The sequence below is a fragment of the Aphanothece microscopica RSMan92 genome (assembly GCF_046613545.2).
GTDB lineage: Bacteria > Cyanobacteriota > Cyanobacteriia > PCC-6307 > Cyanobiaceae > NIES-981.
Genome location: NZ_JBKKKY020000016.1, coordinates 1 through 52,430 on the forward strand (window position 1 = coordinate 1; position 52,430 = coordinate 52,430).

Genomic DNA, 52,430 nt, shown 5'->3' on the forward strand with positions numbered 1-52,430 from the left:
GATGTGGTGGTAGGCGGCCACGCCCATCGTGCCGGCGATGGCGAGGGCCCCCAGGGGGGTGAGCAGGCCCAGGATCAGCAGCCAGCTGCCCACCACCTCCGAGAGGCCGGCCACCCAGGCGAGCACGAGGGGAAAGGGCAGATGCAGGGACGCCACATAGGTGTCGGCGAAGGCCTGGGGATCGGCGAGCTTGTCCTGGCCGTGGTGGATCATCATCAGGCCGATCGCCACGCGCAGGATCAGCAGGCCGGCGTCGGCGAAGACACCACGCCCCAGCAGGTAGCGCTGCAGCCCGTTGCGGACGGCGGGGCGCAGCACCAGGGTGGTGAGCGGGCCGGGGGCGGGGGGCAGAGCGCCGCTGCGGGCGGCCTCAAGGTCGGAGCGGTTCAGGCGCAGGAACCACAGGGCCAGGCAGGCCGCGGTGAAGCCGCCGAGACCTTCCAGCAGTTGAAGGGTGGACATGGAGCGTGCACGCAGGCAGGGATGGCAAGACTCTGGCAATCCACGTAACGGAACGTGAAGGCGCCATGGCAGGCCGCCCGCCACCCCTGGCAGGTCCCCGTTGCCCGCGGGGACCTGCCACAGTGTTCACACTTCTTAATGCCGTCATGACCGTCGGGGAGCTCTTTCTGGAGTCGGTGTCCACCGGGGTGATCACGCCCGCGGAGCTGAGCTGGGTGGCCGGGCGTCAGCACCTCTTCTCCAGGGTGGAGGAGGCCGCGGCGGTTCGGCTGGGGCGCCTGCTGGATCAGGGGGTGATTCAGCTCGGCTGCCGGCTGGGCGTGCCCCGGGTGGCCTCTGGGGCCTCCATGGCCTCCGGCGAGGGCGCCAGGAAGCGCGCCGCGTAGCGCCGACCCCGCTCCAGGAAGTCCTCGCCGAAGAGCTCGCCGAACTGGTCTTCCACCCCTCCGAAGGCCCGTCGCATCCGCTCCCGTCCCAGCGCCAGGAACTGCCCGGCGGACTGGGCATAAAACGACCGGGCGGCCGCGGCATCGCCGTTCTTGAAGGCCGCGATGTACAGCCCGCGCACCGCATCGAGCCAGGGGACGACGCTGGGGTCGAAGTCGACCACGGCCCCATCGGGCCAGCGGATCTGCTTGCTCACCATGAACCCCATCACGGTCTTCATGCAGGCGCGGGTCCGCTCCACCCCGAGATGGCCGTCGAGTTTGCGGCGGAAGGCCCACTGCACGCAGCCGTTGGTCACCTCTAATGCCCGCAGCAGGGCGACCGCCTCGAGCTGGTCGGCAGGCAGGGTGCGCCACTGCTCGAAGGCCCGCTGCACCTCTTCGGTGAAGCGCTCCGGATCGGCGTCCAGATACTCCTCGAGATCGGGGACGTCCCGAAGGCGTGCCCACACGACCGCGCCGGCGCTCGAGCTGTCGGTGGTCGGGCTGGCGGTGGCCAGGTTGTTGGTGGCCAGGTTGTCAGGGGAGTCCGGGGCCATCGTCGACGCGGGTTCAGGAACCAGCCTGGAATCCTCCCGCTTTCCCATGGCCGGCTCCGGATCGCCCCGGATCCCCCAACTGCTGTTACAGTTCCTTCACATTCCGCAACTAAGCGAAATCATGTCCGACTCCACCTCCCGCTTCGGCTTCGTGGCCTTCGCCGAAACCTGGAATGGCCGCCTGGCCATGCTCGGCTTCGTGATCGGTCTCGCCACCGAGCTGCTCACCGGTCAGGGCATCCTGGGTCAGATCGGCCTCGGCTGATCGCCCCCGGCACCCCGCCGGGCGGTGCCGTCGTTCCCGGGAACCAGGCCATGTCCGCCTCACTCGCCTTTGTCCTGGCTCCCCACGATCACCTTCCCCCCGACGGCCCCGCCGTCTGGGGGGATCTGCTGCAGGCGCAGAGCCAGGGAATCCGCGAGGCCCAGGCTCTGCGCCTCTTTGATGTTGCGCCATCCCTGGTGGCTGCGCTGCCCGGACTCGGCTTCGAAGGAACCGTTCCGGCCGGGCTGCAGGGCCAGGAGCGCTGCCGGCTGATCTGCGACGCCGCCATTCCCCGCTTCGCCGTCGACTCCCTCTGGCTGGCGGCCTACGCGGTGTCCTGCGATGACCCGCAGCAGGTACATGCCGTGGATCGCTTTCCCCTGCGGGAGGCGCACAACGAAGCCTGCTGGTTCTATCCCACCGACGATGGCACCTACCTCTCCTGGCAGAACGCCCGTCAGCTGACGCTCGGGCCTGGCACCCTGGCCGACCCCGCTGTGCCGGCCGCCCCTGAGGACTACCGGCGCAGTGATGTGCACGTGCTGTGGTCGCTGATGGCTGACGACCCTGATCTCACCTGTGTGGGCATCACCTGGAAGGGCGTGCGCATCGCCTGGCCGGAGCTGGATGTCCAGCCGGCGGCCATCGCCACCTGGCGGGCCTTCGAGGTGGTCAGCAGTGCATCCCCCAGCTACCGCCCCCTCGCGCTCCACACCGTCCACCCGGCCTGAGGGACGGCCGGCCGGCCGGGTGGGCCGGTTCAGGAGGCCTTCTGATACAGCGCCTCCAGCCGTTCCCGGTTGAGGTCGACGTAGAGCAGGGCTTCGCCCGGTTCGGGGGCTTCGGGATGGCGGCGGGTCCGCCGGGCTGCCGGGGCTGGGGTGACGAAACCCTGGCGCATCAGGGAGAAGGCCCCGCAGAGGATCACAGCGAACGCCGCGACATAGAGAACGGAAAACAGCACAGCGGGCCCCGCAACGGCCACCAACCTAATGTAAAGAAGTGTTAAACGTGGCTGGCGCTGGCGTCCCCGGGGAGGCTGAGGCCAGCCATCCGGCGTCGTGACACCAGCAGCACCAGGCTGCGGCTTTCCAGGGGAAGACCTGTGGGCTTCCAGGCCTGAGGCTGTTGCGGCAGGTCCTGGCCAGGGGGCAGCGCCGTGTCGAGCACCCGCAGCCATCCCGAGGTGGAGACGGGCAGGTCGAAGTGCACCGCCTTGCTGTAGGCGTTCATGGCGCACCACAGCAGGGGACCCTGCACGTTGTCGTTGATGCTCCAGGCCAGGGTGTGGGACCAGCTGGCCCAGTCCGGTCGGGCGATCTCCACGCCGTGCCACTGGCGCCAGAGATGGGTGGGATCCTCCTGGCGTCGCTGGGGGCGCTCCGGCAGCGGCACTTCCGGATTGAGCAGGTCGAGCAGATGGGCGCGCAGGGCCAGCAGCCGCTGAAGGAACGTGCGCAGGGCGAGGTCGTCGCCATCGGGTTGCCAGTGCATCCAGCCGAGCGGGTTGTTCTGGCACCAGGTGTTGTTGTTCCCCCCCTGGCTGCGCCGCACCTCGTCGCCCATCAGCAGCATCGGCACGCCGGGAGCCAGCAGCAGGGTGCTGAGCAGGTTGCGCAGCTGGCGCTGCCGCAGGGCCGTCACCGCATGGTCGTTGCAGGGCCCCTCCACCCCGTGGTTCCAGCTGTTGTTGTGGTTGTCCCCGTCGCGGTTGTCCTCGCCGTTGGCCAGGTTGTGCTTGCCGTTGAAGCTCACCAGATCGGCCAGGGTGAAGCCGTCATGGGCGGTCAGAAACGTGATGGCCTGACCGGGATGGACCGGCACGTGGTGGTAGAGGTCGGGGCTGCCGCTCAGGCGCTGTCCCAGGGACCACACGCACTTCTCATCCCCCTTCCAGAAGCGGCGCAGGTCATCGCGGAAACGGCCGTTCCAGGTGGCGATCCGCCGGGCCGGAAAGTCGGCGAGTTTGTAGAGACCGCCACAGTCCCAGGGTTCGCTGATCAGTTTCAGATCGGCGAGATCCGGGTCGGCCTCGATGGCCTCGAACAGGGGTGGGTCGTCGAGCGGCGTCAGGCCGTCCCCCCGACTCAGGGCGATGCCCAGATCGAAGCGGAAGCCGTCCACCCCCAGTTCGATGGCCCAGCAGCGCAGGGATTCGAGGATCAGCCGCCGCACCAGGGGACGGTTGGCGGCGATTGTGTTGCCGCAGCCGCTCACATCCAGGTAGTCCCCAAGGGCGTTCTGCTGGTAATAGAGGCGATCGCAGAACCCCCGCCAGCTGAGGGTGGGCCCTTGCCGGTTGCCTTCGCTGGTGTGGTTGTAGACCACATCGAGCAGCACCTCGATGCCCGCCTGGTGGCAGGCCGTGACCAGCTGGCGCACCTGGGCCCGGGCCGTGAGGGGGTCGTCGCCCAGCAGGTAGTCGGGATGGGGGGCCATCCAGCTGAGCGGGCTGTAACCCCAGTGGTTGCGGCGCCCCGCCGGGGCGTCGCTGGGGTCGAAGGCCATCACCGGCAGCAGCTCGATGGCTGTGATGCCCAGCTGCTGCAGGTAGGGCAGGCTGTCGATCAGGCCCAGCAGGCTGCCCTGCCGGTGGGAGGGCACCGGACACCCCGGTCCCTGGGTGAATCCGGCCACGTGCAGCTCGTAGATCACGCTGCGCTGCCAGCTGTGGCGTGGACGGGGCGCGGCGCTGAAGTCGAACGACTCCCGCTCGGTCACCACCCCCTTGAGGCAGCGGGCGGCGTTGGGGACACTGCCCACCGCTGCGTCGCGGCTGTAACCCCGCCAGCCTGCGATGGCACGGGCGCAGGGATCGAGCAGCACCTTCGAGGGGGCGAAGCTGTGCCCCCCCGGCTGCAGCGGTCCGAACACCCGGTAGCCGTAGCAGGCCCCCAGCCCGATCCCCTCCACCTCCACGTGCCAGTGGTCGGCCGAGCGGTGCCGCTGATCCAGCTCCACCACCATGGAGGGCTCCGTGGCTTCGCCATGGGGGAACAGCAGCAGCTCCACCCGCGTGGCCAGCGGCGCCACCACCGAGAAGTTCACCCCCCGGGCCGTGGTGCTCGCCCCGAGCGGCCCGGGCCTGCCGCGCTGGATCCGGAAGGGGCCGGTCCCGAGGGGAGGGGCAGCCGCCGCAGGCGCCGGGGTGGAAGGGGCAGACAACGGGGCAGGCCAGTGCGACCCACAAACTAGGCAGAGGATCGGAACCAGGCCCGGTGTCAGTGCAAGCTCCCCCTCCGGAACCGGGTCGTCCCCCCCAGCTGGTCCTCCCCGGCCTCTGGTTGTTCGCCCCCAGCCGGGACACTCAGGGGGGCAGCAGCTGGTTGCTGGAGGCCGCCCACAGCGGGCTGGCCGGGGATCTGCTGGTGGACTGCCCCGGCTACAGCCAGGCCAACCTCGACTGGTTGCGGGCCCGCCCCCTCGGCGGCACGGTGGTGATGACCAGCCGTGAGGGTCATGGCCGCTGCCGGCGGCTCCAGGAGGCGATCGGCTGGGACGTGCTGGTGCAGGAGCAGGAGGCCTACCTGCTGCCCGGGGTGAGCGGCCTCCGCCGCTTCGGCGCCGAGTCCCGGCTGGCGCCGGGGGTGGCCCTGCTGTGGACCCCGGGGCCGACGCCGGGCGCCGCCGTGCTCCATGTGGCCGGCCCCACCCTGAACGTGCTGTTCTGTGGACGTCTGCTGCTGCCCGTGGGGCCGGGGGCGCTGGCGCCGCTGCGCACCGCCCGCACCTTCCACTGGCCGCGTCAGTTGCGGAGCCTGGCGCGGCTGCGCCGCTGGCTTCCGGAAGGCTCGCCCCACTGGATCGCCTGTGGGGGCGGGCTGGGGGCGCTGCGGGGCCAGAAGCTGGTCGCCGGCGGGGCGGCGCTGCTGGCCGGTCTGGATCTGGAGGAGGGCCTCAACGTCCCCGCGGGTCCCCTCGGCGCCCGGCGGGAGGGATAGTTCGGTGCGGATTTCGCCAATCGAGCACCAAAACCGTTGCGGCATCCTGCTTCTCGGTTGCGGCAATCGAATGGGCCCCATACCATTGGCGCGCTTGACCCGTAGACGGTTGGGGATGTCCGACCCGCCTCCCCAGATCGCCTGTCAGACCGCCACCCACCCGACCGCCACCCAGAGGCTTAACCCGTCCCATGAACAAAGCTGACCTCGTCAACCTTGTGGCTGCTCGCACCGAGCTGACCAAGACCGAAGTGTCCCAGGTCGTCGATGCCGCCATCGACACCATCATTGATTCCGTGGTGGAGGGCAAGAAAGTGTCGATCCTCGGTTTCGGATCGTTCGAGCCCCGGGAGCGTTCCGCCCGCCAGGGACTCAACCCGAAGACCGGCGAGAAGATCAAGATCCCGGCGAAGCGGGTGCCCGCCTTCACCGCCGGCAAGATGTTCAAGGATCGCGTGCAGGGCTGAGGCCACGCCGAGCCTCCCTGGCCATCCTGTCCGGCAGCCGAGGGCTGCCGGGTTTCTGCGGCGGCCCGTCGGGCCGCCTTTTTCGTGCCCTTCTCTCCCTTCTCTGCGGCCCATTTGAGTCGCCCATCTGCGTCGCCCTTTATGGCGTCGTCTTCCGTGTGCTTCGTCTGCCCCGTCATGTCCAGGACCTGATCGCTGCCGGCGTGGCCGGGCGGGCCCGGGGCTACCGGGGGCGCTTCGCCCCGTCCCCCAGCGGGGCCCTGCACCGCGGCAACCTCCGCACTGCCCTGCTCAGCTGGCTGGAGGCGCGGCTGGCCGGAGGGGAGTGGCTGCTGCGGATCGATGACCTCGACACTCCGCGCAACCGTCCGGGGGCTGAGGAGGCGATCCTGGCCGACCTTCGCTGGCTCGGCCTCGACTGGGATGGCCCGGTGGTGCGCCAGAGCCGGCGACGCGGCCTCTACGCCACGGTGCTCACGGCCCTCAGACGGGCCGGCGACCTCTATCCCTGCCGCTGCAGCCGTCGGCTGCTGGCCGATGTGTCGGCCCCCCATGGCGCCTGGCCGGTCTATCCGGGCTTCTGCCGCGACAGCCAGCGCGGCTGGGGATGGCGGGACGGCCGTCTGCCCAGCTGGCGCCTGCGGCTCGACGCCGGATCCCTGACCTGGCCGGAGCGCACCGGTCCCGAGGGGAGGCTGGATGCAGAGCGCCAGGTGGGCGATGTGGTGCTCCGCCGCGCCGATGGGTTTCTGGCCTACCACCTCGCCACCGCTGTCGATGAGCTCAGCCTCGGCATCAGTGATGTGCTGCGGGGGGAGGACCTGTGGCGCTCCACGGCCGCCCAGGTCGCGGTGATGCGGCATCTGGGGGCCGAGCCCCCCCGTTACGCCCATGTGCCCCTGTGGCGGGAGCCGGGGACCGGCCGCCGGCTGAGCAAGCGCGACGGGGCCGAGGGGCTGGCGGGTTACCGCCAGCGGGGCCTGGATGCCCCGGGCGTGATCGGGGTCCTGGCGGCCAGCGCCGCCCTGGTGCCACCCGGATCCCGGCTGAGCGCGGCGGAGCTGGTGCAGAACCTGAGCCCCGGCGGCCTGCAGCGGGTGCTGAGCGGTGCCGGTGTAGTCGCCAACGCGGAGACGGCAATGGAAAGCCCGCAGGCTTAAGGAAGCTTTCGGGATCGGCGGCGGCAAATCCACCCAGACTGAACCCACTCCTCCCGCTTCACCCGAGCCCCTGCGATGAACTCCCTGGAAGGGCTGAACCGGGCCCGAGAAACCTGCCTGCCGGAGGCCCCGGCCCCCGGACCGCTCAACAAGCCGCTCAACAAGTCGGTCGCCAGGTCGGTCGCGGACGAGGTCTGCAGCCACTGCGGCGGCAGTGGCATCCTGCGCCTGGATGACCAGCGTTTCCGCACCTGTCTGGACTGTCTGGGACAGGGACGACGCGTGCGCCGAGCGTCCGCCACCACCACCGCCGAGGTGCTCAAGCTGGCCCGACCCGGTCTCAGCGGGTCGGCTTCTTCTTCTGCTGCCTGATGAAGAAGGCGGCTGTCGCGACCACCACGGCCAGGGGAACGGCCGTCAGCAGCAGCAGGATCACGGCTGTCCAGTCGGTGTACATCGCCGCCAAGCATTGCTCTGCCATCATCCCAGCCCGCATCCCCGGCGGCCCCACCGCGTGGCTCGGCTCGTGGTTCGCGCCCACGGCCCTCATGCTTGCCCTGCTGGTGTCAGCCATGCCGGTGGGGCCTGCCGCGGCCGATGTCGTCTTCGACGACTGCCACCCCACGGCGGACGGCGGGGTCACCTGCGACACCCACCCCACCGGGGACACCCTGATGGATGACGTGGATGCCCGCTTCGGCCTGTTCAACGAGGCCAGTCCCGGCTGGAACGAGTTCGAACCCTTCGATGACGAAGGCTTCGGCGGGAATGGCGACTGAGCCTGGCCCGCCCTCAGCGCTGACAGCGCCGGGAAACGCTGCTAGCCCCGGTGTGGCGATCAGGGCCGACCATGGCAGCGACGATCCCTCTTCCTGAGCCCACCGCCGAGCTGCCGCTCGAGGCGGTGGAGCGCACCAGCCGGCTGATCCGCCAGCAGCGCGGTCGCGCCGATGCCCTGATCGAGGTGCTGCATCAGGTGCAGGAGCTCTACGGCCATCTGCCCCCGGCTGCCCTGGCCCAGGTGGCGCGGGAGCTGAGGCTGCCGCTCTCGCGGGTGCAGGGGGTGGCCAGCTTCTACCACCTGTTCCGCCTGGAGGCGCCCACCGCCCACCGCTGCGCCGTGTGCCTGGGCACGGCCTGCTTCGTGAAGGGCGGCGCCGAACTGGCGGAGCGGCTGGAGCGGCGCCTCGGCCTGAAGCTCGACGACGCTGCCGGCAACGGCACCTGGGCCCTGGAGCATGTGAGCTGCCTGGGGGCCTGCGGCCAGGCACCGGTACTGGTGGTGGACGGCCAGCTGGAGCCCAGGCTGCCGGTGGACGATCCCGCCGCCCTGGAGGCCCGCCTCGAGGCCCTCGGCCTGGCCGCCGGCGATCCCGTGGGGGCAGGGCGCTGATGACCGGCCCCACCCCGCTGCAACTGCGCTGCTGCGGCGCCAGCGGCTGCCGCTCCGCCGGCTCCGAGGCCCTGCGCTTGGCGCTGCTGGCCGCCCGCGACCAGCTGGGCGGCGCCGCCGAATCGGTGACGATCAAGCCGGTGGGCTGCCTGCGGCTGTGCGGCCGCGGCCCCCTGGTGGCCCTCGATCGCACTGGTGAGATCGGCGAGCCCGGCGAGGGGCCAGGCTCCGGCAGCACCGAGCTCTATGCCGATCTCACCCCCGAGCAGGCGTCCACCCTGCTGGAGGTGGCCACTGGCCTGGGCGCCGGTCGCGCCGATGGGCTGGCCGGCCAGCGGCTCGAGGCCGCCCACCCCTTCTTCGCGCTGCAGAAGGCGGTGGTGCTGGAGGGCTGCGGCGTGGTGAACCCCGAGTCGATCGACGACGCCCTGGCCCACGGCTCCTACGCCCAGCTCAGGCGGGTGCTGCTGGAGTGCTCCCCCGAGCAGGTGCGCGACCAGGTGAAGCGCAGCGGCCTGCGGGGCCGCGGCGGCGCCGGCTACCCCACCGGCCTGAAGTGGGACACCGTGGCCCTGCAGCCCCCCGGGCCCCGCACGGTGGTGTGCAACGCCGACGAGGGGGACCCCGGCGCCTTCATGGACCGCAGCGTGCTGGAGAGCGATCCCCACCGGCTGATCGAGGGCATGGCGATCGCCGCCTTTGCGGTGGGGGCCGAGCATGGCTACGTGTACGTGCGGGCGGAATACCCGCTGGCGATCGAGCGCCTGCGGCTCGCCCTGAAGCAGGCCCGCGCCAAGGGGCTGCTGGGGGTGGGCATCGCCGGCAGCCGCTTCAACCTGCGCCTGGAGGTGCGGGTGGGGGCCGGTGCCTACGTGTGCGGCGAGGAAACGGCGCTGCTGGCCTCGATCCAGGGGCAGCGCGGCACGCCGCGGCCGCGGCCGCCCTTCCCCGCCCAGGTGGGTCTGTGGGGAGCGCCCACCCTGATCAACAACGTGGAGACCCTGGCCGCGATTCCAGCGATCCTGCGCGAAGGGGGCGACTGGTACGCCGCCATGGGCACCGAGGGCAGCAAGGGCACCAAGGTGTTCGCCCTCTCCGGGGCGGTGGAGCGCACCGGGCTGGTGGAGGTGCCGATGGGCACCAGCCTGCGCACGGTGGTGCAGACCATCGGTGGCGGTGTGCCCGGCGGCGAGGGCCCCGACGCCGGCGTGAAGGCGGTGCAGACCGGCGGCCCTTCGGGGGGATGCATCCCCGCCCACCTGCTCGACACGCCCGTGGACTACGAGAGCCTCAGGGCCCTGGGCTCGATGATGGGTTCGGGCGGGCTGGTGGTGATGGGCGAGCGCACCGCCATGCCGGAGGTGGCGCGCCACTTCATGCGCTTCAGCGTGAACGAGAGCTGCGGCAAGTGCGTGCCCTGCCGCGCCGGCACCGTGCAGCTGCTGCAGCTCCTGGATCGCTTCGTGGAACGGCGGGCGTCGCTGGAGGATCTGCGGCGGCTCGAGGAGCTCTGCCGGATGGTGGGCGCCACCAGCCTCTGCGGCCTGGGCCAGGCGGCGCCCAACCCGGTGCTCAGCACCCTGCGCTACTTCCGCCAGGAGTACCAGGCGGCCTGCCGGGAACCGGCCCAGTGCGAACCGCTCGATGCCTGCCTGCTGCAGGAGGTGAGCCCATGAGCGTGCACACCCTCACGGTGGATGGGGTGGAGGTGGCCGTGCCCGATGGCGCCAGCCTTCTCGATGCGGTGCGGGCTGCCGGCGCCAGCCTGCCCACCCTCTGCCACCTGGATGGCCTCAGCCCGGTCGGCGCCTGCCGGCTCTGCCTGGTGGAGCTGGAGGGCAGCGGCCGGCTGCAGCCGGCCTGCGCCACCGCCGCCAGCGAGGGCCTGGCGGTGCTCACCAACACCCCCCAGCTGCAGGAGTGGCGGCGGATGGCGGTGGAGCTGTTCTTCGCCGAGGGCAACCATGTGTGCGCCTTCTGCGTGGCCAACGGCGCCTGCGAGCTGCAGGACGTGGCGGTGGCGGTGGGGATGGACCACTCCCGCTTCCCTTACCAGTACCCCCACCGTCGGGTGGACGCCTCCCATCCCCAGTTCGCGATCGATCACCACCGCTGCATCCTCTGCACCCGCTGTGTGCGGGTGTGCGACGAGATCGAGGGGGCCCACGTGTGGGACGTGGCCAACCGCGGCGCCGACTGCTCGATCATCGCCGGGCTGGATCAGCCCTGGGGCGAGGTGGCGGCCTGCACCTCCTGCGGCAAGTGCGTGGACGTGTGCCCCACCGGCGCCATCTTCCGCAAGGACGACACCACCGCCGAGAAGGAGGCGCACCGCGAGCGGCCCCGGCTGCTGCGCAGCGCCCGCGAGCAGCACCAATGGCAGAACCAGTGACCATGAGCACCCAGGCACCCAGGCTGCGTTTCGCCACCGTGTGGCTGGCCGGCTGCAGCGGCTGCCACATGTCGTTTCTCGATCTCGACGAGTGGCTGTTCGAGCTGGCCGCCCATGTGGACGTGGTGTTCTCGCCGGTGGCCAGCGACGTGAAGGAGTTTCCCGAGGGGGTGGACGTGTGCCTGGTGGAGGGGGCGGTGGCCAACGCCGACAACCTCGCGCTGGCCCTGCAGCTGCGCCAGCGCACGCGGCTGGTGGTGTCGTTCGGCGACTGCGCCGTGAGCGGCAACGTGCCGGCCCTGCGCAACCTCTGGAGCGGCGTGGATGGCGGCAGCCGCCAGAGCGTGCTGGATCGGGGCTACCTGGAGCTGGCCGACACCGGCGCCCAGCATCCCCATGCGCCGGGGATCGTGCCGGAGCTGCTGGAGCGGGTGCGGCCGCTGCACGAGGTGATCCCGGTGGATCTGTATCTGCCCGGCTGTCCGCCGAGTGCGGAGCGCATCCGCGCCGCCATCGAACCGCTGCTCCGCGGCGAGACGCCGGCGATGGAAGGCACGGCGATGTTGAAGTTCGGCTAGCTGCCAGCAGGACCCACCCCATGACCCGCACGATCACGATCGACCCGGTGACCCGCATCGAGGGGCACGCCAAGATCACCCTGCACCTCGATGAAGCGGGCCGGCTGGCTGATGCCCGCTTCCACGTGGTGGAGTACCGCGGCTTCGAAACCTTCTGCGAGGGCCGGCCGTTCACCGAGATGGCAGGGATCACGGCGCGGATCTGCGGCATCTGCCCGGTGAGCCACCTGCTGGCCGCGGCGAAGACGGGCGACAAGCTGCTGGCGGTGCAGCCGCCGCCGGCGGCCCGCCAGCTGCGGCGGCTGCTCAACCTGGCCCAGCTGTGCCAGAGCCATGCCCTCTCGTTCTTTCATCTGAGCAGCCCTGATTTCCTGCTGGGCTGGGAGAGCGATCCGGCCAAACGCAATGTGTTCGGGCTGATGGCGGCCGATCCGGATCTGGCCCGGGCCGGCATCCGCCTGCGCCAGTTCGGCCAGCAGGTGCTGGAGCTGCTGGGGGGCCGCAAGATCCATTCGGCCTGGGCCGTGCCCGGCGGCGTGCGCACGCCCCTGAGCGCCGAGGCCAGGGCGTGGATCCTGGAGCGGCTGCCGGAGGCGAAGGCCACCACGGCCAAGGCGCTGGAGATCTACAAGCGGCTGCTGGATGGGCCGCTGCAGCGGGAGCAGGGCAGCTTCGGCGATTTCCCCTCCCTGTTCATGGGCCTGGTGGGGCCGGGCGGCCGCTGGGAGTGCATCGACGGTCTGATCCGCTTCACGGACAGCACCGGAGCGGTGGTGGCCGATGGCCTCAGCGAAGACGACTACGCCAGCTTCCTGGGCGAGGCGGTGGAGAGCTGGAGCTACCTGAAGTTTCCGTTTTACAAACCCCTGGGCTATCCCGGGGGGATCTACCGGGTGGGGCCCCTGGCGCGGCTGAACGTGTGCGAGGCGATCGGCACGGAATGGGCCGATCGGGAGCTGCAGGAGTTCCGCCAGCGCACCGGCACCGTGGAGAGCAGTGGCCGCATCGTGACCTCCTCGTTTGCCTATCACCACGCCCGGCTGGTGGAGATCGTGGCCTGCCTGGAGGGGATCGAGCAGCTGGTGGTGGACGACAGCCTGATGCGTGGTCGCATCCGCGCCCGCGCCTCCCTCAATGCGAATGAGGCGGTGGGGGTGAGCGAGGCGCCACGGGGCACCCTGTTTCACCACTACCGGGTGGACGACGACGGCCTGATCACCCGCGTGAACCTGATCATCGCCACGGGCCAGAACAACCTGGCGATGAACCGCACCGTGGCCCAGATTGCGCGGGAATTCATCCCCGAACCGGTGGCCGAGGGGGCCGAGATCCCCGAGCCGCTGCTGAACCGGGTGGAGGCGGGCATCCGCTGTTTTGATCCGTGCCTCTCCTGCAGCACCCATGCGGCGGGTCAGATGCCATTGCACGTGGAGCTGCGCGATGCTGCAGGGGGGCTGGTGGCGGAACGGCTGCGGGGGTGATGGGGCTGGCGTGTTGCCTTGGTTTGAACGGTTTCTGCTGATGCGCATCAACTCCAGGACTCCGACGCGCTTGTTTGAGAGCCATTGCTGCGAAAGGGGTCTCGGGTGATGTCCTCTGACGTGTGGGCGCTCATGCCGCTGGCTCGAGAGGATTCCTGTGTCAGGAGGATCAGCCCAGATGGCGTTAGGCAAGGTGGCTTTGTTTCGCGCGCTTTCTCTGCTCTAAAGTCATGCTTGTTCGATATTTGCCATCATGGCCGAACCTTCGGAACTTAACGATGAACCCTCGCAGGAGGATCTAGCCATCAAAAATCAATCCCTGGCTGCCAGGTTGCAGATAGCCGTTGCTATAATGGTTCCATTTTTTGGCGTAGTGAATACATGGCAATCTCAGTATCTCCAAACACAGCTGCAGCAGGTGAGGCAAGAAGCGGAAAGAAAGCAGCAGTTTGCAGGCAGCATACAATCACAGTTGGATAATCTCACGGGCAAGGATCCCACAAAGGCCAAGGTGGCACTGGCGAGTCTTTATACTCTTGCGAAAGAGGAGGGCGACAAGACAATACTCTTTACCATCGCGATTGTAAGCCAAAATGAAGAATTGAAGAAGACAATAGCGTCATTGGTCGCGGATGACAGCGCCGCGTCGCAAGAATTTAAAGACAAACTTATTTCTAAGCTCGGAAGAATCGTTGACGTCCATGGCCGCACGTCATCAGCGTCTGATTCGAGGCCTCAGAATGATCTCTCCACTGAGAAGCAGCTGCTTGAGCAGTTGACACAGGACAAGAAGAATCTAAGTGGTTGGATGTACTTGGGCAAATCGGCGGCCGGTGGTAATCAGCTTGGCTCAGACAAGACGGTGACGAGCAGCCGGGTTCCAGGGAAGAATGAAGAGATCACGCTCCAGACAGCCTGTAACCTGAGGGAAACCGCGCCAACTGGAAGGGCGCTCGGCAGCATCAAGGGTATTGTCAGTAAAGGCACTAAGGCCAGGGTGCAAGAAATAAAAAGAAAAACCCTTGATGGGTCAAGTGAAGCGGTATGGGGCAGGGTTACCATCAGCGACTAGCTCAACCCACAAGGCCCAACGGGCCCCTTGAGTGGATAGGCCGCCATCGAGTCTCTGAACGCGTTCTGCACTCCCTTTCTGCCACTCAGGGCAGCGTTGAGAGTAGAGGTCACGATCGGGCATCAGCCATCGGTGGTCCCATTCCTTGGGATTCCAGCCTCAGTGCCCGTGTGTAGCGGGGTGAATCCATCAGCAGCTGGACATTCTCAGCGGTGAAGGCGTCCCATGGCGCCGGCCAGGACTTCCCCGACCGGGAGGGCAAGTTCGTGATGGAAGCCGACGAGTCGCCGCTTCTGCTGGAGTCCGTGGAATCGGCGCTTGTGGGCGATCTGGATCTGCGTGGATTTCTAGGGCTTGATCCCGATGCTCGCAAGGGATACAAAATAGTGAGCATGGAAATGCACATCACGGGCGCTCTCAGTGAGGCTCAGGAGCGGGAAGTGATGGGGCTCGGTTGCACCTACTCTCCCGTCTTCAGCATGATGTCACCGGGTGTGCCGATCTCCGTGGACCTGGTGGCATGAGCAGCCACTGCAGCATCTGGCCTTGGCATGACGCCCGTGCTTCCTCGATCTCGGCAGGCCGTTCTGCCACCGCTGTGGGGGCTCCTGTTCGGGGGGCTGCCGCCCTGGCCCACCCCAGGCGCCGACCGATGTCGATCAGGGACTTCGATCAGGGGCTTCGTTGTTGCGATGCGTTCAACCATGCGGAAGCGAACCGGGCCTTCCGCCATGCCGTTCAGCTCGGTCCCAGCGGTGTCCTCAGCTCTTGGGGGGAGACCGGGGCCAGGGCAGCGTGTCTGCAGGCCCGCGCTCTCCGCGGCTCGCCGAGGATCGCGGAGGGCTGCATGCCGCCTGGGCCGACGGGCTGGGGGGCTGGTGCGGAGTGATCTGGAGGATCGGGACATCCGCACCCGCCAGGCGGAGGCACTGATGAAGCTCGCTTCTTGGCAGTACTGGAACAGGGATGGATCTCCCAACCATCCCGGGGCTCACCTCCTCTCCATCCATGCGGTCGAGAAGGTGCAGCCGGATCGGGCCGTGAAGGCCGCTGAACGACTGCTCGGTCACATCGACGTGCGGCTGGCCTGCCAGCACAAGGCGATCACGGCCTACGAACATGCGGTCCATGCCGAGGAGGCCTACATCCGCGAGGATCGGCCTGCCTGATCAGGCCGCCCTGGCCAGCAGGATGAGCCCGATGGGCAGCACAGCCGCCAACGGCTCATGCCGGGACAGGTGCGACGGAGTCAGCGCCAGTCATCGAGGATGAAGACATCGGGTCTGTTGTACCCAGGGTCGTTGGGCCTGTGCATGACGACACCGGGCATTTCTGTACGAAAACCTCGGGCAACCATGCACGCATGGGCAGCCTCATGGCTGGTGTTCACACCGGCCAGCAGACGCGTGAGCTTCCGGGATGCTCCATGACCTTCACACAGGGCGAGCAAGGTCTCGAACTGTTCGGCGGCCCGGGGACCGGAGCGCACGGCACCAAATTTGATATAGCAGACACCACGGCCGGCCTCGCTGCCGGCGCCGCAATGGCAGACCGCAAAGGCTGCCAGACCTGCCCCATCCCACAGCAGCACCGTATCGCCCAGTGCCTGGGCCTGAACGGCTTCGATCTCCCGTGAGAGATCCAGGCCTGGGTAGAGCGCATCCGTGAGGGCTGCACAGGCTTGGAGACAATCCAGGCGCTGCTGGGGGGTGAGCTGGGAGTAGGTGGTCCCAGGCATGTCCGAGCCATCCATCTGGATCGGCTTGGCCATGATGAAGGTCAGAAAGCGTGGATAAAATCCAAACTTTGCATACAGCGCATGGTGCTTGGGGCTGTTGGCAAAGGTGAACAGTCCGGCTTGCCGAATCTCCCATTGGTCAAACAGATCCATGACCGGCTCGATCAGGCCTTGGGCAATGCCTTGATTCCAGTGATCCGGGTGAACGGAGAGGGGCCCAAAGGTGCCCACGCTCCCCCAGCGACAGGCGATGTTGCAACCCACCAACGTTCCGTCCAGATCGGCTGCGAAGGCTGCTGTCGGGTCGAGCTTCCAACGGGGTTGGACGTAATTCGCATCGCCACCGAAATCTCTGGGCTCAGGCAATCCGACGAACGTGCCAAAGGCGAGGCGAAAGAGATCTTCAGCCTTGGCCAGCTCCTGCTGTTGAAGAAGTCGGATGGAAAGGTTCACGAGCGGAACGCTGCTGTCCTGGGATGGCAAAGCGTAGCGATAGCTGCTCGGGCACCAATGGCGACTCCGCAATCATCACAAAGAGTCATAGCCTTCCGTCTTGAGCGCAATCAACGCGCCCTGGTCTCGGTCTGCCAGGCCCTCGCCACCGGCGATGAAGGCTGGGCTCAGCCCTCTCCAGGCTCCCGAATGGATGCTCGAGTTGTTCGCGTCGATCGACGCGTTGGATGTTTCGGTGGGATCCGGATTTCTGGTCTTTGGCGGTGATGTGGTGATGCGGTTCGGGCCTGAAACCATCCAGGGCATCGAAGCTGTCAAGGATTTCCTTGAAGGATTTCTTTGTGAGATTGGATGCTCCCTTCGACACCCAGCACGTCGCAGATCGGCTGCTTGGCTGTGATCGTGCCTTCTCGATGCAGGGAAGCGCCATCCTCAGCACGAAGGGCGATCGCCAGGGGCAGGCCCTCAGGCCTCGCCATCCTGGGGATCTGGCCAGGGGATCCAGATGCAGCAGCAGGGCGTGATCGGCATCGGCAACCCCCTGCGCGGCGACGACGGCGTGGGCCCGCGCCTGGCTGAACAGGTCGGTGGCCGCAGCGTGCATCAGCTCACGCCGGAGCTGGCGGCTGAGCTGGCGCCGCTGCAGCGGGTGCTGTTCGTGGATGCCTGGCCTGTGCCCCCTGCTGCGGCAGCCAGGCCCCTGCCCCGGCTCGATCCGCTCACGAGCGCGTGCTCCCGTGGCCATGCCGGCATCAGCCATCACCTGGATCCCGCCCATCTCCTTGCGATCACGGCCGCCCTCTATGGCCGTGCCCCCCGCGCGGCCCTGCTGCGCGTGCCGGCCTACGCCTTCCAGCACGGCACGGAGTTCTCGCCGCCGCTGCTCGCTTCCCTGCCGGCGGCCCAGGAGCTGCTGCAGCAGTGGCTGCAGGAGGGGCGCGGCGATGCATGAGCTCAGCCTGATGGAAGCCGTGCGCCGGCAGGCCCTGGAGCAGGCCGAGCGTCACGGCGGCGGCCGCATCACCGCCATCACCCTGCGCATCGGCAGCCTGGCCGGCGTGGAACCCGAGGCCCTGGCCCTGGCCTTCGACGTGGTGATGGCCGGCACGGCCGCCGCCGGGGCACAGCTGCGGATCGAGCCGGTGGCGGCTGCCTGCTGGTGCGGCCCTTGCCAGGCTGAATTTCCTGCTCTGGATGGGCTGTGTGAGTGCCCTCGCTGCGGAGCCATCAGCCGCCAGCTGTTGCGCGGCCGTGAACTGCAGCTGGCCTCGCTCGATCTGGTGGATTCCTGATCCCGGGCTCAGCCCAGCGCCTGGGGATCCCACTGGTCCGGGGCGATCACGAACAGCAGATCTCCCGCCTCCAGGCGGGTGTCGCTCGGAGGGTTGCCCAGCGGCTGGCCCTGGCGGGTGATCGCCAGCACGGTCACCCCATGCTCGCGGCGAAGCCCGGAGCTGGCCACGCTGTGGCCCACCAGGGGAGAGTCGGGGGCGAGCCGCAGGGTGTGGGTCGCGAGGTCGGGCACGGCCACCCGCAGATCGGTGAGCGAGGTGGCCTGGGGGGCCAGGCTGCGGGTCATCCGGCGCCACTCGCCGCGCACCTCTCCCACCAGCCGGGTGATGTCCTCCCGGGGCACCAGCAGGCGGGCCAGCACCCGGGAGAACACCTCGATCGACACCTCCAGTTCATCGGCGATCACCTCGTCGGCGCCGAGGGCCAGCAGGGGCTCCACCTCCCGCAGGTAGCGGCTGCGCACCAGCAGGAAGGCGTCCGGGGCGAGGCGACGGGCCTGCTCCACGATGCGCCGGGTCGCCGCCGGATCGTCGATCACCACCACGATCGCCCGGGCACGATCGGCCTGGACCAGCGCGAGGATCGCAGGGTGGCCGGCATCGCCGAAATGGATCGGCTCGCCCTGCTCCAGGCCCTCCCGCACGATGGCGGCATTAACCTCCACCACGGCGTAGGGAACACCGCTGTGGCGGGCCGTGTGGGCCAGGTTGCGGCCGGTCACCCCGAAGCCCGCGATCACCACATGGCCCTCCAGGCCGGCCCCCTCCGGTTCCGCGGCAGGGGCCGGCAGGCGGCGCTGCAGCCGCACCAGCGGGGTGCGGCTGAGCAGGTCGGCGCAGCGGGGGGCCGCGGCCACCAGCAGGGGGGTGAGGATCATGCTCAGTACCGCCACATCGAGCACGATCTGCAGGATGTCGCCGCCGAGCAGCCCAGCTCCCACGCCGGCCTTGGTGGCCACCAGGGAGAACTCGCCCACCTGGCCCAGTGCCAGCCCCGCCAGCACCGCATGGCGCAGCGGCAAGCCCAGCAGCAGGGCCGAACCCGCCGCCACCAGCGGCTTCACCACGATCACCCCCAGGGTCAGCAGGGCCAGGGTCAGGGGGTGGGCGAGGAGATAGCCGATGTCGAGCAGCATGCCGATCGACACGAAGAAGAGGCTCATCAGCACGTCCCGGAACGGGAGCATCACCGCCACCGCCTGATGGGCGTACTCCGATTCCGAGAGGATGAAGCCCGCCAGAAAGGCGCCGAGGGCCAGGGAGAGCCCCATCGACTGGGTAAACAGGGCGATCCCCCCGCAGAGCATGAACACGCCCAGCAGAAAGGCCTCCGAACTGCGGGTGCGGGTGATGTGCTCCAGCACCCAGGGCACGGCCCAGCGGAAGGCGCCGATTCCGAACGCGGCCACGAGCAGCACCCGGGCCACCAGGGCGCCGAGGGCCGCCAGGCCGGAACCGCCACCTCCGGCCAGCAGGGGAGCCATCAGCATCACCGGCACCACGCCGATGTCCTGGTAGATCAGGGTGGCCAGCACCATCCGGCCGTGGGGTGTTTCGAGCTGGCCGCGCTCCTCGAGCATCCGCAGCACGATGGCCGTGCTGGAGAGGGCGATCACGAAGCCGATGTACAGGCTCTGGGCCGGCGGCAGGCCGAGCAGCAGCAGCGTGGCCGCCACCACCGCTGCGGTGCCGAAGAACTGGGCGGTGCCGCCGATGCTGAACTGGCGGCGCAGCCGGGTGACATCGGCGATCGAGATCTCCAGGCCGATCACGAACAGCAGCAGCACCACCCCGATCTCCGCCAGCAGCTCGATCTCGTGGGCGTTGCGGATCAGGCCGAGGGTGTCGGGCCCGGCCAGCACGCCCGCCAGCAGCAGGCCGATCGAGGAGGGCAGCCGCAGCCGGTGGCAGACCACGGCCGCCAGCACCGACAGGCCGAAGATCACGACGATGTCGAGCAGCAGACTCTGCATCTCGGCGGGCGTTTTCCGCTGCGTGGCACCCCGCCTTCGACGCTAGTCAGCCGGGGATGGCCTTCCTAGCCTGAGGCCCCGGGGACGCGCCGATGTGCACCGACTGCGGCTGCGCGCTTGACACGGCGGCCCCCGCCCCACCGGCCTCCCCGGCGCCCCGCACGCTGCACCTGGAGCTGGGTCAGGCCCTGCTGGCCCGCAACGACAGCCAGGCTGCCGGCCTGCGCCGGCGTTTCGCCGCGGCCGGCCTGCCGGTGGTGAATCTTCTCTCCTCGCCGGGCTCCGGCAAGACCGCCCTGCTCGAGAGCCTCGGCCGGCAGGAGCTGGGGAGAAGCCGGATCGGCGTGATCGTGGGGGATCTGGCCACCGATCACGATGCCCGGCGCCTCCAGGCCGCCGGGCTCGAGGCGGTGCAGATCACCACGGGCCAGGCCTGCCATCTGGAGGCGGCCATGGTGGAGCGGGCGCTGGGCGGGTTCGATCTGGCGGCCCTCGACCTCCTGGTGATCGAGAACGTGGGCAATCTGGTCTGCCCCGCCGCCTATGACCTGGGCGAGGGCCAGCGGCTGGTGATGCTGTCGGTGACCGAGGGCGAGGACAAGCCGCTCAAGTACCCCGCCAGCTTCGCCTCGGCCGACGTGGTGGTGATCAGCAAGCGCGACCTGGCGGATGCCGTGGGATTCGACCGCCGTCAGGTCCTCCGCCATCTCGAGCGGGTGGCCCCCGGGGCGCGGATCGTGGAGACCTCCGCCCGCACCGGCGAGGGCCTCGAGGAGCTGCTGGCCGTGATCGGGCTGCCCCAGGCGGGGTGAGCGCCTCTGCGGCTGGGGCTGCGGCCCGGCTGTGGCTGGACTGCCGCGGCGTGGTGCAGGGGGTGGGCTTCCGGCCGCTGGTGCATCGGCTGGCCGCGGAGCTGGCGCTGGCGGGCGCGGTGGAGAACGTGGCCGGCGGGGTGAGAGTGGAGCTCCAGGGGGAGCGGGGGGCCCTGGAGCGCTTTCTGGAGCGCCTGCCCCGGCAGCTCCAGCCGCCGGCGGCCCTGGAGCCCCTGCACCCGCTCTGGCTGGAGCCGATGCGGCCGGCCCCGCGCGGGCTGCGCATCGCCGCGGCCGCGGCGCGGCCGCTGGGCACCGGCCTGGTCGCCCCCGCCCTCGCCGCCGACCTGGCGCCCTGCCGCCGCTGCCTGGCCGAGCTGGAGGATCCGCTCAACCGGCGCTTCGGCTACCCCTTCATCAGCTGTTCGGCCTGCGGGCCCCGCTACAGCATCGCCACGGCGGAGCCCTACGCCCGCGCCCACACCACCCTGGCGGCCTTTCCGCTCTGTGCGGCCTGCCGGCGCGAATTCGAGGATCCCGGCGATCGCCGCTTCCACGCCGAGACGATCGGCTGCCCTGCGTGCGGCCCGCGGCTGCGGCTGTGGACCGGGGTGGACCCCGCCGAGCCTGCAGGGGTGGAGCCGATCGCCGCGGCGGCGGCGCTGCTGCGGCAGGGCCGCATCCTGGCCTTGCAGGGGGTCGGCGGCTTCCAGCTGCTGGTGGATGCCACCGATCCCGGCGCGGTCAGCCGCCTGCGGCGGCGCAAGCGGCGGCCCGACAAGCCCTTCGCCCTGCTGGTGGACGACCCGGCCGCCCTGGGGGACGTGGTGACGATCAGCCCCGAGGAGCTCGTGCAGCTGCGCAGCTCCGCCGCCCCGATCGTGCTGCTGCGACGCACGCCGCCAGGGGCGGGGAGGGAGGAGGCGTTCGCGGCCGTGGCGCCCGGCAGCCCCTGCCTGGGGGTGATGCTGCCGGCCTCGCCCCTGCATCTCCTGCTGGCCCGGGCGGTGGGGAGGCCGCTGGTGGCGACCAGCGGCAACCGCAGCGGCGAGCTGTTGCAGACCGATCCACGCCAGTCCCGCGCCTGGCTGGGGGATCTGGCCGATGCCGTGCTGGAGCACGACCGGCCGATCGCCCGACCCCTGGACGACTCGCTGCTCCAGCTGGTGGAGGGCCGTCCGAGGATGCTGCGCCGGGCACGGGGCTATGCCCCCACCGCTCTTGCCCTGCCCGCACCGCCCCCGCCGCAGCTGGAGGCGATCGCCCTGGGCGGGGATCTCAAAGCTGCCCCGGCGCTGCTGCGGGAGGGGCGGCTGTGGCTGGCTCCCCACCTCGGCGATCTGGCCGGAGCCCGCCAGCAGCAGCTCCTGGAGCGCTGGCTGCTGGAGCAGGCGGAGCAGCCCGGATCCGGCGGCCAGCGGCGGATCGTCTGCGACGCCCATCCCGGTTACGTCAGCCACCGGCTGGCCTGCGCCCAGGCCGTCCGGCAGGACGTCCGGCCCGTCCTCGTGCAGCACCACCGGGCCCATGGCCTGGCGGTGGCCGCGGAGCACGGCCTGCCGCTGCCGCTTCTGGTCTGGGCCTGCGATGGCCTTGGTTTTGCGGACGGGGCGGCTCACCGGCTCTGGGGCGGCGAGTTGCTGCTGCTGCACGCCGAGGGGGCGGAACGGCTGGCGGGCCTGCGACCCTTCCCGCTGCCCGGCGGGGAGCGGGCGATGCGCGAGCCCCGCCGGGTGGCGCTGGGGCTGCTGGTGGCGACGGGCTCCGCGGCCCTGCTGGAGCACCCCGGCGCCCGGGCCTGCCGCCGCAGCTTCGCGGCCGGGGAGTGGGAGCTGCTGGTGTCGGCGGTGCGGGCCGGCTGCCAGGCGCCGCTCAGTTCGGGGATGGGACGCCTGTTCGATGGGGTGGCCTCCCTGCTCGATGTCTGCCAGCACCAGAGCCATGAGGGCCAGGCGGGCCTGTGGCTGGAGGGGCTGGCGCGGCGGGCCACGGCCGCTGGCGGGGGGGCGCTGCCGCTTCCGCTGCGGGCTGCCCCGGGGCTGCCCCTGGGCTGGCTCGACTGGCAACCCCTGCTCGAAACCCTGCTGGAGGCCCTGCGGCAGGAGGACCGCCTCGGTGCGGCCCTGCCCGATCTGGCGGCCCGCTTCCACCACGCCCTGGCCACGGCGATGGCGACGACGGCGGCGGCGGCCGTGGCGGCAAGGGCGGAGCTGGCGGCCGTGGCGCCGTCCGGCACCCCGGTGGCCCTGGCTGGCGGCTGTTTCCAGAACGCCCTGCTGCTGGAGCTCACCGCCACCGCGCTGCGCCGCGTCGGGCTGGTGCCGTTCTGGGGCGAGCAGGTGCCGTGCCATGACGGCGGCCTGGCCCTGGGGCAACTCTGGGCACTTCTGGGCCGCGTTCCTATAACGAGATCAGCCGCGCCGGCAATCCCATGTGCCTGGCCACCGCGGGGTTGATCCTGGGGATCCGCAACGCCGACGACCCCCTCTGGCGCGCCGCGGAGGTGGACTTCGGCGGGGTGCGGCAGGAGGTGAGCCTTGCCTGTCTGCCGGAGGCGGTGGTGGGTGATCGGGTGCTGGTGCACGTGGGTCTCGCCCTCGCCCTGGTGCGTGACGGCGAAGGTGATGGCCACGGCCAGGGGCGTGGCCCTGGGATTGGGGAGCCGCCGGCATGACGGCCTCCGCCTCCTCCCCCGCCTCTGTCGCCGCCACCGATGCGGCGACCCTCACCCTCGACGGCAACGAGGCCGTGGCCCGGGTGGCCTATCGCCTCCACGAGGTGATCGCCATCTATCCGATCACGCCCGCCTCGCCGATGGGCGAGTGGGCCGATGCCTGGGCGGCGGAGGGGCGGCCCAACCTCTGGGGGGCGGTGCCCACGGTGGTGGAGATGCAGAGCGAGGCGGGGGCGGCCGGAGCGGTGCACGGAGCCCTCCAGGCCGGGGCGCTCACCACCACCTTCACGGCCTCCCAGGGATTGCTGCTGATGATCCCCAACCTCTACAAGCTGGCCGGGGAGCTGACGCCGGCGGTGCTGCACGTGGCGGCCCGCTCCCTGGCGGCCCAGGGGCTGTCGATCTTCGGCGACCACAGCGATGTGATGGCCACCCGCGGCAGCGGCTGCGCGATCCTCTGCTCCACCTCCGTGCAGGAGGCCGCCGACTGCGCCGCCATCGCCGCCCGGGCCAGCCTGCGCAGCCGCCTGCCCTATCTGCATGTCTTCGATGGCTTCCGCACCTCCCATGAGATCCAGAAGGTGCAGGCGATCGACGATGGGGTGCTGCGCCAGCTGATCCCCGAGGAGGCGGTCACGGCCCACCGCCGCCGCGCCCTCAGCCCCGAGCACCCGGTGGTGCGGGGCACCGCCCAGAACCCCGACGTCTACTTCCAGGCGCGGGAGTCGGTGAACCCCTACGTCGAGGCGGCCGCGGATCATCTGATCGAGGCGATGGACCGCTTCGCCGCGCTCACCGGCCGCCGCTACCGCCCCTGCGACTACGTCGGCCCGGCCGACGCCGAGCGGGTGATCGTGCTGATGGGCTCAGGCTGCGAGACAGCCCTGGAGGCGGCGGAGGCCCTCCAGGCCGCCGGCGAACGGGTGGGGGTGCTGAAGCTGCGGCTGTACCGGCCCTTCGCCTCCCGTCTGCTGGTGGAGGCCCTGCCGGCCAGCCTCCGGGCGGTGGCCGTGCTCGACCGCTGCAAGGAGCCCGGGGCCTCCGGGGAACCCCTCTACCTCGATGTGGTGGCGGCGGTGGCCGAGCTGTGGGGCGAGGTGCACGGCGCTGTGCCGCCGCCGCGGGTGCTGGGCGGCCGCTACGGGCTCTCCTCCAAGGAGTTCACCCCGGCGATGGTGAAGGCCGTGCTGGACCATCTCAAGCGGGCGATGGCCGGTCCCGGGGCCCTCAACCACTTCACCGTGGGCATCGACGATGACCTCACCCACCGCTCCCTGCCGGTGGAGGCCGGCTTCGTGACCGAACGCCCGCGGGCCGAATGCGGCGAGGTGCGGGCGGTGTTCTACGGCCTCGGCTCCGATGGCACCGTGGGGGCGAACAAGGCCGCGATCAAGATCATCGGGGAGGGCACCGATCTGTTCGCCCAGGGCTACTTCGTCTACGACTCGAAGAAATCGGGGTCGGTGACGGTGTCGCACCTGCGGTTCGGGCCGCGGCCGATCCGCTCCAGCTACCTGATCCAGCGCCCCACCTTCGTGGCCTGCCACCAGTGGGATTTTCTCGGCCGCTTCGACCTGCTGGCCGGCATCGAGCCGGGGGGCGTGCTGCTGCTGAACAGCCCCTTCGGCGCCGCGGAGACCTGGAGCCGGCTGCCGGAGCGGCTGCGCCAGCAGATCCGCCAGGCCGGCCTGGACGTGCACCAGATCAATGCCTACCGGGTGGCGCGCGAGGCCGGCATGGGGCCCCGCATCAACACGGTGATGCAGGCCTGCTTCTTCGCCCTCAGTGGGGTGCTGCCGCGGGACGAGGCGATCGGGCGCATCCGCGGCTCGATCCGCAAGACCTACGGGCGCAAGGGGGAGGCGGTGGTGGCGATGAACCTGGCCGCCCTCGACGCCAGCCTCGACCATCTGGAGCAGCTTGACTGGCGGGCCCTCGAGGCCCAGGCCGCCCCGCCGCCAGCTCCGGCCAGTGCCGAGCCCGGCCTGGCCGAGCGCCTGGAGGCTGCGCCGGCGTTCGTGCGCGAGGTGATCGGCCCGATGCTGGAGCGCCGGGGGGACCAGCTGCCGGTGAGCGCCCTGCCCTGCGACGGCACCTGGCCGGTGGGTACGGCCCGCTGGGAGAAGCGCAGCATCGCCGCGGAGGTGCCGGTGTGGGAGAGCGAGCTCTGCGTGCAGTGCGGCAAGTGCGTGATGGTGTGCCCCCACGCCGTGATCCGCGCCAAGGTGGCGCCGCCCGAGGCCTTCGAGCTCGCCCCGGAGGGCTTCCGCACCGCCGCCGCCCGGGACCACGCCTTCAGCGGCCAGACCTTCACCCTCCAGGTGGCCGCGGAGGACTGCACCGGCTGCGGCCTGTGTGTGGAGGTCTGCCCGGCCCGCGACCGCAGCGAGCCGCGGCGCAAGGCGATCAACATGGCCCCCCAGCGGCCGTTGCGCGAGCAGGCCCGGGGCCACTGGGACTTCTTCCTGCAGCTGCCCGAGACGCCGCGCGGCGATCTCGACCTGCGCAGGATCGGCCAGCAGCAGCTGCAGCAGCCCCTGTTCGAATTCTCCGGGGCCTGCGCCGGCTGCGGTGAGACCCCGTACCTCAAACTCGCCACCCAGCTGTTCGGCGACCGGATGCTGGTGGCCAATGCCACCGGCTGCAGCTCCATCTACGGCGGCAACCTCCCCACCACACCGTGGAGCGCCAACGCCGAGGGGCGTGGTCCTGCCTGGAGCAACTCCCTCTTCGAGGACAACGCCGAGTTCGGCTACGGCATGCGGGTGGCCCTGGATCAGCGCCGGGAGGCGGCCCTGACCGATCTGCACCGGCTGGCCTCGGCGTTGCCGCCGGAGCTGGTGGAGGCCATCGGCGGCGCCGATCAGGCCGATGAGGCGGGCCTCGTCGCCCAGCGGGAGCGGGTGGCGCAGCTCCGCCGCGAGCTTCAAGCCCTGCTGGAGGGCACCGCCCCGGGCCTGGGTCAGGACGACCAGGGGCGGGCGGCAGCCCATCGGCTGCTGGAGCAGGCCGATGGGCTGGTGAAGACGAGCGTCTGGCTGGTGGGGGGCGACGGCTGGGCCTACGACATCGGCTTCGGTGGGCTGGATCACGTGCTGGCCAGCGGCCGCGACGTGAACGTGCTGGTGCTCGACACCGAGGTGTACTCCAACACCGGGGGGCAGGCCTCCAAGGCCACCCCGCTGGGGGCGGTGGCGAAATTCGCCGCCTCGGGCAAGGGCTCCGCCAAGAAGGACCTGGGCCTGATGGCGATGACCTACGGCCACGTGTACGTGGCCAGCGTGGCGATGGGCGCCCGCGATGAACACACGATCCGGGCCTTCCTCGAGGCGGAGCGGTATCCGGGGCCCTCGCTGATCTTGGCCTACTCCCACTGCATCGCCCATGGCATCGCCATGGCCCAGGGGATGGAGCACCAGAAGCTGGCGGTGGAGTCGGGCCGCTGGCTGCTCTACCGCTACGACCCCCGCCGGGCGGAGCGGGGGGAGAGCCCCCTGCAGCTGGACAGCCCGGCGCCGCGTCGGTCGCTGGAGGAGGGGATGGCGTCGGAGAACCGGTTCCGGATGCTGCGCTACGGCCAGCCGGAGCGGGCCCGCGAACTCCTGCGCCGGGCCGAGGCCGAACGGGAGCGCCGCTGGGCCGCCTACCGGGCCCTGGCCCAGCCCCACCCCAGCCCCTCCAGTCCCACGCCGCCCGGTTCGAGCCCGCCATGAGCCCCGATCTCTCCACGACCTACCTGGGGCTGAGGCTGCGCACCCCGCTCGTGGTGGGGGCCGCCGGACCCCTCAGCGAGGACCTCGCCCACCTCGAGGCCCTCGAGCAGGCCGGCGCGGCCGCCATCGTGCTGCACTCCCTGTTCGAGGAGCAGATCGAGCGCGAGCAGCTGGATCTGCACTGGCACACCCACCAGGGGGCGGAGAGCTACGGCGAGGCGCTCAGTTACCTGCCCGAGGTGGCGGCCTTCCACGAAGGCCACGATCTCTACCTGCGTCAGATCGAGCAGGCCCGCCGGCGCCTGGGCATCCCCGTCATCGCCAGCCTGAATGGCACCAGCCCCGGCCGCTGGGTGGAGGCGGCCCGCCGCATCGAGGCGGCGGGGGCCCACGGGCTTGAGCTCAACATCCATTCCCTGCCGGTCGACCCCGACCTCTCCAGTGCCGCGATCGAGGCCCGGGTGGAGGAGATCGTGCGGGAGGTGCGGGCCGAGGTGGCCCTGCCGCTGGCGGTGAAGCTCGGCCCCTTCTTCACCAACTTCAGCGCCATGGCCCAGCGGGTGGCCCGGGCCGGCGCCCAGGGCCTGGTGCTGTTCAACCGCTTCTACCAGCCGGACATCGACATCGAGGAGATGGTGGTGCGTCCGAATCTGCTGCTGAGCACGCCCCATGACCTGCGCCTGCCCCTGCGCTGGGTGGCCCTGCTGCATGGCCGGGTGTCGCTCGACCTGGCCGGCAGCAGCGGCGTGCACCGGGGCACCGATGTGGTGCGGATGCTGATGGCCGGGGCCTGCGTCACCCAGGTTGTGGCGGCCCTGCTGCGCCATGGGCCCGCCCGGCTGGCGGGGCTCGAGGACGAGCTGGCCACCTGGCTGATGGAGCACGAGGTGGCCACGGTGGCCGAGCTGATCGGCTGCATGAGTCAGGAGCGTTGTCCCAATCCGGAGGAGTACGAGCGGGCCCAGTACATGCGGGCGATCCAGAGCTACCGGCGCGCCGATGCGGCGGCCGCCCCCGGCCCCTGGTGAGCCACGTCGCCGCGCTGGCGGCCCAGCTGCGGGCCACCCAGACCCGCCCCTGGACCCTGATGGAGGTGTGCGGCGGCCAGACCCACGCCATCGTGCGCTGGGGGATCGATCAGCTGCTGCCGGAGGGGCTGCGGCTGATCCATGGCCCCGGCTGTCCGGTGTGCGTCACCCCCGCCACCGTCCTGGACCAGGCCCAGGCCCTCGCCCGCCGGCCGGAGGTGATCCTCTGTTCCTACGGCGACATGCTGCGGGTGCCGGGCAGCGCCCCGGGCGAGGACCTGCTGGGGGTGCGGGCCGCGGGCGGGGACGTGCGCTTGCTGACCTCCCCCCTGCAGGCGCTCGCCCTGGCCCGCCGGGAACCCCACCGCCAGGTGGTCTTCCTGGCGGTGGGGTTCGAGACCACCGCCCCGGCCACGGCCCTGCTGGCGCTGCAGGCCGAAGCGCTCGGGCTGGGGAACCTCTCGCTGCTGGTGGCCCATGTGCGGGTGCCGCCGGCGATGGCCGCCATCCTGCGGGAGCCCGGCAACCAGGTGCAGGGGTTCCTGGCGGCCGGCCATGTGGGCTCGGTGATGGGTCTGGCGGAGCTCCAGCCCCTGGCGAGGGACCATGGCGTGCCCGTGGTGATGACGGGCTTTGCGCCCGAGGAGCTGATGGCGGGGCTGCTGCGCTGCGTCGCGATGCTGGAGGCCGGCACGGCCGGCGTGGCCAACGCCTATCCCAGCGTGGTGCGCGAGCAGGGCAACCCCGGGGCCCGCGCCCTGCTGGAGCGGGTGTTCCGGGTGGTGGATCAGCCCTGGCGCGGGCTGGGGGTGATCGCGGCCGGCGGGCTGGCCCTGCGGCCCGAGCTGGCCTGGCTCGACGCCCGGCAGCGCTTTGCTCTGGAGGCGTACTGCGGAACGCCGGCGGCCGTTGAGGACCCGTGCGCTGGGGAGCAGTGCTCTGAGGGCCCGTGCGCTGAGGCGCAGTGCATCGCCGGCCGGATCCTGCAGGGCCGCGCCCTGCCGTCCGACTGCCCCGCCTTCGGAGGGCGCTGCACTCCGGAGCATCCCCTCGGTGCGCCGATGGTGTCCAGCGAGGGGGCCTGCGCCGCCTATCACCGCTACCGGGCCGACAAGGCCCAGGCCCGACCCGCCATGGCCCCGGGAGGTGGGGGGTGAGCGAGCGGATTCAGCTGGCCCATGGCGGCGGTGGCCTGCTGATGCAGCAGCTGATCGAGCAGGAGCTGCGCGGCCTCTACGCCGATCCCCGCCAGGTGCTGCACGATGCCGCCGCGATCGACGCCCCGCCGGGCCGGCTGGCCTTCACCACCGATGGCTACGTGGTGCACCCGCTCGAGTTTCCCGGCGGTGACATCGGCCGGCTGGCGATCACCGGCACGGCCAACGATCTGGCCATGGCCGGAGCGCGGCCGCTGCACCTGAGCGTGGCACTGATCCTCGAGGAGGGCCTGCCGATCGCGCTGCTGCGGCGGCTCGTGGCCTCGATGGCGGCGGCGGCCCGGGACTGCGGCGTGAGCGTGGTGACCGGAGACACCAAGGTGGTGGAGCGGGGCAAGGCCGACGGGGTGTTCATCACCACCAGCGGTCTCGGTGTGGTGGCGGAAGGCCGCCGGATCGATCCCACGGCGATCCGCCCGGGGGATCAGCTGCTGCTGAGCGGGGATCTGGGGCGGCACGGGGTGGCGATCCTGGCGGCGCGCCACGGCCTGGTGCTCGACCCGCCGGTGCTCAGCGACTGCGCGCCCCTCTGGCCCCAGGTGGAGCGGCTGCTGGAGCAGGGGGTGGCGATCCATTGCCTGCGGGATCTCACCCGCGGCGGGCTGGCCAGTGCGCTCCAGGAGCTGGCGGCGGCGGCGGCGGTGGAGATGGCCGTGCAGGAGGAGCGGCTGCCGGTGGCCGCGGCGGTCGCCGGCACCTGCGCGGTGCTGGGTTTCGAGCCGGTGCATCTGGCGAATGAGGGCCGCTTCGTGGCCGTGGTGCCACCCGAGGCGCGGGCCCGGGCCGAGGCGTTGCTGCAGCCGGCGGGTGGGGGCTGGATCGGCGAGGTGCGGGCGGCGGCCGGCTCGCCGCGGGTGCTGCTCACCACGGCCCTCGGCACCGAGCGGCTGCTGCTGCCGCTCAGCGGTGAGCTGCTGCCACGGATCTGCTGAGCCCCCCGGCTCAGGGGGCTGGTGGCGCCAGCCGCCAGAGGGCCAGCCCGCCGCCCCGGCCCCGCGCCGCCAGCCATCCCTCCTCCCCCTGCCGGCGGCTGGCGATCAGGGCGAAGAACGGCCGTGACCGCTCGTTCCCCGGCCGCGGCAGGGGGCGCTGCCAGAGCAGGCGGCGGGCCAGCCGCAGCTCCACCCGCTCGAACCAGAACACCAGCAGCGGGCGGCGGCCGCGCAGCGCTCCCTCTCCCACGAAGCAGAGCTGCAGGCTGCCGAGTTGCACGCTGTTGCGCACCCCGAGCGGCCCTCCGTCCATCGCCGTGATGGCCAGGCAGGCCCCGAGGGGGCGGAGCAGGGCCACCGCCGCGGGCATCGGCCGTGCCTGGCGGCGGCTCCAGAGCTGCCACAGCTGCCAGGTGCCCTCCAGGTCGTTGGCGGTCAGTCCGGAGCCGTGGCGGCGGCTGTGCTGTTCGAGCTCGAGGAGTGCGGTGCCTTCGGGGTGGGCCAGGGCCATCGGCACGATGCTCGGCGGGAACGGGGTGACGGCAGCGGGGGCAGCTTCACATGCCGCAATCGTTCTCTGGGTATCCCTGCTTATCCGGAAAGCCAGATGTTGCTAGCCACGGGCCACCTTCATACGGTAAAGGACCAGCCCCCACCGCCGCGCCATGAACTCTGCCGAAGCCTTCCCCGTCCAGGGCCTTCAGGCCTCCGGTCACCCGGCGGCCTTCGCCCAGGGGGCCGGCCACCGGGACCATGACCCGGTCGAGGCCTACTTCGAGTGCATCACCACCTGTTCCATCGACGATGGCGAGTGCGTGACCACCTGCACCGAGATCCTGCGGCAGCACAGCTGAGCGCCCCGATCTGCCCGGACCCCGCCGATGGTTGACGCCATGGGCCTGCGCCAGCGGCGCGATCCCTATCCCCATTGGGAATACGGCGATCCCGCTGGGACCGAGCTGCTGCGGGTGGTGCCCGAGCGGGGTGGGCTGGTCACCGGCTGGCGCAGCCTGGGCCGGGAATGGCTTTACCTCGATGTCGAGCGCTTCCGGGATCCGGCCCTGTCGGTGCGCGGAGGGATCCCGGTGCTGTTCCCGATCTGCGGCGGCCTGCCCGAGGATCGGTTGCCGCTGCCCCAGGGCACCTTCCGGCTGCCCCAGCACGGCTTTGCCCGCACCCTGCCGTGGCAGCTGGTCCCGTTGCCGGAAGGGGGCGGGATCCGGCTGGAGCTGCTCCATGACGCCCACACCCTGGCGGTCTATCCCTTCGCATTCCGCCTGACGCTGGAGTACCGGCTGGCCCCCGGCAGCCTGCAGATCACCGCGCTGGTGGACAACCTCGGCAGTGAACCGATGCCGTTCAGCCTCGGGCTCCATCCCTACTGGCGGGTGGGGGCGCCTGGGGGCGTGCGGCTGGAGGGGCTGCCCGAGCAGTGCATCGACCAGCGCAGCATGGCCTCCGCCTCCACCGCCGCGCAGCTGGCCGAGCTGGGATCGGGGGTGGATCTGCTGGCCCATCCGGCCGGTCCGGTGCGGCTGGTCGACCCCGCCACGGCTTCGGCGGTGGTGCTCGAAGTCACCCCCCCCCTGGACCTGGTCGTGGTCTGGACGGATCCCCCCCGGCCGATGGTCTGCCTTGAGCCCTGGAGCGCGCCGCGCCAGGCCCTGATCAGCGGCGATCGCCGGCTGGAGATCGCTCCGGGGGAGCGCTGCAGCCTGGGCTGTCACTACCGGGTGCTGGCCGGGACCGCGGCGGCCGAGGGGGCTCCGGGAACGGCGTGGCTAGAAGTGGGGTGAACGCTGGGGTGGACGCTGCGCAGGCCGCCGCATCCCGTTCCGCTCCGCCAGCAGCCCCGACCGCCATGGAAGCCCCTCCCCTCAGCGCGCACGAGGCCGAACGGCTCCTCGCGCAGGCGGGTGACGGGGGGCTCGACAGCGAGCTGGACCCGCTGGTCGGGGGTATCTGCGCCCTGACGCGCCGCCTGGCCGGCGCCGAGCTGGCCATGGTGAGCCTGGTCGACACCGAGCGGCAGTGGTTCAACAGCTGGGCGTCCGGCCGGCTTGGGGTGCAGGCCAGCGACACCCCGAGGCCGCTGGCCTTCTGCGCCCAGACGATCCTGTCGCGGGCTCCGCTGATCGTTCCCGACACCTGGAAGGACGGGCGCTTCGCGGCAGACCCCCTGGTCACCGGCGCTCCGGGGATCCGCTTCTATGCCGGGGTTCCCCTGATCGGCCGCCAGGGCCTGGTGATCGGCAGCCTCTGCGCCATCAGCCGGCAGGTGCATGGCCTCTCGGAGGAACAGGTCGACAGCCTCGAGAAGCTGGCCTCGGTGCTCGTGCAGCTGCTGGAGAGCCGGGGGCCCTCCCCTCCGGACGCCCCCAACGCCGCCGTATCGCCGGCTCCGGATCGGCTGATCAGCCGGGCGGCGCTGCTGCAGCGGCTCGAGCGGGCCTGCTCCCCGGATCCCGATCCCGATCCCGCTGCCGCCGCCGGCCCCCTTGCTCCCCTGGCCCTGCTGCGCTGTCGGTTGCGGGATTACGAGCGGATCACGGCGACCTTCGGCCGCGTGCTGGCGGAGGCCTGCCTGGCGGAGGCCTCCCGCCGCATCCTGGCCGTGATCCCCGCGACGGCCGTGGTGGCGCCCTTCTCCGAGGCGGAGGTGCTCGTGCTGGTGCCGGATCCGGGCCGGGGCGCGACGGTGCAGGCCCTGGGGGAGAGGATCCTCGCGGAGGTCAGCCGGCTGCATCGCATCGGCAACCTGCCGTTGGCCATGGCCATGGCGGTCGGGGTGGCCACCGCCGGCGAGAAGGACGCCTCGGCCACCACCCTGCTCGCCGACGCCGGCCTGGCGCTGCAGATGGCCAGCCGCTCGGCAGGCAGTGCCCTGCGCCTGGTGGATGCCCGTGCGAAGGGGACCGCCCTGGCGAGCTACCGCTTCGAAACCCAGTTCCACTCGGCCCTGCACGATCGGATTCTCGACCCCGCCTTTCAGCCCATCGTGGATCTGGCCACCGGGTGGCCCCTCGGCCTGGAGGCACTGGTGCGCTGGGAGCATCAGGGGCAGCTGCTGCCGCCGGCGCGGTTCATGCCCCAGGCCGAGGACGCGGGCCTGACCGGTGCCGTGGACCTGCTGGTGGCCGAGAAGACCCTGGCCGCGCTGTCCCAGCTGGCGGGGGCGGTCGCCGGCCTGCCGATGACGATCAGCCTCAACCTCTCGAGCAGCACCCTGAAGGACAGCGTCCTGCGCCTGCGGTGGCTCGGCATGCTCAAGGCCTCGACGCTGCCAGCGGGATGGAGCCTGCAGGTGGAACTGCTGGAGGAGGCGTTCCAGGACACCTCCGAGGCCTTTGATCAGTTCCTGCAGCACCTCACGGACAGCGGGGTGACCATCGCCATCGATGACTTCGGCACCGGTTACTCCTCGCTGGGGCGGCTGATCGCGCTGCCGATCCAGCGGGTGAAGCTGGACCGCACCTTCATCGCCCGGCTGGATTCGGGCAGGCCGGGCCCCCGCAAGCTGCTCAGCCGGATGGTGGTGATGCTGGAGGATCTCGGCCTGGAGATCACCGCGGAGGGGGTGGACTCGCCCCTGCAGAAGGCCTGGCTGCTGGACCATGGCATCCGCAGCGCCCAGGGCTATCTGTTCGCCCCGCCCCTGCCCTGCTCCGAAGCCATCCGCTACCTGAAGCGCGCCGCCGCGCCGCTGCTCAGGCCCGACGACCCCCGCAGGACTGCCAGCTCTCCAGCAGGGTCATCAGCTCCTCCCTCAGGGTCCTGAGGTCGAGGATCTTGGCTTCGATCTCGTCGACCTTGTCCCGGAGGGTGGCCTGCAGGGTCTCGCAGGTGCAGAGCCCGGAGCGTCGCGCCGCCAGGATGCCCTTCACCTCGGCGAGGGGGATGGCCATCGCCTTCAGGCGCCGGATCAGGGCCAGGTCGGCGTAGACCCCCTCGTCGAACAGGCGGTAGTGGCCGGCGCTGCGGGCGACGGGCTGGATCAGCCCCTCATCGCAGTAGAAGCGGATCGTCTTGACGGGCAGGCCGGAACGGGCCGCGACCGTGCCGATCTTCAGGCCAGGGGGCGCGGCCACAGCCATGGCCTGACTTTTCTGCTGGTGGAGGGTCGAGCCTAGGTCTGGCCGGCCGTCGCCGCGGCAGCCGGTGGCAGGGTGCTGGGGTTGCCGTTGCGGATGGCGTGATAGCCGGGGGAGAGGATCTCCACCTTGGCGGCGGCGAACTGGTCCTGGATCGCAGCCAGCAGATCGGAGAGGGTCTCGCGGTACTTCTTGGCGTCGCGCACGCCGGCGGTGAGCTCGTAGCTGATGTGGAAGTCGTTGAGGCTGGTCTGCAGCACGAAGGGGTCCACCTCGTCGCTGATGCCTTCCACCGATTCGGCCGCGGCCAGCAGCAGGGCGTGCACCTGGCGCCAGGGCACGTCGTAGCCGATCGTGATCGTGGTGCTGAGCGCCACGGGTTTGCGGATCTCGCGGCGGGAGAAGCTGTAGTTCACCACCGAGGCGGCGATCACGGCCGCGTTCGGAATGCTCACCAGCTCGTTGCGGGGCGTACGGATGCGGGTGACCAACAGGGCCCGCTCCTGCACCAGACCCACCACCCCGTTGATCTCCACCCGGTCGCCCTCGAGGAAGGCGCGGGTGTAGATGAGCATCAGCCCGCTGATGATGTTCGTGGCCACGGCGCTGGAGCCCAGGGCGGCCAGCACGCCGAACAGCAGGCCCGCCCCCTGGAACACCTTGCTGTCTGAGCCGGGGATGTAGGGGAAGGCGAACACCACCCCGATCAGCACGATCAGGATGTTGGCGATGCGGCGGGTGGGAATCGCCCACTCGCGGTAAAATCAGCGGATGCTGATCTGGCCGCGCCGCAGGGCGGCGAACAGCCAGTTGCTGACGCGCACCATCAGGGCGGTGCCCACCGCGATCACGGCGATCCAGAGCAGGCTGGGCACCAGGCGCAGGCAGGCCCGGATCAGGCGCAGCGCCAGGCTGAGGATCTGGTCGCTCAGCCCGTCGGCCATGGCCTGGGTGGGCGGGAAGAAGCTGAGCAGCAGCGGGATCAGCAGCCAGCTCACCGTGATCAGCAGCCCCCAGTGCACGATCGAGAGCGCCAGATGGCTGATCGCCCGGGTCTGGGCCGAGGTCACCAGCGTCTGCTGGCCGATCTTCAGCTTCGGGGCCAGTTCCACGCTGCGGCCCGCGAGCCAGCGCTTGAGCCGCACGTGGGTGCGCCGCTGCCAGCGCAGCCACAGCACGTACACCACCAGCACCGCCAGGGCCAGCAGGGTGCCCACGATCCAGTTGCGCAGCCTGTTGCGGTCTTCGTAGGCCACGATGGCGCTGCGCACGGCGTCGCGGTAGCGCTTGGCCAGGGCCTCCCGCGTGGTGCCGGCCTGCTTGGCGGCCCGCTCGTCCACCGCCAGGCCCGGGATGAACTTGCCCTCGAAGTTGAGCAGCCCCACCATCGAGTAGGGCGGCTCCTCCCGCACCACCACCTGGTTGGCCTCGAAGCGGGGATTCCTCACCATCCGGGTGAGGTGGCTGCTGATTCGCTCCGCCACCTCCTCAGGGGTCTGCGCTCCCGCGGCGCTGTTGATCTCGATCACCTTCTCGCCATCGAGGGTGACCCAGGCGGCGCTGGCACCGGGCGCCGGACCCAGCAGCAGAAAGGCCGCCAGGAGAAGGGCGAGACAGCGCCGGATGCCCACGGGGTTCAGGGGCCGAGAGGCCAGCAGTTCCGGCATTATCCGGCCCGGCCGGCGGCGCGTCAGCCGCCGCCCCGTCGCCAGCGGAACCAGCGCTCCAACCAGCCCAGCAGCCGCCTGGGCGCCCGGGCCTTCTTCCACACGCCGGCGGCGTACTTGTTGGCCTCGGAGAAGGTGGGGTAGGCGTGCACCGTGCTGAAGAGGCGGCTCAGCCCCAGCTTCCAGCGCATCGCCAGCACGACCTCCGCCAACAGCTCGCCGGCGTGCTCGGCCACGATCGTGGCACCGAGGATCGTGTCCTTGCCGGGGGCGGTGAGCACCTTCACGAAGCCCCGCTCGGCGCTCTCCACGATGGCCCGGTCGAGCTCATGCAGCGGGAAGCGCGTCACCTCCACAGGAATCTGCTGGGCCGCGGCCTCCGCTTCGGTGAGCCCCACCGTGGCCACCTCCGGATCGGTGAAGGTCGTGCGCGGGATCACGCGGTAGTCGGCCCTGAAGCGCCGCACGCCGCCGAACAGGGCGTTCACCGCGGCGTACCAGGCCTGGTGGGCGGCGGTGTGGGTGAACTGGAACGGCCCGGCCACATCGCCGGCGGCGTAGATGTTGGGGTAGAGGGTCTGCAGGTAGGCGTTGGTGGTGATCGTGGCGCCGGTGGGGATGCCGAGCTCCTCGAGGCCGTAGCCCTGCAGCCGCGCCCGGCGGCCGAGGGCGCAGAGCACCGCATCGCAGGCCAGGGTGCGGGCCTGGCCCTCGTGCTCCACCAGCACCCGGGCGGCGCCCTCCCCATCGGCGGCGAAGCCCAGCACCTCGGTGCGGGTGAGCACCTGCACGCCATCGGCCTCCAGGGCGCGGCGCACGTCCTCGGCCACGTCGGCGTCCTCGCGGCGCAGCAGCCGGCCGCTGCGCTGGATCAGCGTCACCGGCAGGCCCAGCTGGGCCAGGGCCTGGGAGAGCTCGCAGCCGATCGGTCCGCCCCCGAGCACCACCAGCCGCGGCCGCTCCTGCGGGCAGGTGCGCAGGTAGGTCCAGATCGTCTCGCTGCTGAGCAGGGGCACCTGATCGGTGCCCGGCAGATCGGGCAGCACCGGCGCGGCGCCGGTGGCCAGCACGATCGCCCGGCTGGTGAGGCGCAGCTCCCCATCGGCCCGGGTGATGGCCACGGTCCAGGGATCGACCAGGCGGGCGTGGCCGCGGATCACCTCCACGCCGAGCCCCTCGTAGCGCTCCACGCTGTCGTGGGGGGCCACGGCCTCCACCTTGGCGGCCACCCGCTCGAACACCTGGCGCACCGAGAGGCGGGGCTCCACCGGCTCCAGGCCCCAGCGGTCGGCCCGGCGCATGCGGGCGGCCAGGCGGGCCGAGGCGATCAGGGCCTTGCTGGGCACGCAGCCGGTGTTGAGGCAGTCGCCGCCCATGGCCTCGGCTTCGATCAGGGTGACGCGGGCCTTCACCGTGGCGGCGATGTAGCTGGTGACCAGCCCCGCGGCGCCGGCGCCGATCACGATCAGGTTGCGATCGAAGCGGCGCGGGCGGCTCCAGCGGCGGTAGAGGCGCCAGGTGGCCCAGCGGCTGGTGGCGGCCCGGGCCAGCCAGGGGAAGGCGGCCAGCAGGGCGAAGGAGAGCAGCAGCGGTGGCGAGAGAATCCCGCCCAGCCCTTTCAGGCGGGCCAGCTGGGTGCCGGCGTTCACGTACACCAGCGTGCCGGGCAGCATGCCGATCTGGCTGGTGAGGTAGAAGGCGCCGGCCCGCATCGGCGTGAGGGCCATCAGCAGGTTCACCAGAAAGAAGGGGAACACCGGCGCCAGCCGCAGCGTGAGCAGATACAGCACCCCGTCGCGCGCCACGCCGGCCTCGATCGGCGCCAGCTGCCGCCCGAAGCGCCGCTGCACCAGATCGCGCAGCAGGGTGCGGGCCAGCAGGAAGGCCAGCAGGGCGCCGGCGCTGGAGGCGAACGACACCAGCAGCGTGCCGAGGCCGAGGCCGAACAGGGCCCCGCCGGCCAGGGTGAGCACCGCCGCCCCCGGCAGCGACAGGGCCGTGACCACCACGTAGACGCCCATGTAGGCCAGGGCGCTCTGCAGCGGTGCCGCCTGGCGCCAGGCCAGCAGTGAGCCCTGGGCCCGCTGCAGCCCCTCCAGGGTCAGCTGCCGCTGCAGCCCGAACCCGAAGAACAGCGCCACCGCCAGGACGATGGCCGCCAGCAGCAGCAGCTTCCGCCAGCCGCCGCCCTGGGGCTCCGGCTCGGGGGTGGCGTCGCCGGGGGGGGACTCGGCTGCGGGAGGGTGCATGGAGGCGGATGGCCTGGCTCTCTACCTTCCTCCCTACCGGCTGGGGCGTCGCACGGATTGACGCGGCGGCCGGCGCCTGCCGGGGAGGGGCGGCTCAGGGCCGGGCCGGCAGCGACAGCGCCTGTCCTTCCAGGCCCACGTAGACCACCAGGATCCGGGCGGGTCCGGGCCCCAGGCTGGTGCCCTGGTGGGGTGTGTTCACCAGCTCGATCAGCCCGTCACCGGCCTCGAGCGTGATCGTCTCGCCCGTGGCGGTGGAGACGCGCATGCGGCCCTCGAGCAGCACGCCGGCATTGATCACCGGGTGCACATGCAGGGGCAGCGACGCCCCGGCCGGGAGGGTGATGCGCAGCACGGTCACCTCCGGCTGCCCCGGCCCCAGGGGCGGGAGCGGGGAGCCATCCCAGCTGCGGGTGCCCTTCACCAGCTGCTCCACCTGGATCGCCTGGGCCACGGCCGGCTGCGGGCCGGCGGCCAGGGCAAGCGCCACAAGGGCCGGTGCGCCCCAGCGGCGGGGCCGCGGGCGCGGCAAGGGCATAGGCCACATGGGAGCCGTGCTGTTGCGCGCACCCTGGGAAGGCGCGGCGGTGGTGTCAACGCCGGCCGGCGCCGCCAGGCTGGAAGGGCCATGACCCGACCCGAGTTCGCCACCTCCATGGAGCAGCCCGCTTCGATCGTGAGCCTGTCGCGGGCGATCCAGCTCTCCCTCTCGCCGGTCTTCCTGCTCACCGGCATCGCCGGCCTGCTGAACCTCTTCACGGGGCGACTGGCGCGGATCATCGACCGCACCCGCGTGATCCAGGCGGCGCTGGACCAGGACCCCGCCGGTGAGGCGTCTCCGCTGCACCGCAGCTTCCAGGTGCAGCGGAGACGCCTCTTCCTGATCAACCGCGCCATCCTGCTCACCGGCATCGCCGCCCTGCTGGTGGCCGCGGTGGTGGCTGTGCTGTTCATCGGCTCGATCGCCGCCATGGATCTGGCGGCGATCGTGGTGACGCTGTTCGTGGTGGCGATGCTCGCCCTGATCGTGGGGCTGCTGCTCTTCCTGCTGGAGGTTCAGATCGCCATCCGGCAGAACCCGCGCCGCTACTACTGAGCAGCGGGACTCGCAGCGCCCGGAGCGGGGGTGGCGCCGCCCTCGATCGCGCCCTTGCTCACCCGTTCGGCTTTGGGCCTGGCTTCACACTGGCTGTGGATGATCCGGTCTCGGATGGCCTGGGCCTGGGCGGGTTGCACCGCCAGGGTGACCAGGCAGATGGCTCCGGCCACCTGCAGCAGCCAGGTACAGGCCGGAAGCTTGCCGAACGGGGACATGGCCAGTGGTTCCGGGTGCCGGACTGGGGCACGGTCCGCCGGGGCACCACGCCGCTCACCCCCCGCTCAGTCCCCCCTCAGCCCCGCTGCCAGTGGGCCCGCATCGGGGAGCCGGCATCCGGATAGGGGGCGTTGAGGGTTCCACCGAAGGCCTTCACCAGCGCCTTGCCGAGCCCATGAGTGGCATGGATGCCGGTGAAGCGCAGCAGCACCGCACCGCCGGCGGGATCGCCGCTGGTGTCGATCAGCCGCTCGAGGGGATGCTCCTGGCGGATGCGCTGCTCGGTGTTGTTGACCAGCCGCATCACCTCCTCGGCATGGGCGGCGAGGAAGCTGCCCTCGAGGCTGAGTTCGCCGGCGGGCACTCTGTCGCGGATGCGCTCGCAGGCGGGGCAGCGGTGGCTGCCGGCACCGGCCGGCGGGGCCTCCCAGCTCCAGCGGCCCTGCTGGAAGGTGGCCTGGCAATCCGGGCAGCTGCTGGGCTGGGGCGGCTTGCGGCGCTGCTGGTAGGGATCGCTGTGTTGCCCGCTCTCCATCCCGTCATGGCGGGGGCGATGGTTGGCGTGGGCATGGGTGGTGGTGGGTTTCATGGCCCTGGACCCTGCTGCTCCTGCTGTAGCCATAGCTGCAACGGCTGTCAGGTGTGGCCGCCCTCAGAAGCCGGAGCCGGGGGTCTGCAGGAAGGCCAGCTCCGCGGCCGTCGAGGTCCGAGCGAGGCTGGCGTTGCGGTGCGGGGATCGGTGAACCCCTCGACCAGCGGGATCGCCCTCTCCCGAATGGCCAGCGTTTCGCTGTGCATCCGGGGCATCAGCCAGAACTGGCGCCGGGCCTGGCGGGCGAGGGGCAGGAAGCGATCCCGCAGACGCCGATCGACGTCTGGATCGCTGCCGAACCACGGGCGCGGCTCGATCGCCGCGAACCAGTCGTGAAGGACGGCGTCGCTGACGGCAGTCGTGGCGTCGGTCAAGGGCTCAGCAGCAGGGAGCCGTCCGGCGGGGCAGGGGCAGGACGGTGTGGCGCAGGGCCCGGGGATCGGGATCGGCGCGGCGGATGCGGGTGCGGTAGGCCACGTGGATGGGCCCCAGGTGCTCGATCAGGGCCTCACGGGCCTCGTGGTGGAGTTCTTCGAGGGAGGCGGCGGTGATGGTGATGGGATGGTCCTCGGCCCGGGCCTCGAGATGGCCGGGACGCTCACTGATCACGCGAAAGACGATCTCGCGCATGACGGGGATATCTGCGTTTTCCGCCCCCATCCTTGGGCCGATCGCCCTGTCCTGGGGGTGCCCGGGGATACGGGGATCCGATCCGGCCCAGGGGGCTCAGGGCCGGCCCGGCACCGTGCCCTGGATCGCATGGGCCAGGCCTGAGAGGGTGAGAGGCTCCTCCCCCTGCACCTGCCAGCGGCTGCGGAGCCGTTCCTGCACCGCCATTCGTTCCGCCGCCGTCAGGGTGGCGAGGACCTGCCCGGAGCTCGGTCCCTCCAGCAGAAGGTTCCAGAGCTCCTCAAAGCCGGTGAAGGTGCGTTGCACCGCCACCTGCCGCGTTTCGATCCCCTCCAGGCCACCGTTGGCCCAGAGCTCCACCAGCGTCTCCAGGCGGGAGGCCTCGGGGCTGGGCGGCATCGGCAGGGCGCGGCCCAGCGCCTCCAGCACGGTGCGCACCTCCTGGTAGGGGAACCCTCCGTTGGCCATGTCCCAGGCGTAGGCGGCCACCGTTCCCCCGGGGACCACCACCCGGGCCATCTCCGCCACGCCGCGGGCGGGATCGGGAACGAAGAAGATCACCAGCGGCATCACGGCCACGTCGAAGCTGCCGGAGCCGTAGGGGAGATCCATGGCATTCCCGAGCTGGAAGCGGGCGCCCTGCAGGGCGGGATGCCGGCGGGCGAAGCCGAGCTGGGCTTCGGAGGGATCGACGCCCTCCAGGCTGCGGGGTGCCCAGCGTTCGGCCACCAGCTGGGTGAAGGCGCCGTTGCCGCAGCCCACGTCCAGCCAGCGCAGATCCGGGGCGGGGGCGAGCCAGTCGAGAACCTCCCGGCCCACCTGCCGGCTCCACACCCCCATGAAGCGGTCGTAGGCCGCTCCATCGGAGAAGCGGATCGCCTCCCCTGTGCCGCTCATGGCCGCCCCGCCTGTCGTGGCCGCAGCATGGCAGGGCGGCGCGGAGGCGGTACAACGCGAGGGCCGCTGGCCGGTTCGATGGCGCCTGCGCATCCCCGCTGGGTCCCTGTACTGCTGCTGCTCCCGCTGCTGCCCCCGTTGCTGGGCGTTGCCACGGCTGGGGTGGAGGCCGCCCCGCTGCCCGAGCCGCCGATCCCCGATTCGGCCACCGGGGCCGTCGCCGGGGCTGGGGCTGACGCGGCGCCGTGGTCCGATGCCCTGCCGCCGCCGGCGGCAGGGCCCCCCGCCGCGGGGGGGGGGGGGGCCACCGCCGTGCCTGGGCCGACCAGGCCCGAACGGCCGGCGGCCATTCCCGCGGAGGTTGCCGTGGGGGATCTTGCGCCCGAGGAACCGGCGGATGGGGCCGGCGGTGCGGCCCAGGCCCCGCCACGACCGTGGCACTACCCCCTGGCCGTGGCGGCTTCCGAGCAGGATCCCTGGGGATGGCGCTACTCCAGTGCGCGCGGGGCCTGGCGGATGCACACCGGTCTGGATCTGATCGCTCCTGAGGGCATCGCGGTGCTGGCGGTGCAGGCGGGGCGGGTGCAACGCGTGGCCGAGATCGACGGCTACGGCCTCACCGTGCTGATCGACCACGGCAGCGGTTGGTCAAGTCTCTACGCCCACCTGTCGCAGGCCACGGTGGCGGCGGGGGAGCGGTTGGAAGCCGGGCAGTCGCTGGGGCTGGTGGGCCAGAGCGGCAATGCCAGCACCGCCCATCTGCATCTGGAGCTTCGACGGCGGCAGCCCCGGGGCCTGGTGGCGGTCGATCCCACGCCCCTGCTGCCCAGTCCTCAGGACGCCGCCTGGAGGCCACCGCCGGGGAGTCCTCCGGCCCGCGCCACCGCGGTGATGCCTTAGGCGTCAGGTGCCCCAGCCCAGGTACCAGCGCACCAGGGCGAGCACCTGGTCGGCCGGCCCGTGGCCGCTGAGCCATTCGCCGATCAGGGCGGCGGCGAAGCCGAGCATGGCCACCCGGCCATTGAGCCGCTCCACACCCTCGAGAGCCCGGGTGTTCCAGGGACGGCGGGTGGTGAGGCCCTCGCCGAACTTCTCGAGCGGTTCGTAGCGGAACTGGGGCTCGGTCATCGGGCTGGGTGACTGCAGGCCCGAGCCTATGCGCCCCGACAGGCCATCAATGGGATCAGCACGGCTGATCGTTTGGTCGTTGATTGATAAGCGAAGGCCCCTTAGGGTCGCGTCACGTCTGCTGGTCCTGCACCAGAGTTCCGGTCGAATCCATGACATCTGCCGCCCTCACGCCCCCGTCGGAAGCCCGTTCCGGCCCCGCCCCTGCCACCGCCGTGCCGCCCTCCGCCGTGCCGCCCTCCGCCGTGCCGCCCGCCCCCGCCGCCTTGCCCTGGCACCAGCAGTTCCGCCGACCTCAGATCGTCCAGTCGCTCGAGGCGGTGCAGGACCTGATCGCCGTGTCCCTCTGCCTGGGCCTGTTCTGCGTGATGGCCCTGCAGCTCAAGACGATCTTCGCCTCGCTGATCACGCGACCGCAGTTTCACGCCATCACGGCCGACATCCTGTTCATCCTCATCCTGGTGGAGCTGTTTCGCCTGCTGATCATCTACCTGCAGGAACAGAGGGTCTCGATCGGTGTGTCCGTGGAGATCGCGATCGTGTCGGTGCTGCGGGAGGTGATCGTCAACGGGGTGCTCGAAACCGACTGGCGCCAGATCCTGGCCGTGTGTCTCTTTCTCGCCACCGCTGCCCTGCTGATGGTGGTGCGGGTGTGGCTGCCCCCCACCTTCGCCGGGGTGGATCCCGAGGGACACGTGTCGGCCCGGATGCGGGTGGATCGGCCCGGGGAAGGCCATGGTGGAGGGGACGCCGCGACGGCAGCCGCAACGAAGCTGCTCTGAATCCCCGCAGCCTTGGGCACAGGGGTCGCGGATATTCGGCCCGGCGTGAGGGTGGGGTCATTCGGTGGATCCCACTGCGCCGGGCTACACCGACAGGGAGACGCCCTGATCTTCATCCATGCAGAGAGACGGGCAAGGCGCTCCAGTCCGCTAACCGGATCCGGCCATCGAGGTGATCGCGCCGGCCTTCCGGCTCTACGTGTTCGGCAATGCCGCCGTGGAGCGACATCCCCAACAACCGGATGCTGCGCTGGTGTGAGGACACCGCCTGTGCATCACGGCCGGCCAGTCGGTCTATGCGGTGTACGTGGAAGCCCGGGGACTGCCGTTCCCCTCGATGCCATCGCCACCCTGGTGGAGCTGCGAATCAGTGACCGCACCATCAGGGGCACCCCAGAACCACAGCGGCAATGCCCCCATCCATCCGATGGCTGGGCAGGCGGATGGCTGGGAAAGGATCTTCGAACCCCCGCCTCCATGTCACGGCCTCGGGACCCTGGTCAGGGCAGATCCTTCGGCACGATGTCGATCACGATCGCTTTGGCCGGAGCATCGGTCTCGTTGCGCCACCAATGCACCACCCCGGCCGCTTCGAAGGCCACCTCTCCCGGAGCGAGCGGTTTCGGGCGGGCGCCGGGGGCACGTCGCTCGGTCATCTCCCCCTCCAGCATCACGGCGACACCCGGGCGGCGTTCATGGCGATGCACGCCGATCTGGCCGCCGGGGGCAACGGTGATTTCCCTGGCGCGCAGCACATAACCCTGCATCGATGGAAAATCCTGCTCCAGATCCGTCGATCCCAGCAGACGCACAGACAGAACACCGCGCGTTTCCTTCGGGGCCCCGGGCAGGAGGTGCTCCAGACCCTGCCGCTCCCTTTCTGGAACCACCGCCTTGGAATCAGCCCTGGCCGGCAGAACCGGGCCGGCGCCGATGCCGGCTGCCAGGCAGACAAGGGCGGCCCTGATCCAGCCTCTGGTCATCCAACCTGTGGCGCCAAAGGTCATGCGGGGATCCGAGAATCGGGGCCAATGCTGACAGCTCTCCAGGGTGGGTTCCCTCGGGCATGGGATCCAGCGAGGCACGCCACAGACTGCTGCTGAGCCCGTGGCCGCAGAGGCTGCCCGTGGCACCGAACCTCACCAGGCTGATGCAAGCGGTCAGTCCCGATCACGATGCTGAGACCCCTGGCCGTTCTGCTGGCCCTGCACGTTGCTCTGCCGGCGGCGGCGCAGGTGCCCCAGGCCCCCGCAGCGGATCGAACCTTGCAGAGGCAGAGCCAGGCGCGGATCAAGCCCTTCCTGGCCGAGCTGGGCAGCCTGGTGGCGATCGACAGCGGCAGCGACCAGCCTCAGGGTCTGGAGCGGATGGCCACTCACCTGGAGCAGCGGCTGCGGGGGCTCGGGGCCAGGGTGGAGCGGCACCCGGCCAGGCCCGCCGCCGGCGACACCCTGGTGGCGCGCCTCGAGGGGCGCGGCGATCGGGGCATCCTGCTGTTGATCCACTACGACACGGTCTTCCCGGACGGCGAGGCGGCACGGCGGCCATTCCGGATCGAGGCGGGCCGTGCCACGGGGCCGGGGGTGGCGGATGCCAAGGGCGGGGTGGTGATGATCCTGCAGGCGCTGGAGCTGCTCAGAACGCGCAACGGCGACGAGCACACACCGATCACGGTGCTGTTCAACCCCGACGAGGAAATCGGCTCGCCGGGATCGGCGCCGCTGATCGCCGAGCTGGCCCGCCGGCACGCGGTGGTGCTGTCGTTCGAACCGAGCCCGCAGAACGGCGTGATCGACTCCACCAAGGGCATCGTCTTCCTCACCCTCACGGTGCAGGGCCGGGCGGCCCACGCCGGTGCCGATCCGGCCAGCGGCCGCAACGCGGCCGTGGAGCTGGCCCATCAGATCGTGGCCCTGCAGAACCTGGGGGATCCGGCCCGGGGCACCACGGTGAACTGGACGGTGCTGCGCAGCGGTGAGCGCCCCAACGTGATCCCCGCCGAAGCCACCGCCACCGCCGACATGCGGTATGGCGATCCGGGCGAACTGGAGCGGGTGCGCCAGCAGGTGGAGCGCACGATCCGCCGCCGTCACATCCCCGACACCACCGCCACCCTTTCCCTCACGCCGCGGCGGCCGCCCTTCCCGCCCAATCCGGCAACCGAGGCGCTGGTGTTGCAGGCCCGGGCGATCTTCCGCGAGCTGCAGCTCCCCCTCCCGGCCATCGCGATGGGGTTCGGCACCGACGCCGGCCATGCCTTCCAGAGCGGCAGCGCCGGCCCGGCCGTGCTCGAGGGCCTGGGCGTGGTGGGCGGCGACCTGCACAGCCCGGCCGAGTGGATGGATCTCGGCAGCCTGCCGGAGCGCCTCTACCTGGTGGTGCGGCTGCTGGAGACGCTGCCCCTCGGCGGCTCGGCGGCTCGGTGAATCAGCAGGGGCCGTGGCGGCAACCCGCTCGAACCCAGAATGAGCCAGGGTGAAGCGCGCCCGCGGCATGAGGCTCCATCAAGCTCCCCACCCTGATCGCCGTGATCGCCCTGGCCGGGGCCGTGGCCAGCGGCAGTGCCTACAGGCTGCAGGGCCAGAGGATCGACGCGAACGGGATCCTGCGCGAGCCCTTCGCGCTGATCCCGATCACCTACGCCCTGATCGCCGTCTCCGCTGTGAGCGCGGCGGTGAGCCTGGCCCGACGGAAGCGCTGACGCCGCAACGCCCTCAGACGTTCCACCTTCATCCACCCCCATGATGTTGCCTCGCGCCGTCACCCTTGGGGCCCTCAGCGCCGGCTGCCGCCCGCGGCGAGATGGTGGGGGCCCGCACCCGGCCTGCCACCGGTGGCAACGGGTTCGCCAGGATGGTGCCCTCAGCGTCAGGGCCCTGCCCAGGCCGCGCCATACCCGAGAGACCCGTGCCGACAGCCGTGCCGACCACAGCGCCGAACACAGTGCCGGCCTCGGCACCGACCAGCACGTTCGCTGAGTTTGCAGAGCGGGCCGACTATTCGCTGCTGGACTCCCTGCAGGCGGATCCGCAGGCCAGCGGCGATGGCCATGATCACCGGCCCCGCCAGGTGTTCTCCGGTCATTACGTGCCGGTCACACCCACGCCGCTTCCGGTGCCGGAGCTGGTGGCGCACAGCCGAGCCCTCTTCCACGACCTGGGCCTGAGCGAGGCGCTGGCCCATGACGACCAGTTCCTGCGGCTGTTCTCCGGCGACATCGGCGTGACCACGGAGCCGATGCGCCCCTTCGGCTGGGCCACCGGTTATGCCCTCTCGATCTACGGCACGGAATACATCCAGCAGTGCCCGTTCGGCACCGGCAATGGCTATGGCGATGGCCGGGCCATTTCCGTGTTCGAAGGCGTGTTCAACGGCCGGCGCTGGGAGATGCAACTCAAAGGCGGTGGCCCCACGCCCTACTGCCGCGGCGCCGATGGCCGCGCCGTGCTGCGCTCCAGCGTGCGCGAGTTTCTGGCGCAGGAGTTCATGCACGCCCTGGGGGTTCCCACCTCACGCTCACTGACGCTGGTGGTGTCGCGCGCCGAAACCGTGCGCCGGCCCTGGTATGCGCCGAATTCCCGTTCGTTCGATCCCGACATCCTGGTGGACAACCCGGCGGCGATCACCACCCGGGTGGCGCCCTCGTTTCTGCGGGTGGGCCAGCTGGAGCTCTTCGCCCGCCGCGTCCGCAGCCAGGCCCATCCGGCTGCGCTGCACGAGCTGGGGATGATCGTGCGTCACCTGATCGAGCGCAACTACCGGCCCCAGATCGATCCGGATCTGGAGTTCAGCGATCAGGTGGTGGAGCTGGCGCGGTTGTTCCGCGGGCGGCTCACCGCACTGGTGGCCCACTGGATCCGGGTGGGCTACTGCCAGGGCAATTTCAACAGCGACAACTGCGCCGCCGGTGGCTACACGCTCGACTACGGCCCCTTCGGCTTCTGCGAACTGTTCGATCCCCGCTTTCAGCCCTGGACCGGCGGCGGCGAGCATTTCTGCTTCTTCAACCAACCGGTGGCCGCCGAGGCCAACTACCAGATGTTCTGGGCCGCCCTCCGGCCGCTGCTTGAGGACAACACCGAGGCCCTGGCGCGGCTGGATCAGCTCCGCGACGGCTTCGCCGAGGCGATGAACCAGGCGATGGAGGCGATGTGGGCCAGCAAGCTCGGGCTGACCAGCTATGACGCCGCGCTGGTGAACGAGCTGCTGGAGCTGATGCTGCTCTCCAAGGTGGATTACACGATCTTCTTCCGCCGGCTGTCGGCCATTCCGGAGGATCTCTCCACCCTGAAGGAGAGCTTCTACCTGCCCAGTTCAGAAGATCTCGAGGCGCGCTGGACGCAGTGGCTGCAACGCTGGCGGGATGGCCTCTCGGAGGGTGGCGATCGCAAGGCGACAGCCGAGGCGATGCAACGTGTGAACCCCGCGATCACCTGGCGCGAGTGGCTGATCGCGCCCGCCTATCAACAGGCCGAGCAAGGTGATTACAGAGCGATCCAGGAGCTGCAGGCGGTGTTCAGCCATCCCTACGCGGAGCCATCCGCGCAGCTGGCGGCCACGTACGACCGCCTGAAGCCCCGGGAGTTCTTCAACGCAGGGGGTGTGTCGCACTACAGCTGTTCGTCCTGAGGGGCGCTCATGGCAGCACCCGCACGGCCAGTAGCTGCTGGGGATCACGATCAGCCAGGAGATCGGCCCGCTGCAGGTTCCAGAGCGTGTTGGCCACCTCGCTGAGCATCAGCTCCGGGGCGATCACCAGAGCCGCCTCGCGGATCTGCTCCGCCACGGCAGCAGCGGCATCGAGAACGCAGGTGAGGGCCATCAGCGCTCGCGGTCGGCGCGGATCAGTGCTTCCGGCGTCTGCTTTCCGGCCAGGGCGCTGGCGCCCATGGTGATGGCGTTGCTCATGATCAGATGCCCGGATTCCCTCACCACGCGATAGCCAAGTTTCTGGAATACCCGCACCGCCTCCTTCTGGCTGATCCCCGGAAGCCTGGGCATTACACGGCCAACTCCAGCATTTCCACGATCTTCACCCCAGCCTCTTCAGCTTCCACTTCCAACCAGAGGGTGATGGCCTCGCGGATGTTGCTGAGAGCTTCCTCGCGGCTGTTGTCCTGGGAGTGTCAGCCAGGCAGGTCGAGGCAACTCACGGCCCAGCCTTCTTCGGTTTCCAGCAGTCGGATGCGGTAGGTCATGTCCCAGCGCCATCGGTCTCCACAGTCTGGCTCCCCCCAAACCGCCAACGCCACTGTCATGCCAAGCAACAGCCTGGCAGCCACCCCGCCGCGACCGCCCTCCCGCCGGTGCTCGCGCACGTAGCCGCAGGCTTCCGCACAGCGGTACAGCAGCACCCGCGACCCCCGCGCCTCGTGGTGGATGGTGCGCTGCCCGGTGGGGGAGGCGGCGGTGGTGGTGCTCTGGCTCTCCAAGTGGAACAGCGAGGCCCCCAGGGCCAGGTCGCGGGTGCGGGTGGTGGGGGAGAAGAGGGCAGCGCTCTTGTTGAGGGTCACGAACAGCAGATCGGTGTGGCTGGGTTCGTGCCAGGGCACGCCTTCGCGGTGGATCCAGGGGGCTCCCCATCCCTTCATGAACAGGCTGCGCGTCAGGTCATCACGGCCTTCAGCTGAAGGATCAGCAGCGGCAATTCCACCTGCACCATATCCCACACCACATCAAGATCGACCCCCAGGTAGGCGTGGATGAGTTGATTGCGCATCGCAATGATCTCTCGCCAGGGGATCTCGGGATGAGCATGCCTCACTTCCTCTGGGATGCGCGTGGCGGCTTCGCCGATCAGCTCGATGTTGCGAAGAACGGCGTCCTGCATCAGTTGGTTCGCCTCAAACTGCGCACGATTCAGATCCACGCAGTAGCGCACGGCGCGATGGGCAAACCGATCCATGTCCTGTGCATAGAGACGCCAATCGCGTTTCGGATTGCCGTCAGAGGGTGATGGCATCCGCTTCCACCGCAGACCGGAGTTCCTGCCGGAGTGCTCGTTCCGTCACCAGATCGATGGGCTGTTGAAGAAGGTCTTCAAGAAACAGCTGGAGGCCATAGAAGCGCCTGGCTGTGGCGGGGCCGTCGAACTCCACCAGCAGATCAACATCGCTGTCGGGTGTTGCCGTGCCGCGGGCCCAGGAGCCGAACATCCGGAGGCTTCGCACGCCGAAACGCTCACTCCAGATGGGCGCATGCTCGCGCAAGCGGGTGATCAGAATGTCAGAACTGAGATCCATGGCCGGCAGGAAATGCTCAGTCGGGCCCTTGATGAAGGCTAAACCGCCAACCCCATCAAAGGCAGCCACACCGCCGGGATCTCCCGCTCCAGCCGCCAGCGGACCGCCATGGGGCGCTCCCCCTCATGGCTCTCGTAGCTGACGAAGCCCATACACCGACCGGGCTCGGTGACACCTGCCCGGTGGGGGAAGGCGCGGTGGTGGTGCTCTGGCTCTCCCAGTGGCACAGCGATGGCCCCAGGGCCAGGTCACGGGTGCGGGTGGTGGGGGAGAAGAGGACTTCGCTCCTGTTGAGGGTCACGAACTGCAGGTCGGTCTGGCTGGGTTCGTGCCAGCGGACGCCTTCACGGTGGATCCAAGGCATCCACACTGCGAATGCCGCGATCGCCGGCTCCAGACACACGGCCCCCCGGAAACGCCCTTTGAATCCGATGGCACTCAACTTGGGGAAAGGTAGGTGCCCAGTCAGGCGTTGGCTGCGTTCACGACAGTGACTAAGTCATGGGGGGATTTGTGCTCAGCACATCCCGCAGAGAGGCTTTCAGGCCAGGGAGGTCATTCTGGATTGCATCCCAGAGAATCAGCTGATCCACGGTTTCGTAGACATGGATGATTCTGTTGCGTGTGCCCACGATGAGTCGGAGGTCGGGAATGAAATCAAGAACGCTGGTATCGGCATCCTGCGCTCGGTTGAGGGCTTCTCCGATGATTTCGAACTTCCGTTCCACGGCTGATTGGATCAGCTGATTTTCAAGGTAGTGATCAAGCGTGCAGTTTTCGATGAAGCGCTGAATCGCCTCGATGGCTTCCAAGGCGTCGTGCAGGCGTTTCAGCGCCGCCCTTCGCATGGTCAGAGTTCCACCAGCACGCGGCGAGATGCGTCCACGTCCTTTCGGAAGTAAGGGTTGTGGATCATGGATTCCGTCAAGAGATCGACGGGTCGGCCGAACAAGGCTTCCAAGGCATCGGCGAAGGAACAGAAGCGCCTGGCATAGCCCTTTTCCCGCTGGTCAGCCATGCGCACGATGAAGTCGAGATCGCTGCTGGCAGGGTCGAACAGGCCCTTGGCCGCCGATCCGAAGACCTCAAGTCGATCCACCCCATAGCGGTCGCACAGCTCCCTGAGCGGCTCCAACCGGTCGGCCAGCAAGGGAAGGAGTGGAGCAGGGCGGTCCATGGCAACCAGGCTAAGGGCACCCCAGGTTCAACGCCCTCAAACCGCCAACCCCATCCCCTGCATCCACCCCGCCGGAATCGGCCGCTCCAGCCGCCAACGGATCGCCATCGGCCGCTCGCCCTCATGGCTCTCGTACCGCGCGAACCCCAGACACCGAAACGGCTCGGTGACACCCCCGGCGCGGCCCCCTCGCGCCGGTGCTCCCGCACAAACAGCAGCACCCTTGAACCCCGCGCCTCGTGGTGGATGGTGCGCTGGCCGGTGGGGGAGAAGAGGGCTTCGCTCTTGTTGAGGGTCACGAAGAGCGGGTCGCACTGACTTGGTTCGTGCCAGAGCACGCCTTCGCGATGGATCCAGGGGACGCCATCGTGCAGGATCCCGAAGCCGCCAGGCTTCTCCGCAGCAGTGATCCAGAACTCAACTCGCACCGAGGCTGGTGAGAATCTTTCGGGCCAGTGGTTCCTTGATTTCGTTGTGTCTTGGGACGGCTTCCTTGACTCCAGTGGCTGGGTTGATCCAGATGGAGTGTGAGGCTCCTTCTCGTTTCAGGACACATCCAGCCATGCGAAGACGCCGTTCCAGATCGCGGCGTTTCATCCGATCTTCAAGGGCATGCGCACAGCATCAGGCGGCAGCCCACGGCTGATATCAGCCTCACGATCCTCGAGGAGAAGCTCAATGGCGGCCTGCAGATCCGTTCTTGCTTCCTCCATGGTTTCTCCCTGGCCGTTCGCGCCGGGAATCTCCAGGCAGATCGCCCAGAAGCCACCCTCTGGAGCTGGCTCAATTACGGCAGTCAGTTCCCCCTTCATCAAGCCCGCCCCACTACCACGTTCCAATCAGCTTAGGTGCATCAAAACGTGGCAGCAGCCATGGAGGTGACCAGGCGCCCTCTTCTGAATCGTCCCCCCCCCCCCCTCAAACCGCCAACGCCATCCCCTGCATCCACCCCGCCGGGATCTTCCGCTCCAGCCGCCACCGAATCGCCATCGGCCTCTCCCCCTCGTGGCTCTCGTAGCGGACAAACCCAAGACACCGAAACGGCTCGGTGACACCCCCGGCGCGCCCACCTTCGCGCCGGTGCTCCCGCACAAACAGCAGCACCCTTGAACCCCCCTCCTCGTGGTGGATGGTGCGCTGGCCGGTGGGGGAGACGGCGGTGGTGGTCCTCTGGCTCTCCCAGTGGAACAGCAAGGGGCCCAGGGCCAGGTCGCGGTAGCGGGTGGAGGGGGAGAAGAGGGCTTCGCTCTTGTTGAGGGTCAGGAACAGCAGGTCGGTGTGGCTGGGTTCGTGACAGAGCACCCCTTCGCGATGGATTCAAGGGCACCAGCAGGAACCAGGGCAGCGGGTGCAGCCAGTGCTCAGCCCTGTCCGTGCAGCGGAGACGAAAGCGAATCCGGCCGCCTTGGTGAAGGCGGGTAAGAATGGGGCCATGGCAATCGCGCTGACCCCAAAGCAACTTGAGGCGATCACTGAGGCCTGCCGCCGTCATCCGGTGGCGCGCCTTCATGCCTTCGGATCTGTTGTGGGCTCCCACTACCAACCTGGTGTGAGTGATATCGACCTGCTGGTGGAATTCCATCCCTGCGATGCGGGGGTAGTCTACAAGGCGTATTTCAGTCTGCTGAATGA

64 protein-coding genes (1 of these 64 running past the window's edge) are annotated in these 52,430 nt (G+C 70.2%); 35 read left to right on the top strand and 29 right to left on the bottom strand.

Annotated features, from left to right (window positions below; genetic code table 11):
* Together ACLD7X_RS06440 and ACLD7X_RS06445 are read right to left on the bottom strand one after the other, a co-directional pair.
* Nucleotides 1-462 (bottom strand): DoxX family protein (locus ACLD7X_RS06440; RefSeq protein ID WP_411422700.1); only part of this gene is annotated, 462 nt, incomplete at its 3' end.
* 298 nt (nt 463-760) lie between these two features.
* The gene (locus ACLD7X_RS06445; RefSeq protein WP_411422702.1) at nt 761-1,447 is read right to left on the bottom strand and encodes a hypothetical protein; all 687 of its coding nucleotides are present in this window, start codon (nt 1,445-1,447) and stop codon (nt 761-763) included.
* Nucleotides 1,448-1,568: 121 nt separating this feature from the next.
* Here ACLD7X_RS06445 and ACLD7X_RS06450 point away from each other — a divergent pair, with 121 nt between their 5' ends.
* Both ACLD7X_RS06450 and ACLD7X_RS06455 read left to right on the top strand, forming a co-directional pair.
* Complete coding sequence (locus ACLD7X_RS06450) at nt 1,569-1,712, top strand: chlorophyll a/b-binding protein (RefSeq protein ID WP_087067963.1); 144 nt, start codon at nt 1,569-1,571, stop codon at nt 1,710-1,712.
* 50 nt (nt 1,713-1,762) lie between these two features.
* On the top strand, nt 1,763-2,443 hold the full coding sequence (locus ACLD7X_RS06455) for a hypothetical protein (protein ID WP_411422703.1): 681 nt from the start codon (nt 1,763-1,765) through the stop codon (nt 2,441-2,443).
* A gap of 29 nt (nt 2,444-2,472) precedes the next feature.
* Here the strand turns inward: ACLD7X_RS06455 and ACLD7X_RS06460 are convergent, their stop codons facing one another.
* Together ACLD7X_RS06460 and ACLD7X_RS06465 are read right to left on the bottom strand one after the other, a co-directional pair.
* The gene (locus ACLD7X_RS06460) at nt 2,473-2,676 is read right to left on the bottom strand and encodes a hypothetical protein (RefSeq protein WP_412006816.1); all 204 of its coding nucleotides are present in this window, start codon (nt 2,674-2,676) and stop codon (nt 2,473-2,475) included.
* A gap of 41 nt (nt 2,677-2,717) precedes the next feature.
* Nucleotides 2,718-4,877, bottom strand: coding sequence for a glycogen debranching protein (locus tag ACLD7X_RS06465; RefSeq protein ID WP_411422705.1), 2,160 nt, complete (start codon nt 4,875-4,877; stop codon nt 2,718-2,720).
* A gap of 59 nt (nt 4,878-4,936) precedes the next feature.
* On the opposite strand from ACLD7X_RS06465, the gene ACLD7X_RS06470 reads away from it, so the two are divergent.
* The 13 genes from ACLD7X_RS06470 to ACLD7X_RS06530 all read left to right on the top strand — a co-directional run bounded on the left by ACLD7X_RS06470 (nt 4,937) and on the right by ACLD7X_RS06530 (nt 15,365).
* Nucleotides 4,937-5,653, top strand: a complete 717-nt coding sequence (locus tag ACLD7X_RS06470) for an MBL fold metallo-hydrolase (protein WP_412006815.1) — start codon at nt 4,937-4,939, stop codon at nt 5,651-5,653.
* A 191-nt stretch (nt 5,654-5,844) separates the two neighbouring features.
* Nucleotides 5,845-6,120 (top strand): HU family DNA-binding protein, encoded by a 276-nt coding sequence (locus ACLD7X_RS06475; protein WP_411422707.1) that lies wholly within the window; start codon nt 5,845-5,847, stop codon nt 6,118-6,120.
* 158 nt (nt 6,121-6,278) lie between these two features.
* Nucleotides 6,279-7,280, top strand: coding sequence for a tRNA glutamyl-Q(34) synthetase GluQRS (gluQRS, locus tag ACLD7X_RS06480; RefSeq protein WP_411422708.1), 1,002 nt, complete (start codon nt 6,279-6,281; stop codon nt 7,278-7,280).
* Nucleotides 7,281-7,355: 75 nt separating this feature from the next.
* On the top strand, nt 7,356-7,652 hold the full coding sequence (locus ACLD7X_RS06485; protein ID WP_411422709.1) for a hypothetical protein: 297 nt from the start codon (nt 7,356-7,358) through the stop codon (nt 7,650-7,652).
* Complete coding sequence (locus tag ACLD7X_RS06490; protein WP_425625109.1) at nt 7,652-8,059, top strand: hypothetical protein; 408 nt, start codon at nt 7,652-7,654, stop codon at nt 8,057-8,059. The genes ACLD7X_RS06485 and ACLD7X_RS06490 overlap by 1 nt, the downstream gene beginning before the upstream one ends.
* A gap of 71 nt (nt 8,060-8,130) precedes the next feature.
* On the top strand, nt 8,131-8,673 hold the full coding sequence (locus ACLD7X_RS06495) for an NAD(P)H-dependent oxidoreductase subunit E (protein ID WP_411422711.1): 543 nt from the start codon (nt 8,131-8,133) through the stop codon (nt 8,671-8,673).
* On the top strand, nt 8,673-10,349 hold the full coding sequence (locus tag ACLD7X_RS06500) for a NuoF family protein (protein ID WP_411422712.1): 1,677 nt from the start codon (nt 8,673-8,675) through the stop codon (nt 10,347-10,349). The genes ACLD7X_RS06495 and ACLD7X_RS06500 overlap by 1 nt, the downstream gene beginning before the upstream one ends.
* Nucleotides 10,346-11,065: a bidirectional hydrogenase complex protein HoxU gene (gene hoxU, locus ACLD7X_RS06505; RefSeq protein WP_411422713.1), complete on the top strand. Its 720-nt coding sequence runs from the start codon at nt 10,346-10,348 to the stop codon at nt 11,063-11,065. The genes ACLD7X_RS06500 and hoxU overlap by 4 nt, the downstream gene beginning before the upstream one ends.
* Before the next feature lie 2 nt (nt 11,066-11,067).
* Complete coding sequence (locus tag ACLD7X_RS06510) at nt 11,068-11,643, top strand: NADH-quinone oxidoreductase subunit B family protein (protein WP_411422714.1); 576 nt, start codon at nt 11,068-11,070, stop codon at nt 11,641-11,643.
* A gap of 20 nt (nt 11,644-11,663) precedes the next feature.
* Nucleotides 11,664-13,124: a Ni/Fe hydrogenase subunit alpha gene (locus ACLD7X_RS06515; RefSeq protein ID WP_411422715.1), complete on the top strand. Its 1,461-nt coding sequence runs from the start codon at nt 11,664-11,666 to the stop codon at nt 13,122-13,124.
* 253 nt (nt 13,125-13,377) lie between these two features.
* On the top strand, nt 13,378-14,196 hold the full coding sequence (locus ACLD7X_RS06520; protein ID WP_411422716.1) for a hypothetical protein: 819 nt from the start codon (nt 13,378-13,380) through the stop codon (nt 14,194-14,196).
* Nucleotides 14,197-14,408: 212 nt separating this feature from the next.
* The gene (locus ACLD7X_RS06525; protein WP_411422717.1) at nt 14,409-14,720 is read left to right on the top strand and encodes an OsmC family protein; all 312 of its coding nucleotides are present in this window, start codon (nt 14,409-14,411) and stop codon (nt 14,718-14,720) included.
* Nucleotides 14,721-15,074: 354 nt separating this feature from the next.
* Nucleotides 15,075-15,365 carry a hypothetical protein gene (locus tag ACLD7X_RS06530; protein ID WP_411422719.1) on the top strand — a complete coding sequence of 97 codons (291 nt, stop codon included), beginning with the start codon at nt 15,075-15,077 and terminating at the stop codon, nt 15,363-15,365.
* 80 nt (nt 15,366-15,445) lie between these two features.
* On the opposite strand, the gene ACLD7X_RS06535 is transcribed toward ACLD7X_RS06530, so the two are convergent.
* Nucleotides 15,446-16,387, bottom strand: coding sequence for a GNAT family N-acetyltransferase (locus ACLD7X_RS06535; RefSeq protein ID WP_411422720.1), 942 nt, complete (start codon nt 16,385-16,387; stop codon nt 15,446-15,448).
* 193 nt (nt 16,388-16,580) lie between these two features.
* On the opposite strand from ACLD7X_RS06535, the gene ACLD7X_RS06540 reads away from it, so the two are divergent.
* The 3 genes from ACLD7X_RS06540 (at nt 16,581) to hypA (ending at nt 17,679) form a co-directional block, all read left to right on the top strand.
* On the top strand, nt 16,581-16,787 hold the full coding sequence (locus tag ACLD7X_RS06540; RefSeq protein ID WP_412006812.1) for a hypothetical protein: 207 nt from the start codon (nt 16,581-16,583) through the stop codon (nt 16,785-16,787).
* Between the two features lie 105 nt (nt 16,788-16,892).
* Entirely contained in the window at nt 16,893-17,339 is a 447-nt protein-coding gene (locus ACLD7X_RS06545) for a hydrogenase maturation protease (protein ID WP_411422723.1), read from the top strand.
* Nucleotides 17,332-17,679: a hydrogenase maturation nickel metallochaperone HypA gene (hypA, locus tag ACLD7X_RS06550; RefSeq protein WP_411422724.1), complete on the top strand. Its 348-nt coding sequence runs from the start codon at nt 17,332-17,334 to the stop codon at nt 17,677-17,679. Before ACLD7X_RS06545 ends, hypA begins: the two co-directional genes overlap by 8 nt.
* 8 nt (nt 17,680-17,687) lie before the next feature.
* On the opposite strand, the gene ACLD7X_RS06555 is transcribed toward hypA, so the two are convergent.
* On the bottom strand, nt 17,688-19,652 hold the full coding sequence (locus ACLD7X_RS06555; RefSeq protein WP_411422725.1) for a monovalent cation:proton antiporter family protein: 1,965 nt from the start codon (nt 19,650-19,652) through the stop codon (nt 17,688-17,690).
* A 92-nt stretch (nt 19,653-19,744) separates the two neighbouring features.
* Between ACLD7X_RS06555 and hypB the strand changes: the two genes are divergently transcribed.
* Genes hypB through hypE form a run of 7 tightly spaced genes read left to right on the top strand, consistent with a single transcriptional unit; the run spans nt 19,745 to nt 30,028 of the window.
* Nucleotides 19,745-20,464 carry a hydrogenase nickel incorporation protein HypB gene (gene hypB / locus ACLD7X_RS06560; RefSeq protein ID WP_411422726.1) on the top strand — a complete coding sequence of 240 codons (720 nt, stop codon included), beginning with the start codon at nt 19,745-19,747 and terminating at the stop codon, nt 20,462-20,464.
* Nucleotides 20,461-22,920, top strand: coding sequence for a carbamoyltransferase HypF (gene hypF / locus ACLD7X_RS06565; protein ID WP_411422727.1), 2,460 nt, complete (start codon nt 20,461-20,463; stop codon nt 22,918-22,920). The genes hypB and hypF overlap by 4 nt, the downstream gene beginning before the upstream one ends.
* Complete coding sequence (locus tag ACLD7X_RS06570; protein ID WP_411422728.1) at nt 22,896-23,138, top strand: HypC/HybG/HupF family hydrogenase formation chaperone; 243 nt, start codon at nt 22,896-22,898, stop codon at nt 23,136-23,138. The genes hypF and ACLD7X_RS06570 overlap by 25 nt, the downstream gene beginning before the upstream one ends.
* Nucleotides 23,135-26,851, top strand: a complete 3,717-nt coding sequence (nifJ, locus tag ACLD7X_RS06575; protein WP_411422729.1) for a pyruvate:ferredoxin (flavodoxin) oxidoreductase — start codon at nt 23,135-23,137, stop codon at nt 26,849-26,851. The genes ACLD7X_RS06570 and nifJ overlap by 4 nt, the downstream gene beginning before the upstream one ends.
* Nucleotides 26,848-27,879: a dihydroorotate dehydrogenase-like protein gene (locus ACLD7X_RS06580; protein WP_411422730.1), complete on the top strand. Its 1,032-nt coding sequence runs from the start codon at nt 26,848-26,850 to the stop codon at nt 27,877-27,879. The genes nifJ and ACLD7X_RS06580 overlap by 4 nt, the downstream gene beginning before the upstream one ends.
* Entirely contained in the window at nt 27,876-29,036 is a 1,161-nt protein-coding gene (gene hypD / locus ACLD7X_RS06585) for a hydrogenase formation protein HypD (protein WP_411422731.1), read from the top strand. The genes ACLD7X_RS06580 and hypD overlap by 4 nt, the downstream gene beginning before the upstream one ends.
* On the top strand, nt 29,033-30,028 hold the full coding sequence (gene hypE / locus ACLD7X_RS06590) for a hydrogenase expression/formation protein HypE (RefSeq protein WP_411422732.1): 996 nt from the start codon (nt 29,033-29,035) through the stop codon (nt 30,026-30,028). The genes hypD and hypE overlap by 4 nt, the downstream gene beginning before the upstream one ends.
* Nucleotides 30,029-30,038: 10 nt before the next feature.
* Here hypE and ACLD7X_RS06595 read toward each other — a convergent pair whose 3' ends face one another.
* Nucleotides 30,039-30,539, bottom strand: a complete 501-nt coding sequence (locus tag ACLD7X_RS06595) for a hypothetical protein (protein ID WP_411422733.1) — start codon at nt 30,537-30,539, stop codon at nt 30,039-30,041.
* 154 nt (nt 30,540-30,693) lie between these two features.
* Between ACLD7X_RS06595 and ACLD7X_RS06600 the strand changes: the two genes are divergently transcribed.
* The 3 genes from ACLD7X_RS06600 (at nt 30,694) to ACLD7X_RS06610 (ending at nt 33,806) form a co-directional block, all read left to right on the top strand.
* Complete coding sequence (locus tag ACLD7X_RS06600) at nt 30,694-30,882, top strand: hypothetical protein (RefSeq protein WP_411422734.1); 189 nt, start codon at nt 30,694-30,696, stop codon at nt 30,880-30,882.
* 27 nt (nt 30,883-30,909) lie between these two features.
* Nucleotides 30,910-31,824 (top strand): aldose epimerase family protein, encoded by a 915-nt coding sequence (locus tag ACLD7X_RS06605; RefSeq protein ID WP_411422735.1) that lies wholly within the window; start codon nt 30,910-30,912, stop codon nt 31,822-31,824.
* A gap of 65 nt (nt 31,825-31,889) precedes the next feature.
* Nucleotides 31,890-33,806, top strand: a complete 1,917-nt coding sequence (locus tag ACLD7X_RS06610) for a sensor domain-containing diguanylate cyclase (protein ID WP_412006811.1) — start codon at nt 31,890-31,892, stop codon at nt 33,804-33,806.
* Here ACLD7X_RS06610 and ACLD7X_RS06615 read toward each other — a convergent pair.
* The 5 genes from ACLD7X_RS06615 to ACLD7X_RS06635 form a co-directional block, all read right to left on the bottom strand.
* Nucleotides 33,736-34,122, bottom strand: coding sequence for a MerR family transcriptional regulator (locus ACLD7X_RS06615; protein ID WP_411422737.1), 387 nt, complete (start codon nt 34,120-34,122; stop codon nt 33,736-33,738). The genes ACLD7X_RS06610 and ACLD7X_RS06615 overlap by 71 nt on opposite strands.
* Nucleotides 34,123-34,154: 32 nt before the next feature.
* On the bottom strand, nt 34,155-34,832 hold the full coding sequence (locus tag ACLD7X_RS06620; protein ID WP_411422738.1) for a mechanosensitive ion channel family protein: 678 nt from the start codon (nt 34,830-34,832) through the stop codon (nt 34,155-34,157).
* A 51-nt stretch (nt 34,833-34,883) separates the two neighbouring features.
* On the bottom strand, nt 34,884-35,786 hold the full coding sequence (locus ACLD7X_RS06625) for a hypothetical protein (RefSeq protein WP_412006810.1): 903 nt from the start codon (nt 35,784-35,786) through the stop codon (nt 34,884-34,886).
* 23 nt (nt 35,787-35,809) lie between these two features.
* A complete protein-coding gene (locus ACLD7X_RS06630) occupies nt 35,810-38,035 on the bottom strand; it encodes an FAD-dependent oxidoreductase (RefSeq protein WP_411422739.1) in 2,226 nt (741 codons plus the stop codon).
* Nucleotides 38,036-38,129: 94 nt separating this feature from the next.
* Nucleotides 38,130-38,573 (bottom strand): cupin domain-containing protein, encoded by a 444-nt coding sequence (locus tag ACLD7X_RS06635; RefSeq protein WP_411422740.1) that lies wholly within the window; start codon nt 38,571-38,573, stop codon nt 38,130-38,132.
* A gap of 90 nt (nt 38,574-38,663) precedes the next feature.
* Here ACLD7X_RS06635 and ACLD7X_RS06640 point away from each other — a divergent pair, with 90 nt between their 5' ends.
* The gene (locus ACLD7X_RS06640; RefSeq protein WP_411422741.1) at nt 38,664-39,131 is read left to right on the top strand and encodes a DUF2721 domain-containing protein; all 468 of its coding nucleotides are present in this window, start codon (nt 38,664-38,666) and stop codon (nt 39,129-39,131) included.
* On the opposite strand, the gene ACLD7X_RS06645 is transcribed toward ACLD7X_RS06640, so the two are convergent.
* The 5 genes from ACLD7X_RS06645 to ACLD7X_RS06665 all read right to left on the bottom strand — a co-directional run bounded on the left by ACLD7X_RS06645 (nt 39,125) and on the right by ACLD7X_RS06665 (nt 41,469).
* The gene (locus tag ACLD7X_RS06645; protein WP_411422742.1) at nt 39,125-39,349 is read right to left on the bottom strand and encodes a hypothetical protein; all 225 of its coding nucleotides are present in this window, start codon (nt 39,347-39,349) and stop codon (nt 39,125-39,127) included. The two genes, ACLD7X_RS06640 and ACLD7X_RS06645, sit on opposite strands and share 7 nt — an antisense overlap.
* A gap of 77 nt (nt 39,350-39,426) precedes the next feature.
* Complete coding sequence (locus ACLD7X_RS06650) at nt 39,427-39,939, bottom strand: BCAM0308 family protein (RefSeq protein ID WP_411422743.1); 513 nt, start codon at nt 39,937-39,939, stop codon at nt 39,427-39,429.
* Between the two features lie 47 nt (nt 39,940-39,986).
* Complete coding sequence (locus ACLD7X_RS06655; RefSeq protein WP_411422744.1) at nt 39,987-40,316, bottom strand: DUF924 family protein; 330 nt, start codon at nt 40,314-40,316, stop codon at nt 39,987-39,989.
* Between the two features lie 4 nt (nt 40,317-40,320).
* Nucleotides 40,321-40,572 (bottom strand): hypothetical protein, encoded by a 252-nt coding sequence (locus tag ACLD7X_RS06660; RefSeq protein WP_411422745.1) that lies wholly within the window; start codon nt 40,570-40,572, stop codon nt 40,321-40,323.
* A gap of 96 nt (nt 40,573-40,668) precedes the next feature.
* Entirely contained in the window at nt 40,669-41,469 is an 801-nt protein-coding gene (locus ACLD7X_RS06665) for a class I SAM-dependent methyltransferase (protein ID WP_411422746.1), read from the bottom strand.
* Nucleotides 41,470-41,547: 78 nt separating this feature from the next.
* Between ACLD7X_RS06665 and ACLD7X_RS06670 the strand changes: the two genes are divergently transcribed.
* Complete coding sequence (locus tag ACLD7X_RS06670) at nt 41,548-42,369, top strand: M23 family metallopeptidase (RefSeq protein WP_411422747.1); 822 nt, start codon at nt 41,548-41,550, stop codon at nt 42,367-42,369.
* Nucleotides 42,370-42,372: 3 nt separating this feature from the next.
* On the opposite strand, the gene ACLD7X_RS06675 is transcribed toward ACLD7X_RS06670, so the two are convergent.
* Nucleotides 42,373-42,597 (bottom strand): chlorophyll a/b-binding protein, encoded by a 225-nt coding sequence (locus ACLD7X_RS06675; RefSeq protein ID WP_412006809.1) that lies wholly within the window; start codon nt 42,595-42,597, stop codon nt 42,373-42,375.
* Nucleotides 42,598-42,749: 152 nt separating this feature from the next.
* Here ACLD7X_RS06675 and ACLD7X_RS06680 point away from each other — a divergent pair, with 152 nt between their 5' ends.
* Nucleotides 42,750-43,379 carry a phosphate-starvation-inducible PsiE family protein gene (locus ACLD7X_RS06680; RefSeq protein ID WP_411422749.1) on the top strand — a complete coding sequence of 210 codons (630 nt, stop codon included), beginning with the start codon at nt 42,750-42,752 and terminating at the stop codon, nt 43,377-43,379.
* A 500-nt stretch (nt 43,380-43,879) separates the two neighbouring features.
* Here the strand turns inward: ACLD7X_RS06680 and ACLD7X_RS06685 are convergent, their stop codons facing one another.
* On the bottom strand, nt 43,880-44,362 hold the full coding sequence (locus tag ACLD7X_RS06685) for a cupin domain-containing protein (protein WP_411422751.1): 483 nt from the start codon (nt 44,360-44,362) through the stop codon (nt 43,880-43,882).
* 192 nt (nt 44,363-44,554) lie between these two features.
* On the opposite strand from ACLD7X_RS06685, the gene ACLD7X_RS06690 reads away from it, so the two are divergent.
* The 3 genes from ACLD7X_RS06690 to ACLD7X_RS06700 all read left to right on the top strand — a co-directional run bounded on the left by ACLD7X_RS06690 (nt 44,555) and on the right by ACLD7X_RS06700 (nt 48,008).
* Nucleotides 44,555-45,805 (top strand): glutamate carboxypeptidase, encoded by a 1,251-nt coding sequence (locus ACLD7X_RS06690; protein WP_411422752.1) that lies wholly within the window; start codon nt 44,555-44,557, stop codon nt 45,803-45,805.
* 101 nt (nt 45,806-45,906) lie between these two features.
* Nucleotides 45,907-46,080, top strand: coding sequence for a DUF3955 domain-containing protein (locus ACLD7X_RS06695; RefSeq protein WP_411422753.1), 174 nt, complete (start codon nt 45,907-45,909; stop codon nt 46,078-46,080).
* A gap of 218 nt (nt 46,081-46,298) precedes the next feature.
* The gene (locus tag ACLD7X_RS06700) at nt 46,299-48,008 is read left to right on the top strand and encodes a protein adenylyltransferase SelO family protein (RefSeq protein ID WP_412006808.1); all 1,710 of its coding nucleotides are present in this window, start codon (nt 46,299-46,301) and stop codon (nt 48,006-48,008) included.
* 7 nt (nt 48,009-48,015) lie between these two features.
* Here ACLD7X_RS06700 and ACLD7X_RS06705 read toward each other — a convergent pair whose 3' ends face one another.
* The 10 genes from ACLD7X_RS06705 to ACLD7X_RS06750 all read right to left on the bottom strand — a co-directional run bounded on the left by ACLD7X_RS06705 (nt 48,016) and on the right by ACLD7X_RS06750 (nt 52,100).
* A complete protein-coding gene (locus tag ACLD7X_RS06705; protein WP_411422756.1) occupies nt 48,016-48,201 on the bottom strand; it encodes a hypothetical protein in 186 nt (61 codons plus the stop codon).
* Nucleotides 48,201-48,380 carry a type II toxin-antitoxin system HicA family toxin gene (locus ACLD7X_RS06710; RefSeq protein WP_411422757.1) on the bottom strand — a complete coding sequence of 60 codons (180 nt, stop codon included), beginning with the start codon at nt 48,378-48,380 and terminating at the stop codon, nt 48,201-48,203. The genes ACLD7X_RS06705 and ACLD7X_RS06710 overlap by 1 nt, the downstream gene beginning before the upstream one ends.
* 125 nt (nt 48,381-48,505) lie before the next feature.
* On the bottom strand, nt 48,506-48,970 hold the full coding sequence (locus ACLD7X_RS06715) for a hypothetical protein (RefSeq protein WP_411422758.1): 465 nt from the start codon (nt 48,968-48,970) through the stop codon (nt 48,506-48,508).
* A 14-nt stretch (nt 48,971-48,984) separates the two neighbouring features.
* Complete coding sequence (locus ACLD7X_RS06720; protein WP_411422759.1) at nt 48,985-49,284, bottom strand: HepT-like ribonuclease domain-containing protein; 300 nt, start codon at nt 49,282-49,284, stop codon at nt 48,985-48,987.
* Nucleotides 49,285-49,324: 40 nt separating this feature from the next.
* Nucleotides 49,325-49,690 carry a nucleotidyltransferase family protein gene (locus ACLD7X_RS06725; RefSeq protein ID WP_411422760.1) on the bottom strand — a complete coding sequence of 122 codons (366 nt, stop codon included), beginning with the start codon at nt 49,688-49,690 and terminating at the stop codon, nt 49,325-49,327.
* A 425-nt stretch (nt 49,691-50,115) separates the two neighbouring features.
* Entirely contained in the window at nt 50,116-50,469 is a 354-nt protein-coding gene (locus ACLD7X_RS06730; protein WP_411422762.1) for a HepT-like ribonuclease domain-containing protein, read from the bottom strand.
* Between the two features lie 2 nt (nt 50,470-50,471).
* Nucleotides 50,472-50,771 (bottom strand): nucleotidyltransferase family protein, encoded by a 300-nt coding sequence (locus tag ACLD7X_RS06735; protein WP_412006806.1) that lies wholly within the window; start codon nt 50,769-50,771, stop codon nt 50,472-50,474.
* Nucleotides 50,772-51,215: 444 nt separating this feature from the next.
* Nucleotides 51,216-51,395, bottom strand: coding sequence for a type II toxin-antitoxin system HicA family toxin (locus tag ACLD7X_RS06740; RefSeq protein ID WP_411422764.1), 180 nt, complete (start codon nt 51,393-51,395; stop codon nt 51,216-51,218).
* Nucleotides 51,392-51,610 (bottom strand): type II toxin-antitoxin system HicB family antitoxin, encoded by a 219-nt coding sequence (locus tag ACLD7X_RS06745; protein ID WP_411422765.1) that lies wholly within the window; start codon nt 51,608-51,610, stop codon nt 51,392-51,394. The genes ACLD7X_RS06740 and ACLD7X_RS06745 overlap by 4 nt, the downstream gene beginning before the upstream one ends.
* Nucleotides 51,611-51,716: 106 nt before the next feature.
* The gene (locus ACLD7X_RS06750; protein WP_411422766.1) at nt 51,717-52,100 is read right to left on the bottom strand and encodes a DUF3427 domain-containing protein; all 384 of its coding nucleotides are present in this window, start codon (nt 52,098-52,100) and stop codon (nt 51,717-51,719) included.
* A 130-nt stretch (nt 52,101-52,230) separates the two neighbouring features.
* Between ACLD7X_RS06750 and ACLD7X_RS06755 the strand changes: the two genes are divergently transcribed.
* Nucleotides 52,231-52,430 carry the 5' portion of a nucleotidyltransferase family protein gene (locus tag ACLD7X_RS06755; protein WP_412006805.1) on the top strand. The gene runs 112 nt beyond the window's last position, so 200 of the gene's 312 nt are visible here — the first part of the coding sequence; its start codon is at nt 52,231-52,233; its stop codon lies off the right edge, out of view.

What these genes read in the sequence shown, in the direction of transcription:
- ACLD7X_RS06445 (WP_411422702.1), bottom strand. Translation starts at nt 1,447, where the DNA reads ATGGCCCCGGACTCCCCTGACAACCTGGCCACCAACAACCTGGCCACC.
- ACLD7X_RS06450 (WP_087067963.1), top strand. Translation starts at nt 1,569, where the DNA reads ATGTCCGACTCCACCTCCCGCTTCGGCTTCGTGGCCTTCGCCGAAACC.
- ACLD7X_RS06455 (WP_411422703.1), top strand. Translation starts at nt 1,763, where the DNA reads ATGTCCGCCTCACTCGCCTTTGTCCTGGCTCCCCACGATCACCTTCCC.
- ACLD7X_RS06475 (WP_411422707.1), top strand. Translation starts at nt 5,845, where the DNA reads ATGAACAAAGCTGACCTCGTCAACCTTGTGGCTGCTCGCACCGAGCTG.
- ACLD7X_RS06485 (WP_411422709.1), top strand. Translation starts at nt 7,356, where the DNA reads ATGAACTCCCTGGAAGGGCTGAACCGGGCCCGAGAAACCTGCCTGCCG.
- ACLD7X_RS06490 (WP_425625109.1), top strand. Translation starts at nt 7,652, where the DNA reads ATGAAGAAGGCGGCTGTCGCGACCACCACGGCCAGGGGAACGGCCGTC.
- ACLD7X_RS06495 (WP_411422711.1), top strand. Translation starts at nt 8,131, where the DNA reads ATGGCAGCGACGATCCCTCTTCCTGAGCCCACCGCCGAGCTGCCGCTC.
- ACLD7X_RS06500 (WP_411422712.1), top strand. Translation starts at nt 8,673, where the DNA reads ATGACCGGCCCCACCCCGCTGCAACTGCGCTGCTGCGGCGCCAGCGGC.
- hoxU (WP_411422713.1), top strand. Translation starts at nt 10,346, where the DNA reads ATGAGCGTGCACACCCTCACGGTGGATGGGGTGGAGGTGGCCGTGCCC.
- ACLD7X_RS06510 (WP_411422714.1), top strand. Translation starts at nt 11,068, where the DNA reads ATGAGCACCCAGGCACCCAGGCTGCGTTTCGCCACCGTGTGGCTGGCC.
- ACLD7X_RS06515 (WP_411422715.1), top strand. Translation starts at nt 11,664, where the DNA reads ATGACCCGCACGATCACGATCGACCCGGTGACCCGCATCGAGGGGCAC.
- ACLD7X_RS06520 (WP_411422716.1), top strand. Translation starts at nt 13,378, where the DNA reads ATGGCCGAACCTTCGGAACTTAACGATGAACCCTCGCAGGAGGATCTA.
- ACLD7X_RS06540 (WP_412006812.1), top strand. Translation starts at nt 16,581, where the DNA reads ATGCTCGAGTTGTTCGCGTCGATCGACGCGTTGGATGTTTCGGTGGGA.
- ACLD7X_RS06545 (WP_411422723.1), top strand. Translation starts at nt 16,893, where the DNA reads ATGCAGCAGCAGGGCGTGATCGGCATCGGCAACCCCCTGCGCGGCGAC.
- hypA (WP_411422724.1), top strand. Translation starts at nt 17,332, where the DNA reads ATGCATGAGCTCAGCCTGATGGAAGCCGTGCGCCGGCAGGCCCTGGAG.
- ACLD7X_RS06555 (WP_411422725.1), bottom strand. Translation starts at nt 19,652, where the DNA reads ATGCAGAGTCTGCTGCTCGACATCGTCGTGATCTTCGGCCTGTCGGTG.
- hypB (WP_411422726.1), top strand. Translation starts at nt 19,745, where the DNA reads ATGTGCACCGACTGCGGCTGCGCGCTTGACACGGCGGCCCCCGCCCCA.
- ACLD7X_RS06570 (WP_411422728.1), top strand. Translation starts at nt 22,896, where the DNA reads ATGTGCCTGGCCACCGCGGGGTTGATCCTGGGGATCCGCAACGCCGAC.
- nifJ (WP_411422729.1), top strand. Translation starts at nt 23,135, where the DNA reads ATGACGGCCTCCGCCTCCTCCCCCGCCTCTGTCGCCGCCACCGATGCG.
- ACLD7X_RS06580 (WP_411422730.1), top strand. Translation starts at nt 26,848, where the DNA reads ATGAGCCCCGATCTCTCCACGACCTACCTGGGGCTGAGGCTGCGCACC.
- ACLD7X_RS06595 (WP_411422733.1), bottom strand. Translation starts at nt 30,539, where the DNA reads ATGGCCCTGGCCCACCCCGAAGGCACCGCACTCCTCGAGCTCGAACAG.
- ACLD7X_RS06600 (WP_411422734.1), top strand. Translation starts at nt 30,694, where the DNA reads ATGAACTCTGCCGAAGCCTTCCCCGTCCAGGGCCTTCAGGCCTCCGGT.
- ACLD7X_RS06605 (WP_411422735.1), top strand. Translation starts at nt 30,910, where the DNA reads ATGGTTGACGCCATGGGCCTGCGCCAGCGGCGCGATCCCTATCCCCAT.
- ACLD7X_RS06610 (WP_412006811.1), top strand. Translation starts at nt 31,890, where the DNA reads ATGGAAGCCCCTCCCCTCAGCGCGCACGAGGCCGAACGGCTCCTCGCG.
- ACLD7X_RS06615 (WP_411422737.1), bottom strand. Translation starts at nt 34,122, where the DNA reads ATGGCTGTGGCCGCGCCCCCTGGCCTGAAGATCGGCACGGTCGCGGCC.
- ACLD7X_RS06625 (WP_412006810.1), bottom strand. Translation starts at nt 35,786, where the DNA reads ATGCCGGAACTGCTGGCCTCTCGGCCCCTGAACCCCGTGGGCATCCGG.
- ACLD7X_RS06630 (WP_411422739.1), bottom strand. Translation starts at nt 38,035, where the DNA reads ATGCACCCTCCCGCAGCCGAGTCCCCCCCCGGCGACGCCACCCCCGAG.
- ACLD7X_RS06635 (WP_411422740.1), bottom strand. Translation starts at nt 38,573, where the DNA reads ATGCCCTTGCCGCGCCCGCGGCCCCGCCGCTGGGGCGCACCGGCCCTT.
- ACLD7X_RS06640 (WP_411422741.1), top strand. Translation starts at nt 38,664, where the DNA reads ATGACCCGACCCGAGTTCGCCACCTCCATGGAGCAGCCCGCTTCGATC.
- ACLD7X_RS06645 (WP_411422742.1), bottom strand. Translation starts at nt 39,349, where the DNA reads ATGTCCCCGTTCGGCAAGCTTCCGGCCTGTACCTGGCTGCTGCAGGTG.
- ACLD7X_RS06650 (WP_411422743.1), bottom strand. Translation starts at nt 39,939, where the DNA reads ATGAAACCCACCACCACCCATGCCCACGCCAACCATCGCCCCCGCCAT.
- ACLD7X_RS06660 (WP_411422745.1), bottom strand. Translation starts at nt 40,572, where the DNA reads ATGCGCGAGATCGTCTTTCGCGTGATCAGTGAGCGTCCCGGCCATCTC.
- ACLD7X_RS06665 (WP_411422746.1), bottom strand. Translation starts at nt 41,469, where the DNA reads ATGAGCGGCACAGGGGAGGCGATCCGCTTCTCCGATGGAGCGGCCTAC.
- ACLD7X_RS06670 (WP_411422747.1), top strand. Translation starts at nt 41,548, where the DNA reads ATGGCGCCTGCGCATCCCCGCTGGGTCCCTGTACTGCTGCTGCTCCCG.
- ACLD7X_RS06675 (WP_412006809.1), bottom strand. Translation starts at nt 42,597, where the DNA reads ATGACCGAGCCCCAGTTCCGCTACGAACCGCTCGAGAAGTTCGGCGAG.
- ACLD7X_RS06680 (WP_411422749.1), top strand. Translation starts at nt 42,750, where the DNA reads ATGACATCTGCCGCCCTCACGCCCCCGTCGGAAGCCCGTTCCGGCCCC.
- ACLD7X_RS06685 (WP_411422751.1), bottom strand. Translation starts at nt 44,362, where the DNA reads ATGACCAGAGGCTGGATCAGGGCCGCCCTTGTCTGCCTGGCAGCCGGC.
- ACLD7X_RS06690 (WP_411422752.1), top strand. Translation starts at nt 44,555, where the DNA reads ATGCTGAGACCCCTGGCCGTTCTGCTGGCCCTGCACGTTGCTCTGCCG.
- ACLD7X_RS06705 (WP_411422756.1), bottom strand. Translation starts at nt 48,201, where the DNA reads ATGGCCCTCACCTGCGTTCTCGATGCCGCTGCTGCCGTGGCGGAGCAG.
- ACLD7X_RS06710 (WP_411422757.1), bottom strand. Translation starts at nt 48,380, where the DNA reads ATGCCCAGGCTTCCGGGGATCAGCCAGAAGGAGGCGGTGCGGGTATTC.
- ACLD7X_RS06715 (WP_411422758.1), bottom strand. Translation starts at nt 48,970, where the DNA reads ATGAAGGGATGGGGAGCCCCCTGGATCCACCGCGAAGGCGTGCCCTGG.
- ACLD7X_RS06720 (WP_411422759.1), bottom strand. Translation starts at nt 49,284, where the DNA reads ATGGATCGGTTTGCCCATCGCGCCGTGCGCTACTGCGTGGATCTGAAT.
- ACLD7X_RS06730 (WP_411422762.1), bottom strand. Translation starts at nt 50,469, where the DNA reads ATGCGAAGGGCGGCGCTGAAACGCCTGCACGACGCCTTGGAAGCCATC.
- ACLD7X_RS06740 (WP_411422764.1), bottom strand. Translation starts at nt 51,395, where the DNA reads ATGAAACGCCGCGATCTGGAACGGCGTCTTCGCATGGCTGGATGTGTC.
- ACLD7X_RS06745 (WP_411422765.1), bottom strand. Translation starts at nt 51,610, where the DNA reads ATGAAGGGGGAACTGACTGCCGTAATTGAGCCAGCTCCAGAGGGTGGC.